Source organism: Bacillus methanolicus PB1, from assembly GCF_000262755.1.
Lineage (GTDB): Bacteria > Bacillota > Bacilli > Bacillales > Cytobacillaceae > Bacillus_Z > Bacillus_Z methanolicus.
On the sequence record NZ_AFEU01000002.1, the window covers coordinates 576,716 to 634,386 of the forward strand.

Below are 57,671 nucleotides of genomic sequence, written 5' to 3' on the forward strand. Positions count from 1 at the left end.
AAATTCAGCAATCAAAAAATCATGCCTGTCAGTGAGTTTGAAGCAAAACTGGGCGTCAAACTGGCTGACAGTAAAAATGTAGGAAAAATTATTGAAAGAACAGCCGGAAAACGGGTAGGGAAAGTAGAGATCAACGGCAAAGTGTTAACCGGAAGAGAAATCCGCGACAAACTGGACTTAAAATCCTCTGATTTTTCTTGGGTTTTAAAAGGAGACAATATTGTCATTACCACAAAGGGCTACGGCCATGGCGTTGGAATGAGCCAGTACGGAGCAAACGGAATGGCGTCTGAAGGAAAAGACTACAAAGAGATTGTAAAGCATTACTACCAGGGAGTCGAAATCTCAAAGACAGATGCATTGCTGACGAAAGTAACAGCAAAGAAATAAGGCTGTCTCAAAGCCCAAGGGTCAGACCCCATAACACAATATATAGGACATAATGTTGGATAAATGTGCATGGGGCCAGACCCTTATGAGACAGCCTCTTTTCCATGAAAAAGGGGCGGAGCCGTGTTAACAAAAAAGAAATGTCAAGATACAAGTTTAGCTTTTTAGAGCCGGGCTTCGCCCACACCGTCTTATTACGTTGGCTTTTTATTTTTAAGGTCGGGAGTTAAAACTAATGAAAAAATTTAATATTTTCTTTAACCGAGTAAACCGATTTTTAAAATACGCCTGATAAACAAAATAGTAAAAAACAGAGACCCCCGTTATATCTTTAACCCCGTCAATGATCGTCGCTGACCGGTAAGGCACAAAAGATTGGTGAATTTCATCTGTTATCCCGAATAAGCATGCAATAACCAAACAAAAGAGATTACGTTTAACCGTAAACCGCCCTGTCGTTAAAAACGCAATTACAAACAGCACATACAATATCGCAAACTCAACAAGATGGAGAGACTCTTTTATGAATCTATCTAATGAAGAAAAAGGAAGCTCAATTACGGCATCATCCGGCATGCTTGAAAGATTCCAAATAAGAACCATATAGGCGAACGGAAGAATTCGGATCAGCCAGCCCACAATTTTCATAACATCAACCCCTTTTTGAAAAATTTTTTAAAAAAATACATATAAATATCATATTTGTCGAAAAATAAGTAGAAAAATTTTTTTACATACGTATATATTTTTTTGAATCTGTTCAGAATGATTGCTGAGGTGATGAAAATGAGAGAGGAAGATAAGAAACGAACTTCTCAAGATTCAAGTTTAAAACGCTTCTTTAGACAGCGTTGGGTATTTCCGGCCATTTATATTGCAAGCGCAGCAATCATTCTAACAGGGGTCCTTTGGTATCAAAATGCAGACAACAATGCGAATTCTGACAAATTTGATTATGAATCAACAGATATCGCAGGCAAAAAGCATAATGATCAGCCAGCTGTTGAAGTAAACCGTTCATTGGAAAATTTCGTCATGCCGGTAATGGATCCGGATTCTGCCGTCATTCAAAAACAATTCTATGATTTTGACGGCAAAAAAGAAGAGCAAGAAGCCGCTCTTGTATTCTACGATAATGAGTATCATCCAAACACAGGTATTGACATTACAATGAAAAACGGTGAAACATTTGATGTTGTCGCATCATTAAGCGGAACCGTGACGAAAGTTGAAGAAGATCAGTTATTGGGAAATGTCATTGAAATTGAGCATGACAAAGGAATTGTAACACAATATCAATCCGTTAAGGACATTAATGTTGAGGTTGGCGATAAAGTAGAACAAGGACAAGCTCTTGCAAAGGCTGGACAAAGCTTGTTTAACCAAGAAGCGGGAGTGCATGTGCACTTTGAAATTCGTAAAGATAATGTAGCTGTGAATCCAATGGACTATTTTAACAAACCGTTAAGTGCATTACAGGAAGAAAAAGCTTCTGAAAGCAGTGAAGTTACAGAAGAAAATCCTGCTGATGAACAAGGTGCTGTAGAAGAAGAGAAATCTTCTGATGAACAAGGCGCTACTGAGGGGAGTGGAGCCGAAGAAGACGGCGATGCTTCTAATAGTAACGGTACTGAGTCTGAAAAAGACAATTCCGGACAAAAGGAAGATAGCAGCACCGGAAATGAAACTGGTGATGAGCATTCAAGTGACCATAATCAAGGAGATGACCAATCACCTGAGTCTGATTCAGGCTCATCCGATGCCTCTCTAAATAGTGTAAACTCATAATCATATTCCCCGGAACCTTGAAAACCCGCCCAGGCGGGTTTTTTGTATGGACATAGATTACGAGTGAAAAAACACTTCAAACAAACGTTAACTTGAAACGACAAATTCTTGTTGGGGCCTGGCCCTCACCACAGTAAAGCTTTAACGTGTTAATAGAGTGAGGGACAGCGCCCTTGGGGGCATGCGCTTCGCAACAGCATAGCAGGGGGCCTCCCAGTATCAAGGGATCGCTTCGCTTCTTCATTCCACTCCGTTACGCTGGCCAGCTCTTTGCAACTCATAACCACCCCTTTATAAAAAAATTTGCTTCATTCCTTGTCCCGATTGAGTTTTTCGTGCATATTCCCGTATCCAAGCTAATAAACTGTTACAAACCTTACAAAGAGAGTGTTTGAGGTGAGGAGTCGTTTGGAAACAACAGGAAAATAGTTGGGGACATGTTTAATCACTGTAAGATCAGAAAGTACATACTTTCTGCCGCACTATGGAGCCTGAAAGGATCTGTTCGTACGTGCGGAACAGCTGTAGTTCAACTTAGCGAAGCGAGTCTCATTTCACACTTCTCACATCCAATTTAGGGAGGGCGAGTGGTGTGCACGATTACATCAAAGAGAGAACTATCAAGATTGGGAAGTATATCGTGGAGACGAGAAAAACAGTTCGCGTTATCGCGAAGGAGTTTGGCGTATCCAAAAGTACAGTCCATAAGGATTTAACTGAGAGACTTCCAGAAATCAATCCGGAACTTGCAAATGAAGTAAAAGAAATATTAGATTACCATAAATCAATCCGCCATTTACGGGGCGGAGAAGCAACGAAACTGAAGTATAAAAAGGAAGAAAAGGAAGAAGAACCAGTTTAATAAAGCGAAAAACTCATAAACGAAAATCCGGAACATGAGACGTGCCCCCCGAAGAAAGCATATTGCCTTCGGTATGGCACGTTTTTTTCATTTTAGTAAATGGCTTATAAAATCCTCAAAGAGGGCTAGTAAACGGCAAATTTATCTAATAAAATAGTAAAAGCGGCTCTTAAAAAGTGGCTTATAAAACGATAAGAGCGGCTTATAAATCTTAAAAATGACTCTTAAAATGGTAAAAGCGGTTCATAAATCTTGAAAAGTGGCTTATAAAACTGTAAAAACGGCTCATAAATCTTAGAAAGCGGCTCATAAAATGGTAAAAGCAGCTCATAAATTTTAAAAAGCAGCTCAAAAAATGGCAAAAGCCGCTCATAAATGCTCAAAATTGGCGCATAAAACAGTCTAAATATTCTCCCGCAACTCTATTTTAGGAAAATTTACATTGTTTTTCTGACAATAAGTTACTCTTTTTTTCCTTATTGTGATAAAATAAACTATTAGGAAAGAACCTGGTTCGTTTTACAAAAGTTGGTCGGCGATTAAGAAGCGGTACATAATCATCAGTTCTTGCAGGGGGATTGATTTCGTGGGAGAGCTATGGACGTGTTCTTGAGAGCCGCAGCTGGCGAAATAAGCATACACTTTACGCTGCGTCTTAAGGAGGAAAGGAAAAGGAATGTTTGCAAGGGATATAGGAATCGACTTAGGAACGGCCAACGTGCTGATCCACGTAAAAGGCCGTGGAATTGTACTAAATGAGCCATCCGTTGTGGCGATTGATAAAAATACAAATAAAGTTCTTGCGGTAGGAGAAGAAGCGCGCAGAATGGTCGGACGTACACCTGGAAACATCACCGCGATCCGGCCGTTAAAAGATGGCGTAATTGCTGATTTTGATGTAACAGAAGCGATGCTGAAACATTTTATTAATAAGCTCAACGTAAAAGGGTTTTTATCAAAACCGCGCATTCTGATTTGCTGTCCGACAAACATTACAAGCGTTGAGCAAAAAGCGATTCGAGAAGCAGCTGAAAAAAGCGGCGGCAAAAAAGTTTACTTGGAAGAAGAGCCGAAAGTAGCTGCAATCGGCGCTGGCATGGACATTTTTCAGCCAAGCGGAAACATGGTCGTCGATATCGGAGGCGGGACAACCGATATTGCCGTTTTATCAATGGGAGATATTGTAACTTCCTCCTCCATTAAAATGGCAGGGGACAAGTTTGACATAGAAATATTAAATTATATTAAGAAAGAATATAAACTTCTAATTGGAGAACGTACTTCAGAAGATATTAAAGTGAAGATTGGAACTGTTTTTCCTGGTTCACGCAACGAGGAAATAGATATCCGCGGCCGCGATATGGTAACAGGATTGCCTAGGACTATTACAGTCCGTTCAGATGAAATTGAACAGGCACTGCGTGAATCTGTTTCCGTTATAGTTCAGACAGCCAAAAGTGTCCTTGAACGTACACCGCCGGAACTTTCTGCCGACATTATCGACCGCGGCGTTATTTTAACCGGGGGAGGCGCACTTCTGCACGGAATTGATATGCTTCTGGCAGAAGAATTAAAAGTACCGGTATTGATTGCGGAAAATCCAATGGATTGTGTAGCAGTCGGTACAGGAATCATGCTTGATAACATAGACCGTATTCCAAAAAGAAGATTCGGTTAATAGAATTAGTCTGTCGTTTGAGAAGAACAAACTTCAAAAAGCGGCAGTTTTTTTTTCTATATTAAAACCGCCCCCATTTTTTCAATATTTGACTTTTTTTTGCAAAAAAATATGTTCCTTCGCCAAAAATTTTTTATAATAAAAAGTAAGTACAAAAGTGCGGTTTTGAAAATGAGGTGGAACAATGTTTAAAGGGTTTTACACGGTTGCGTCCGGAATGATTTCACAGCAGCGAAAAACGGAAATGCTGGCAAATAACATGGCCAATGCCAATACACCGGGTTTCAAGGCGGACCAATCATCAATGAGGGCGTTTCCGGAAATGTTGCTGCAGCGGTTCGATCAGCGAAAAATTCCGACAGAGAATGGCTTAAAACTTCCATTTAATACACCGGTCGGACCAATTAATACCGGTGTTTACATGCAAGAAGCAATTCCTAAGTTTATTCAAGGCGATCTTCGCGAAACGGAATTACATACAGATGTTGCCCTTATTGACATCAATATTCCGGCAAATGAGGAAAACGGCTTAAAGGGCACGGTTCTATTCACGGTGCAGCATCCGAACGGGGATGTCCGCTATACACGGAATGGAAATTTTACAGTGGATGGAGAGGGCTTTTTAACAACAGCTGGCGGCTTGTATGTTTTAAACGAGCGGGGAGGCCGCATTCAGCTTTCCGGCGATAAGTTTACAATTAATAGCAGAGGTGTATTAACAGGAGAAAATGGCGAAACGGCAAGGCTGGGGATCGGGTTTGCGGAAAATCCCCAACGGTTGATAAAAGAAGGCGACGGTCTTTTCCGGACAGAAGACGGAAATGAGCTTCCCAATGCTTATAACGCAGATGGAGTGCAGTTTACTGTTCAGCAAGGGTTTCTGGAGCGCTCAAATGTTGATGCGGCAAAAACGATGACAGATATGCTGACTGCATACCGCGCGTTTGAAGCCAACCAGAAAGTCCTTCAAGCTTACGACCGCAGCATGGAAAAAGCAGCAAATGACATTGGCCGCATAGGCTAAACCCATTGAAATATTTCTTTTGAGGATAGAATCTGAAGAGGAAAAAGGTGAAACCCGTAAAGAATTTTTTGCATTTTTTACACATGCGGGGAATCAAAAACAGGTTTTACACGTAAAGAGAATGTTTGCATTATCGACATAGGTTATGGATCAAAAACAGTCGGTACCCATAAAAGGAATTTTTGCACTGTGACTCAGACTGGGAAATAAAAGACAGGTGGTACCGGTAAAAAAATTTTTGCATTTTCGACACAGTCTGGGAACCAAAAACAGGTGGTACCTGAAAAAATTTTTTTGGACCACAGGTTAGTAATCAAAAAAAGTGATACCCGTAAAGGGGGATTTTAGTATGAATAGAACAATGATCACGACGACAAACACGCTTGCACAGCTGCAAAAACAAATGGATATTATCAGCAACAACCTGGCAAACATAGATACAACCGGTTATAAAAGAAGAGAAGCAACGTTCACGGATCTGCTTTTTCAGGAGTACCGCAATCAGGCAAATGCAAACGAAGAGCAGAATCGGCTGACACCGGCCGGAATCCGGCAGGGGACGGGTGCAAGGCTTTCCCAATCACAGATCATTATGAAACAGGGAAATTTAAAAACAACTGACCGCAAGCTCGACGCTGCTTTTACAAAAGAAGGCCAATACTTCCGGGTTCTTATTCAAAATGAAGACGGCTCATCCATCCATTTAACACGCGACGGTTCTTTTCATTTAACACCTATTTCTGAAAGTGAAATGATGCTTGTGACAGGGGACGGATATTCCATCTTAGATGAAAACAATAACCCGATTTATATAACAGGAGATGCAAAAGGCTATACTATTACAGAAAATGGACAGCTCATTGTTGAAAAAACAAATGGGACAAGACAAATTGTTAATCTTGGTGTCAGCCTTGTGAAAAAACCGCAATTTTTGGAGCAAAAAGGAGCAAACCTTTTAGGGCTGCCGGAAAACTTTGCCGAGCTTGGAGTTCCGGAACAGGATATTTTTACACAATTAAACGGGCCGCTCCGGGCGCAAATTGCCATGAAGCAAGGCGTTCTGGAACAGTCAAATGTGGATTTGCCGAAAGAAATGACCGAACTGATTAATGTTCAGCGCTCTTATCAATTCCAGGCAAGATCAATTACGATAGCAGATCAAATGATGGGATTAGTGAACGGAATTCGTTAAAAGGGGTATACAGCAATGTCTATAAACAACAATAACCAAGCAGAAGTCCGAACTCGAGAACAAATAAAGACAGCGAAAAATGAGCAGCAAGAACAAACAAAGGAAAAAAGAGAGCGGATCCGTGTCCGGCTAATTCCGATTTGGCTGCGGGTTATCATTGTTGCTTTATTAATCGTAGTAAGCGCTGTTGCCGGGGCAATATTCGGATACGCGGTACTTGGGAACGGCAAGGCCACAGAAGTTTTTCAAAAATCAACGTGGACTCATATATACGATCTCATTTATAAAGAAAAATGAAAAAAGTAAAGGAAGGGCAAATAATCTGGACTCATTGTTGCACGTGCTGAGTCATAAGGGTCTGACTCCCTCCAACATTGACATATATAGAATGGTTTGTTTGTCTATATGTTGTATTGGAGGGGTCGGACCCTTTGTTTTTTTACTCAGCCTCCTGAAACGTTCGGACTGTAAAAACCCTTCCTTTTTGTTTGCGGTTTTGTATAAAATAATATTATACCTAATATTAAGAGGAGGTACTAAAATGCTCGATATTACAGAAATTAAAGAAATCATTCCACACCGATATCCATTTTTGCTTGTTGATAAAATTCTTGAAATCGAAGAAGGGAAAAAAGCGGTTGGCATAAAAAATGTTACGGCTAACGAGGAATTTTTTAACGGTCATTTTCCTGATTATCCTGTTATGCCGGGAGTGCTGATCGTTGAAGCGCTTGCACAGGTAGGAGCAGTTGCCATGCTCAAAAAAGAAGAAAACCGGGGACGGCTTGCTTTTTTCACTGGAATCGATAACTGCCGTTTTAGAAGGCAAGTAAAGCCTGGTGACCAGCTACGCTTAGAAGTGGAAATGGTCCGCGTGCGCGGTGCAATCGGCAAAGGCAAAGGCGTTGCAACCGTTGAAGGCGAAATTGTATGTGAAACAGAAATTAGCTTTGCGCTCGGGGAGAAAAAAGAGTAAGGCGCTTCACCCGGGGCCAGACCCCTACTTTAGTAGGGGCCAGACCCCAAAAAGACCACAAAAAAATTTCCTTTCCTATGCAAGGTTTTCTGGATTTTGGGCAAGATAAATCTAGACCCGATACATAAGGTCAAAAGAAACTAACATTGGAAAGGAGCTTTTATTTATGAAGAGAAAGCTTTTACTGTTAATCGGAGGATCTATCCTTTCTGCCATTCTATTCGCAGGATGCAACGTCAATGATGATCAGAACCCGCCTCCGGAGGATGACGTGGATGTAGAAAATCCGGCTGATAACAACAATAATGGCAATATTGGCGATGACGACAATGGCATTATTGATGACAACGACAACGGTGGAATGAATGGAAATGGGGACAACAACGATAACGGCGGTGTGGACCCGGCGGAGGATGATAACACTCCAGGTGAAGAGCCTCTAGTCGAAGATCCAAAAGATTTAAATGATGAAGATAACAAAGACGAATAAGGTGAAAAAGGATAGGAGACCATCCAAGTCAAGTATACAATGATAAAAAAAGGATACTAATTTGCGGCCTTTTCTCGGTGTTTAATCGGGGAAAGGCCATTGCTTATAATACATCAAGGTGTCTTTTAATTTTCGTAATTTCCCTTTCATTTCTGACCGCCTTTTCCCAAATATGATCTTGATCAGCTAACAGCGAATCAATCTTTTCATCGATTTTATTAAAGCGAATCTCATTTTCCTTGCGAATTTCTGCTTGCTCGGCAATTATGCCCTGCATTGTGTTTTCCATAGTTTGCATTCTGTCTTCTAGGCCCTGCATCCTGTCTTCCAGGCCCTGCATCCTGTTTTCCAGACCCTGCATCCTGTCTTCCAGACCTTGCATTCTGTTTTCCAGGCCCTGCATTCTGTTTTCCAGACCTTGAATCCTGTCTTCCAAGCCCTGAAACCTGTTTTCGAGACCTTGCAATCGGTTTTCCATACTTTGCTGTATACTATTCGTTTTACCAACCATAGCAATAATACTTGTCAGCATTTCTTCAATTCTATCTAATCGGTCTTCTTTCATGTCATTTCACCTCCTTCTACAATATCTTACATTCTTTAAATAAAAAATTCTATATTAGAATGCAAAAAATGAGGCTGTCTCATAAGGGTCTGACCCCATGCGCATTTATCAATATATAGCACATTTATCCAACATAATGTCCTATATATTGTGTTATGGGGACTGACCCTTGGGCTTTTGAGACAGCCTCGTTATCAACTCATCAAACCTTATTTATAACTGCTAGTCTTGGTCTGCTTTTCATTTTCTCTTTAAATTCGATTAACAGGTTTTCTCCGGTCATCCCTTTTTTTAGGAGGTCACCGAGCACCAATTCGGCGTATTCATTTCTTGTTCTTTTCAGCGTGCCTTCAAGCAAAACGCTGATATTGTTTTCGAACTCTTTTACAGAATGCACTTTTGTGAGAAACGACGCAGGATCATTTTCCTTTTTTGAAATCACTACTTGGACAATCATTTCGTTGCCGGCTTTGAAACAATCAAGATAAGATTTTTTTGTATAAGCTTCAATCAGCCACGTATTAAGGTCATCTTCTTTATTTATAATCAGCCCGTCTTGCAATTCAATATCCTTCAAATCCGTGCCTTCGACAATTTGCAGCGAGATCAGCTTGAACGTTTTCATCTTTATCCTCCCGATTCCCATTTCACTGGAAAGTAGTTCGCAAACACTTTTTACACAATCTCTAGTATGACAAATTATAACACAGCTGAAAATGAAAACGAATTCTAACCGTGTCGAAAAATATTTGTCGAAAGTAGTAAAAACATAGTTTAAGACGTTTCCTGTTTTGAAAATCAGATTTTCGCCAGGTGAAAACCCGAATTTTTGAGCCAATTTTCTTTCTATAAATTCATTATTTCAATTTTACGATAGGGCAAGTCAAGGACTATCATAAAAACATCAAAAGGAAAGGAGAAGAAACTTTGATAAACCAAGTTACACTTGTCGGGAGGCTGACTAGAGACCCTGAATTAAGGGTTACCCCTGAAGGTACATACGTAACCAATATCATTTTAGCGGTCAACCGCAACTATCGTAACCAGCATGGGGAAATTGACACTGATTTTGTCCAATGCACTCTTTGGAAAAAACTAGCCGAAAACACGGCCCAGTATTGCAGGAAAGGTTCAGTGCTCGGAATCACAGGAAGAATTCAGACGAGAAATTACGAAAATCAAGAAGGCAAAAAAGTTTTTGTAACAGAGGTGGTTGCCGAAGGAGTCAGGTTCCTGAGCCCAAAACCTTCAGCTGAACGATCCAAACAGCAAGAAAAGGAGGCATTTGCAGTTGAATAATCACGACGATTGGGGAGCCAGACTGGAAATGCTTTTAGAAAGCTTAATAAAAATGCTCGGAAAAACGAACGAAAAAGTCGATGACTTAAACAAAAGGGTTCATCAGCTCGAATGGTGCATGAAAAACATATCATTGCGAGATAAAGACACAGCCATTTTTACACTCGTAAAAGACGCTCCGAATAACAAGCATGAAAAAACTGAAAAATCCATGAAAAAACATTACTCCATCACGATGTAAGACTTCCCATAACTTTCTCCCATTTTCCTTCCAATATTTTTCCTTCCATATAAAGAATCAATGACTGCCTCCAAATCCTCGCATTGCCCGGCTTTAATGCCGGGTTTTTTGTGTTTTTCATCAATATGAAAACAGTTTAAAAAGTATGATATAGATGAAAACTAGGAAGGTCGACATTTAAAATGACATTACAACAATAACCTGTCAGGGGGAAAAACAGTGGAGTTTTTAGGATTGGAATTGGCAACACTCTTACAAGTTATTGGTGTTGATCTCATACTTAGCGGAGATAATGCAATCGTAATTGCATTAGCCGCCAGAAATGTGCCTGCAGAACAACGAAAAAAAGCGATTTTTTGGGGAACATTCGGTGCGATTGTTTTAAGATTGATTATTGCGGCCATTATTGTATGGTTGCTGAAAATCCCATTAATTTCATCCATTGGAGGAATTTTGCTTATTCGAATTGCTTATAATTTACTTGCCGGAAAAGATAAAGAACACAAAGACGGAGGCAACACAGCGGCATCAGCAGTTAGAACAATTATTATCGCAGATGCTGTCATGTCACTGGATAACGTTTTAGCATTAGCGGGTGTTGCACATGATTTTGTACCAATTCTGATTGGAATCTTAATTTCTATTCCAATTATTATTTGGGGAAGTCAAATCATATTAAGTGCTATGGAAAAGTTTCCTATTATTATTTATGCGGGTGCTGGTCTTTTAGCCTATACCGCAGGTGAAATGATTGTTAGAGATCGAAAAATAGATATTTTTCTGCATTCTTTAGCTCCAAACCTGGCACAAACGATCCATGTTGGCCTTCCAATTGCACTAGTTATCGCAGTAGTGGGAATCGGGTACTATAAAAGAAAAAATAAATAAAAAAGGATTCCATAAAGGGAATCCTCATAAATTATTTCTTCTATTCTTTGTTATGAGCCAATACATCTGCAAAAGCTTTTACATACTCGGGCAAATCCGGGGGACGGCGGCTTGAAACAAGATGTCCGTCTACCACCACCGGTTCATCAAGCCATAGCGCTCCTGCATTCTCCATATCATCGCGGATGCCCGGTGTGCTAGTTACCTTTTTTCCTTGCAAAATTTTTGCAGAAATCAGAACCCAACCGGCATGACAAATTTGGCCAATCGGCTTTTTATTTTCTTCCATATGCTGCACTAACGAAATAACTTCCGGAAAACGGCGCAGCTTATCCGGCGCCCAGCCGCCTGGGACTAAAAGCGCATCATATTCTTCAGGATTGATCTCGCCAAATGCAAAATCAGCTACAGCCGGAACCCCATATTTCCCTATGTATGTTTCTTTTGCCTTTTCCCCTGCAAGACGGACAACCGCACCTTCTTCCTGCAGACGAAGAATTGGATACCAAAGCTCCAAATCCTCAAACTCATGATGCACAAGGCTGACAACTTTTTTATCTTTTAATCGCACTAACAGAGCACCTCCTAAGTTTATATAAAGACTCTTTTCGCAGATATTATTAATTTTGCATATACAGGAACATTTGTTCTTTAGGATTTTCGTATTGCGGTGATTGCACGCTGCGCCTGATGGGAACAGACATAAAAGCAGCAATCTTTTAGAAAAGAGCGTATATAAAATAATTTTAAGCTTTTATCATACATTTGCAAGCGAAAAGTTCAGATAATTGAAAAATTTTCCGGCTGAAAATTTTCTCTTTTGGAATGTGGAAAGAGAGATTCCTTATATGACATAAAAAAAATTTTCCAATTAATAGCCGGTAATATTCCATTTATTAGAATTTTATAGAAGAATCGGCTGTCGCTGCCTTTGTGCTGTATTTTTTTAAAAAAAAGTCTTGTGTTGGAATCGCTTACTGCTTTAGAGTTCTAATTAACATAATTTAAATAATATTTAGAAAGTTGGGATTGTTTCATGCAGGTATTGGAAAAAGATCATAAGTTTTTATTAAATGGAAAATGGTGTTATAGTTCTTCCAATGAATTTATCAATATTTATTCTCCATCTACAGGTGAAATCGTGGGACGGGTTCCAGCTATGACAAAAGATGAAATAGATAAAGCGGTAGCCGGAGCTTGTCAAGCACAGAAAAATTGGGAAAAGCTGGCCGTAAGTGACCGTGCCAAAATATTGCATGCTTGGGCAGATGAATTAGTAAAAATGATTGATGTAATTGCTCCGATGATTATGAATGAAGTAGGGAAAAACATCTCAACAGCAAAAAGGGAAGTGATTCGAACCGCAGATATCATTCGCTACACGGCAGAAGAAGGGGTTCGCATTCACGGAGAATTCATTAATGGCGGTTCGTTGGATGCCGACAGCTCCAAAAAAACAGCCATCGTCGAAAAAAAACCGCTTGGCGTCATTTTAGCCATTTCACCATTTAACTATCCAATTAACCTTGCTGCTACAAAAATTGCCCCCGCTTTAATTGCAGGAAATGCAGTTGTTTTCAAACCTGCGACACAGGGAGCCATTAGTGGCTTATTGATGATTCAAGCATTAGAAAATGCCGGATTGCCTGAAGGTTTAGTCAATACAGTTACAGGTAAGGGTTCAGAAATTGGTGATTATATCATTACCCACCCATTTATTGATATGATTTCATTTACAGGAGGAACAGGAACAGGACAAAATATTGCAAGAAAAGCTTCAATGATTCCTCTCGTACTGGAGCTTGGAGGAAAGGACCCGGCTATTGTATTAGAAGATGCAGATCTTGAACTTGCGGCAGCGGAAATCGTCAGCGGTGCTTTTTCTTATAGCGGACAACGCTGTACAGCCATTAAAAGAGTTATCGTTCTTAAAGATGCAGCAGCCCCGCTAATTGAAAAAATTAAAGAAAAAGTCGAAAAACTGACGGTTGGCAAACCGGAAGACGATGCGGATATTACTCCTTTAATCGATGAAAGTTCAGCGGACTTTGTACAAGGTTTAATTGATGATGCTCTGGCTAAAGGGGCAACTCTCATCACCGGCAACAAACGCGAGAAAAACTTGATTTATCCAACTGTCTTAAGTAATGTTACAAAAGATATGAAAGTTGCGTGGGAAGAACCTTTCGGACCTGTCTTGCCTTGTATAATTGTCGACAGCGCAGAGGAAGCAATCGAAATTGCAAATGAGTCTGAATTTGGACTGCAGGCAAGTGTATTTACAACAAATATCGAAAAAGCATTTTCCATTGCTTCATCACTAGACGTTGGTTCTGTCCAAATTAATGGAAGAACTGAGCGCGGTCCCGATCATTTTCCATTTTCAGCTGTAAAAAATTCCGGTCTTGGCTCTCAAGGTATTCGCCAAAGCATCATATCCATGATGCGAGACAAAGTAACAGTTATCAATTTAAAAAGATAAAACAACCTTTTATATCTTTTGATTTGTCCCCCAAGCATGTGTGCAGTCTATTGGGAAAGCCCCCGAACAGCGAAGGCTGAAGAAACAGTCTGCTTGACATTGAAACTACTCTTATTTCCTGCTTTACACACGTACCACTTTCATCCTGCGGAGGGGGTTTGACTCATAATGGTCAGATTCCCTCCGATAATATCTATATGCTGCATAGAAGGGGTCTGCCCCTATGCTAATGGAACCTTATAAAGTTTGAACCACCGAGCGAATAAAATGAAAAAATAGCACATTATTTCCATGCCGGATTTGATATCCGGCGCTTGAAATAATGTGCTAATTTACTATTTTCTGAGCCTTCCTCAGAGGAGATGAGCCTTAAATTTTGGTTTATGAGCCGTAATTCTGGTTTATGCGCTGTTATTTTAATTTATAAGCCGTTATTTTGACTTATGAGTCTTTATTCTGATTTTTGAGCCTTTATTTTGACTTATGAGTCTTTATTCTGATTTATGAGCCTTTATTTAAATTTATGAGCCGTCATTCTGATTTATAAGCTGTTAATCTGGTTTATGAGCCTTAATTTTGACTTATGAGCTGTCATTCTGATTATGGGCTTTTACCGCATTTTATGAGCCGAACTCGCAATCTCATTTTTAAAATCTAACTGCGGTCTATAATAGATTCGCCCTTTTTTTTCTCCTGAAAAGGGCAAGTTCATAGATGAGAGCATTTTTGAAGCCGCATGCCGTGATGGAAGATGAAGAAAGTCGCGAAATTCCTTATTTGTAATCGTGGGGTTAATAAGCAAAAAATAATCCTGAATGGCCTGTACATGCGCATCTTTTGATTGATGAGTGCAATGAGGACAATGCCAGTTTCTTTTATAACGTTCCATAGAAAATAAAGAGCAATTTGGACATTGGACACCGGTTATCAACTCTTTTTTTGGGATTTTAAAAGGCTGCGGCTCGGAAGGAGTATGACTTTTTAATAAAAGTCGATTCAGTTTACGCAATTCTTTCGGGCTTAATTTTTCATTTGAATACATTTTTTCAAAGTCATTTATTTTTTCTAAAATGTTAGGAGAATGAAGAATTCTTCGAGAAATGTCAGACTTTCCATTGGGCGGTTTAATAATCGTTGAAGGATTGCTTATTACAACTAAGTATTCAATGGGGATATGATGAAGGTTATTATCATTCATCCAATGCATCAGTTGTGTTCTTTGCCGTCTAACCTGGGCCAGAGGATTTGGAAATCCTTCCTCCTTATCGTTGGCAGTCCTGATAAACTGGTTAAAGGTTGGTTCAAAATTGATTGTTCCGAAAAAATTTTTGACCTCTAAAATTAACGCATAATTGGCAGAAAGAATAAACGTATCCATCTGGAAATGCAAAGGGCCATTCGCCAAATGAAGATCATGGTAAATGAAGTAACGATCCTCTGGAAGGAAGTTTAAATAGTAGTCGAGAGATAGTTCTCCCCGATATCCGGCCCACCTTTTTGTAAGCTCTTCTTCAAATTCCGGCAATCTTGGATGATCTTTGGGAAGCCGTCTCAATAAAGCCTCAAGCATCAAAATTTTTATCGGAATTTTCCGCTCCTTGGCGATCAAAGTCATCACTCCTTTTAATTTTTTGGCATTTTTCTACATAAACAGGAAAAATTCCTTCATTTTTAGAAAAAAATTTACTAGAAATAAAGATTTATGAGCTCTTATCGGGGGATATGAGCTTTTAAAAATTTTTATGAGCCTTTAATCAAATATATGAGCCTTTAAAAATTTTTATGAGCCTTCATCCAAATATATGAGCTTTGATTTCAGTTTATGAGCCTTTATCCGGAAATATGAGCCGTCATTTCAATTTATGAGCCTTCGTCCGGAAATATGAGCCGTCATTCCATTTCATGAGCCTTCAGTCAAAAATATGTGCCGTCAATTAAAAATATGAGCCTTCAGTCAAAAATATGAGCCGTCAATTCAATTTATGAGTCTTCATCAAAAATATAAGCTGTCATTTCAATTTATCAGCTTTCATCCAGAATTATGAGCCGTCATTCCATTTAATGTAATGAGCCTTCATCCATATATAAGCCTCTACCTCTTATAATGCCTGATCTCCTTCATAAAAGCTCTTACAGTATTAATGACCAAGGTTCTTTTTTTATCATCATAGTTGTACCACTCTAAAAGAATGTCTTTGATTTTTGGTTCTTTTTCTAACAGCTCTAAAATAAGCTCCAATTCCCGGTCGTTTGAGTTTTCCTTTAGCAGTAAAGCCGGCTTATCCTTTTCTTCTGCTTGTGGATCAAGCTCCGCCACTAAATACTCTTTTTCGACTTTAAAGATTTCGGCAAATTGCAAGATCGTTTGGTAATCAGGCAGACTGCGGCCCGTTTCATAGCGGCTGATTGTTGAACGGTCCACTTTCATCATGTCAGCAACAAAATCTTGCGTCCAGCCTTTTTTTATTCTAAGCTCCCTTAGCTTTTTGGAAAGCGACATCTTTTCTCACCCACATCAAGTTCATATAAGATTAACTTAACGGGAAAAGAGTAGTATCGGGGTTTGTGTGCAACATGAAAACGCACAATAACGTGCGCATATTGCACGACTGATAGGAAAATAGGACTTTAGAAGGATTTACAAGAAATTTGGAGAATTATGTAAGGTATTATAAGAAAGGAGAATTGCTAATGAAATGAAGAACTATACGATCCATTCAGGTGAAAAAGAGGAAAGCTGTCAACTTATTTTTATTGGAGAGAAGGATCCGGAATATAATGCAAAAATTGCTCATCCACCTGGATTTTTCGATGCCCTGCAATTAAGCCGCAACTCTTTTCGTACTTCGTATTGTATTTTGCCTCTCTGCACTCATACAAGCGTCACGGTTAACTTCGTCGAAAATCAACAGGTTAAAGCCGTCCAATTTACTTTTAATTTTCATAAACAGAAAATCCTCATCAAAGAAAAAGCAGGTAAAATAAGCAGAGCGACAGCCTATAAGCTTCTTTCTTGCTTCTTGATCAAAAACGGCAATAAACTGTTGTATTTAACATTCCCTCCCGGTGACCGTGAAAATTTCAGCAAAGAACCAAATCCCACTTTTTTAACCTAATCTCGAAAGAAGTCTCCCTCTTTAATCATGCGTAGGGCGAAGCCCAATGATAAGGGGGAGATGAATTTCGGTTGGCGATAGCCAAAGCTTATGAGATAATCAGTAAAAGGATTGATATATCAGTGAAATTAGATAGTAATAATTATTCAGTGTTCCTGTTATCATCTTGTACTTGTTGTGAAATATCGCAGGGAAGTGTTTGATAACGAAATATCCGATTTTGCAAAAGAAATGTTTATTGAAATCGGAAATAAATACAATATTTTATTAGTCGAATGGAATCACGACAAGGATCATATCCATATCTTATTCAAAGCACATCCTAATTCCGAACTATCAAAATTTATCAACGCCTATAAAAGTGCTAGTTCACGATTGATTAAAAAGAACTTTCCATATGTAAGAAAAAACTTTGGAAAGAAATGTTTTGGTCAAGGAGTTTTTGCCTGCTAACGACAGGCGGCGCGCCAATTAGTGTCATAAGATCGAAAATCAAGGTCCAAAGTGAGGTGAATTGATATGACCAAGCAGAATAAAGCTTTCAAGTTCCGTTTGTTACCTAATAAAAATCAAGAGGTGTTACTTGCCAAAACATTTGGCTGTGTCCGTTTTATCTACAATAAAATGCTGGAAGAACGCAAGGAAACTTATGAAAAGTTCAAAGATAACAAAGAAATTCTTATAAAACAAAAGTTTCCGACTCCTGCTAAATATAAAGAAGAATTTTCCTTCTTAAAAGAAGTGGATTCATTGGCTTTAGCAAACGCACAAATCAACCTGCAAAATGCTTATAAAAACTTCTTTGAAGGTCGTGCAGAATTTCCAAAATTCAAAAGCCGAAAAGCAAAGCAATCTTACACAACGAATATGGTAAACGGAAATATCGAATTGAAAGATGGTCATATCAAATTACCTAAACTGAAATTTGTGAAAATCAAACAACATCGGGAAATCCCTGCTGTTTACAAGATAAAGTCCTGTACCATTTCCAAAACGAAGTCAGGGAAATACTATATTTCTATTTTGACTGAATACGAGAAAGAGATTCCTTTATCGACTATTCAGCATGTAGTTGGACTGGATTTTGCTATGGATGGTCTGTATGTCGAAAGCGAACAGGGTGAGAAAGCCAATTACCCATATTTCTATCGACAATCATTAGATAAACTAGCAAAAGAACAACGAATTCTTTCTCGAAGGAAAAAAGGTTCTATCCGTTGGGAAAAACAACGTTTGAAAGTGGCTAAACTTCAAGAAAAGACTGCTAACCAACGCAAGAACTTTCTTCATCATAAATCGAAAGAATTAGCAATAAACTATGATGCTGTTATTATTGAAGATCTGGACATGAAAGGGATGTCACAAGCTCTTCATTTTGGCAAGAGTGTTCACGATAATGGTTGGAACATATTCACAACATTTCTCAAATACAAACTTGAAGAACAAGGAAAGAGACTGATTAAGATTGACAAATGGTTTCCTTCTACCAAAAGATGTTCTTGCTTTGGCGCAGAAAAAGAAATGCCATTATCAGAACGTGTATATCAATGTTCCTGTGGCTTTGTACTAGATCGTGACCATAATTCAGCTATCAATATCAAAAATGAAGGATTACGACTATTAGCGTTAGCATAATAATAAAAACTCTTGGAACAAGAGGGTTAGCTCGGTCAATTTAGTCAGCTAGTAAAAGTGGCTATTACCCGAGAAGCCCCCACTTCAATTTGACCGCAATGTTAAATAAGTGGTGGGTAGTTCACTTACCTGCGTGTAACGTTTGCCCGTTGAGGGTAAATTTTTTTCCTTTTGAATAGCCAATTTCACGACTTTCACCGACAGATTCAATAACACCCCGATTTGGCACACTACAATAAAAAATCAGCCTCCGTCTCAGAAGGCTGATCTAATCGCAACGAGCGACTACCCCAAATATATCAGTTCCCGCAATTCATTTGTCGAAAGCTCGGTAATCCAGTTTTCGCTTTGAATGATTTGGTCATTTAATGATTGCTTTTTTTCAATCATCGCATCAATTTTTTCCTCTAATGTGCCGGTGCTGATCAGTTTGTGAACGTGCACAAACCGCTTTTGGCCGATCCGGTACGCCCTGTCGGTAGCCTGGTTTTCAACCGCCGGATTCCACCAGCGGTCATAATGGATGACATGGTTGGCAGCCGTTAAGTTCAAGCCGGTGCCGCCCGCCTTTAATGAAAGCAAAAACACAGGGAATTTGCCGCTTTGGAAACGTTCAATCATTTCATCGCGCTGTTTTTTCGGCACGCTTCCGTTTAAAAACGGCGCATCGATTCCATGTATGTTTCTCAATACAGTGCGGATCATTTCGCCCATTTCAAGATATTGGGTAAAAATTAAACAGCTTTCGCCCTGGCCAAGAACCGCTTCAACTAGTTCATTTAATTTTTCCAGCTTGGAAGAACGTTCAAGCAAGTCTTCCGGCTTTTCTTCTTTCAAGTAAAGAGCAGGGTGGTTGCAAAGCTGCTTCAACTTGCTGAGCATTTGCAAGACAAGACCTTTTCGCTCAAACCCGGTGAGCTTTTCAATTTCTGCAAACGTGTCGCGGACAAGCTGTTCATATAGCGATGCCTGTTCAGCTGTTAATGGGCAGTACTCCTTTTGCTCAAGCTTATCAGGCAGGTTCAGCGCCACTTCTTCATCTTTTTTCGTCCGGCGCAGGAGGAACGGGCGAATCAGCGCCTGCAGCTCTTTAATTTTATCCTTCCGGTCGTCTTTTTCGATCGGAATAACAAACCGTTTCTGAAACTGGCCGGCGCTGCCAAGGTAGCCGTGGTTGGTAAAATCAAAAATCGACCAAAGTTCGGTTAACCGGTTTTCCATCGGCGTTCCGGTCAGGGCAATATGATGGCGTCCTTTCAAACGCCTTACAGCCCGCGATTGTTTCGTTTGTGCATTTTTTATATTTTGCGCTTCATCGATGGCGATCGTGCTCCATGTCAGCGATTCGAATTCCTCAAAATCGAGATGGGTCAGGCCGTATGACGTTAAGACGACATCTGCATCAGAAGAAGCCTTTTTAAAAGCTTCTCCTTTAAGCCGCGCCTGGCCGTAATGCAGATATACGTTCAGCCCCGGAGCAAACCGTTCGAGTTCTTTTTGCCAGTTCCCAAGAACCGATGTGGGGCACACAATCAAGGCGGGTCCGGCATCTTCGTTTTCTTTTACCGACAGCAAATAGGAAATGAGCTGAACGGTTTTTCCGAGTCCCATATCATCTGCAAGGACGGCGCCAAAACCGAAGCGGCGCAAAAACAAGAGCCAGCTCATGCCTCGCCGCTGGTATGGCCTAAGTTCGCCGTGTAAACCGGCAGGGACCGGCATTTCCGGAATTTCACTGATTTCGGAAAGCTGACGGACCATTTGCTTCCATTGTTTGTTCAGCTCGATTTGAATTCGGGCAAATGCTTTCGGGTTGTCGAGCTCATCCGCCGCATCTTCTTCTGGAGCTATCAGCTCCTGTTCAAGCAGGTCGCGAACGTGCAGACCTTCTTTTTCCGCTTTTTTCATTAAATCTTGAATTTGGCGGATAAAGTTCGGATCAAGTTTGATCCAGCGGCCGCGAATATACACAAGCCGCCGTTTGTCATCGACAAGCTTGCGGAACTCTTCTTCTGAGAGATCAACGCCGTTCATGGAAAAGCGCCAATCAAAATCGAGCATGGCTTGAAGCCCGACAAAAGATGGACGGTGGCTTGACGTTCCTTTTACGCGGGCTTTTATTTTCAAATTGGCATTTTTCATTGCCTGCCACCAGGAAGGAAGCAGGATCTCGACACCTAGTGCAAGCAGCACTTCACTTGCTTCGGTTAAAAATGTCCAAGCCTGATCTTCTGTTAAACGGCGCAGAAGGCCGTTCCCATCTTGCAGCCACGGAAACAGCCGGCCCAAGCGGTTTTCCTCGGAAGCAACTTTTTCTAAATGCGGTTTCCAGCCGCGCGGAAACGATGAAACATGATGCGGATCAACGATGATGTCAGGCTTCTTTTTATCCCGCAAAAAGAGATCCAGGCTCCATTCGCCATCTTCATCAGCCGGCTCTTCAAGCCGCAGTCCGATCGTGAATGGAGCAGGGTCATCCTTGATGCCCATCCATTCCAGCCACTTTTCCTCATCAAAAAAAGCAGACAAATTTGCTGCAGGCAAGTCTTTATTTTTCAACAATGCCAGCTTTTCATCGAAAAATGATCTCTGCTCAGAGTTTCTCGCAAAGTATGCTTCAAGGGAATGGTGGAACCAGTCCCGGATAAAATCATGAACGGATATGGCATTTTCAAGCGGCTGTTCCCAAAAAGACTGGTCAAATTCTTTGACGATCCGTTCAGGGAGCGCCCAACGAAACTCGTCTTCATCGAGCAGCGAAAAATCAGGGCGCCATTCTTTTTCAATAATCGCATCATAAATAGCCGGTGCCGCAGCAAGGCATATTTGGGCCGTTTCATCCCAGTCCCACTCCAAAAGGCGGTTGAATTGTTCTTTCGCGAGCAGCGTCACAAGCTGCCAGCCATTCACAAAAACACCTTCAACTCCATCCAACGTTTCAAGATCAAGGAGGGTCCCATAAAAACTTTCTTCATGGCGATGAAAAAGCAGGTGTTTCCAATGGGAAGCCTCTATAAAGCTTTCGGTTTCTGCGGTGATAAAAAATCGTTCACCAATTGGCATAATTGCTATCTGTAAAGATCTTGTCTCATACATCGATCAGTTTACCTCTTTTGCATTCTTCTTGAAAGGCGCGAAGCCGTTTTGTTTTTTTCATCAGTTCGGCCATAAACGTTTCAAAATCTTCCGGACGTTTCATTTTCTTATAAATTGTACGCAGCTTCTTTAAGTGCCGGACCGCTTCCCGGTAATTTGCCCGGTTTTTCAGTTCAATATTTCGGACAACCGATTGATGGTAGAGGGGAAGAAGGATCTCAGGCTTTTCCTTCTGAACAGTTTTTATTCGGTCTGCCGGCAAATCGCTCACATCAAAACCAATATAAGATTGCAATTCTCCCCATTTTTCAAGTCGGCCTTGCCGGAATAACAACTCTTCATACTCTCCATAACTGTAGGGAAGGGTTTGAAGAAGAGCGCGTTCATATAAATCATAGCGGCCGCTTTCCACACAAAACGGAGTCAGGACAGCAAGCGCCAAGTTAGTAAAATCACGTCGTTTATGGTATCCGATCAGCGTTTTCGTGTACCGGTTCAGCTGCAGAATAAAAAACTCGACATATGGTGTCATTCTTGTCCATGCTTTCTGCTCCGTAAGCAATTCCAGCCAGTAGATCATGTATGGGGCAGCATCCTTGCCTATCCGCTGCAATTCAAAAATTGCCTCTTCATCTTTGCGGGACAATATGTTCAGATGGGCCAGGGCAATCGCAGGCGGAAGGGAGCCGTTTCTTTTCACAAGCTCGGTCAAACTGGAGCGTTCATCTTCACGCCACTTGCTTTGCTTAAAAAGATTCGTCCATAAAACTCTGTATAATTGAACTCCTTCGTATTCGATGAACTCAGGCACAAATAGAAGGTCCTCGGTTATGTCCTTTAGATTTTCAATGAATTCATCAAAAGCAAACGGCATAGAATGAACAGACAAACGATAAATTGCCGCTTCTGCACCCTCGATCAAAGAATGGAATACATGCCGGTAATAACGGTCATCAGTATGCCCATACTTTTCGCTGACTTCCGTGAGTTTTAAAAAAGAGAAAACTGAAGAGATCAGTTCGTAAAGAGTTTTCCATTCTTGCTCAACCGGGGTACTTGCTTTTACGCGCTTCATATAGATTTGGAAAAGTTCCAGGACGACATACGGCCGAGGCTCTCCCTTTCCGTTCATAATCGAATCGAAGCTCTCTTCAAAGGCACGTATCCAGTTTTCATAGGACGCCTCTAATTTTGTATTTCTTTTTAACAGGTCCTTCGCTCTTTCGAGGCCCCATGTCGAAGCAAAAGATTTTTCCTTTATTGGCCGGCGCCACTCTTCAATCCAGTCAGCAACACTGCCAATATTTGAATAGGCCTGAAAAAATGCTGCAAGCTGATGCCGGCAAAATCCTGCCGCCGGACAGGAGCAGCCGCTCGCTTCAAGAAAATTCAAATCAAGCCGGACATCAACGGGCGCCGCATCCTGAACGGAGGCAAAGACGGCTTCGTCTTCCAGCTTCATTTTATAAACCATCCCTTGGCGATAAAGAATCATGCCTTTTTGTACAATATTTGCATCCTCAGCCGCCTCTGCCCGCAGCATCTTTTGAAAATCCCGGGCCGCAAACTCCAACATTTCTCTATAATGATCAGGAATCGGTGCCATCTGTCAACCTCCCGTAACTAAAGAACCACATTCTTTTATTATACCCGAAAAAACCAGGAAGGAGGAGGGGGTAAGAAGGGGAAAAAAAATCGCCTGGGAAAAGGGAAGATTCTTCGGAAAAAGAAAGGCAACAAAATCGACGGCTCAAAACAAATAGCACATAAGGGAGGCATGGCTCATAAATCCAACGCAACGGAGTCTGGCCTTTAACAAATTAACGTATTAACGCAGTGCGGGCCTGGCCCTCAGTAGTTTAACGCGTTAAAGCGAAAACTGCACAAAACTTTTAATCTCCTACATTAGAAGCAAAAAAATAACCTCCTAACGATTAGGAGGTTACATCCGCTTTGATCCGTGATAGACTCTGCTCCAATATGGATTAGACATGGAGTCTATTTTTACACCTTTTGAAGTTGAATGAACAAATTTGTTGGAACCAATGTATATCCCTACGTGGGAAGCACCTTTTTTATTAGTGTTGAAAAATACGAGATCGCCATTTCTCAAATTCTTTTTGGAAACGGCCGTTCCTTTGCTGTACATTTCACCGGCTGTTCTGGGAAGAGTTTTTCCTGCTTGCCTAAATGAAAAATAAACTAAACCTGAACAATCAAATCCGGATGGTGAAATTCCGCCCCATTTATAAGGAACTCCAACATATTTTTGAGCAATAGCGGCAGCTTTCATACTGTAGCTTGTTGCTGCATATGTATGATTTGTTCCAAGAAATCCACTAAGAAACACAGTCAAAGAAACTAATACCGATAGTATACACTTTTTCATAATGCACCCCGATAAATCCTACTAATCTCTTTTCTCTATCAATCAACGACAGTATTATCTCATAAAAGCAACCACTTTCAATTTACAGATTTATAAAAAAGATTACAGTTTTATTTCAAATTTCGACCTTATTTGATCATTTATGATAATTTTTGCGGGGAACCATTAAGAAAATTCGAGCAAGAAATTTAATAAAAAAAAGGCTGACTCATAAAGGATGTCAATATTTGTATGGGAGGGATCTGACCTTTGCTTATGAGTGAGCCTCTTATTTTCTATAGTATAGTTGGAATATAAAGAAAACTATGCTTCAATTGGACGCTGCGTGCTTGGATATGTATTTTGAACTAATAAAGTATTTAGAATCTTTGAGTTTTCCGCATTGTTCTAATAATAATAGAATGGTAGATTAATACAGAGGAGGGGAGAAATATGCGGAAATCCATATATTTACTATTAGCGGCATTCATAGTTACTGTGCTGGCAAGCTGCAATAAAGAGCCAAAGCCAGAAGACCGTTTTGACGAGTATATAAAGCTATGGAACGCACAAAAATTTGATAAAATGTATGAATTTTTATCAGACAAAGTAAAAGAAAAGGTGACAAAGGAAGAATTCACGAGCAGATACGAAAAAGTTTATAGAGACCTGGAAATCACCGATTTAAAAGTCAAATTTGACAAACCGGAGGAAGGGAGCAAACCGAAAGAAGATAAGATCGAATTTCCTTTTTCGGTGAAGATGAACAGCATAGCCGGTCCTATCAAATTTAATCATTCTGCGAAGCTTATAAAAGAAAAACGGGAAGATGAAAAAAATTGGTATGTTGACTGGGATACAACGTATATCTTTCCTGAACTAAAAAAAGGAGACAAGATTCAAGTATCGACGATTCCGGCGAAGCGCGGCGAAATCCTTGATAGAAATGGAAACGGGTTGGCGGTTAACGGAACAGCCTATGAAATCGGGATTGTTCCGGAAAAAATGGGAGAACATCGAGAAGAAATTATTAACCAAGTGGCTGCTCTTCTTGAAATGGAGCCGGAGAAAATTGGTAAATTGTTAAATGCAGGCTGGGTACAGCCAAATTATTTTGTGCCGATAAAGAAAATTTCCAAGGAAGATCGCGAGCTGTTTGAAAAACTGGTTTCAATCCCGTCCGTATTAAAAAAGGATGTTGAGGCAAGGGTGTATCCATATAAAGAGTCAGCCGCACATTTAATTGGTTATGTAGGTCCAATTACAGCCGATGAACTTAAAGAACTAGAAGGCAAAGGTTATTCAAGCAATGACATGATAGGAAAAAGAGGGCTTGAACAAGTTCTTGAAGAACGGCTAAAAGGAGAAAACGGCGCAAAAATCACGATAAAGAAAGCGGATGGAATAGAGGTCCTCCTTAAAGAAAAAGAGGTAAAGAATGGTGAAAACATTACATTAACAATTGATGCTGAGTTGCAGGCTAAAGTATTTAAGGAAATGAACGGTGAACCAGGTACTGCCTCCGCCATTAATCCAAAAACGGGCGAAACACTGGCTCTCGTCAGCAGTCCGAGCTTTGATCCAAACAAAGCAGCTTTGGGAATGTCATCCAGCCAGTGGAAAGAACTCCAAGATAACAAAAATCAGCCTCTGTTAACGCGGTTCAAGGCGACATATGCCCCCGGTTCGGTCATTAAGCCGCTTGTTGCTGCAATTGGTTTAAAAGAAGGAGCGATTACGCCTGAAAAAACTATAAATGTTAAGGGGAAACAGTGGCAGAAAGATAACTCGTGGGGAAATTACAAAGTGACAAGGGTAAAAGATCCGAAAGGTCCGGTTAACCTTGAAAAAGCACTCGTTTACTCTGATAACATTTATTTTGCCCAAACGGCACTTGAGCTTGGCAAAGAAAGGTTTGCGACAGGATTAAAAATGTTCGGATTTGAAGAAGAAATCCCTTATCCTTTCCCAATCGAAAGTTCCAAGCTTGGCGAAATGGATACGGAAATTAAGCTTGCAGACTCCGGATATGGCCAGGGACAAGTGGAAATGAGCATTGTTCACCTTGCTGCTTCTTATACTCCGTTTATCAATAAAGGAAACATGATCAAGCCGGTATTGTTTAAAGAGGAAGCCAAAGGCGAAGTCTGGCACGAAAGTATTATAAGCGAAGCCGAGGCAAATCTTATTAACAGTGATTTACTAAAAGTAGTTGAAGATCCTCAGGGGACCGCCCATACCGCCAAAATAGATGGTTATCCGATTGCAGGTAAAACCGGAACTGCAGAATTTAAAAAGCATCAGGGAGAAAAAGGAACCGAAAACGGCAGTTTTGTCGCATACAATGCAAACCAACCGGAAATATTGATTGCAATGATGCTCGAGAACGTTCAAGATAAAGGCGGATCCAAGACGGCGGTTTCAAAAGTGAAGAAGATATTGTCAAAATAATATTGAAGGCAGCAAAAGCTGTCTTCTTTTTTAAGTGAAAGTCGCGATACTGGATTATTTTAAATACGATTTTATCGGTAAAATTTTGCGGGGAAGTATTTTAAGATAATGAGATTTTTTTTGAAAATACAGGGTTTTACTCCCTCCAACAATGTTAATATATAGAATGATTTTATTAATGTTTATCTATTGTTTTGGAAAGGTCTGACCCTTTGGTTTTTATATGGTGTCTTATATGGAAATAAAATTTCTTCTCCTCTACGGGCCGTCACAAATGATGGCCCTTTCTCGATTTTCTCAAAATTGCTTCTTTTAAATTTCTATCATTCTATTTACAATGTATATAAATCTATTTTTTTACTATAATGTCATTTTCTTAAAAGGCGGAGGATCGCGGCAATGCAGCATTTAAAAAAGTATCTCAGTGTATTACTTGTCTTTCTGTTTGTTACGCAGACAACAACTTTGGCATCAGCAGCCGAACCGATTGATGAAGCCAGGGATATTATTCGCAAATATTATGTAGAAGATGTTCCCGATTCGGTGTTAAATAAACCGACGATAAAAGAGATCACAAGACACCTCGATCCATATTCTGTTTACATGACGGCAGAGGAGTTCAATGAATTTACAAATGCAATTGAAAACCAGTTTGTAGGAATTGGAGTCATGCTGGAGGAAGACCCAAAGGGAGTGAAGATTTTAGCAGTATATCCGGGAAGTCCTGCCGAGCGGGCCGGAATTCAAACCGGGGATGTTATTACGAATATAAATGGACAATCATTAGCAGGTGAATCGGTTCAAACAGCCATTTCTTACCTAAGCAGAGAAGAAAAAACTTCGGTTACTCTTACATATGAAAGACCTGTTACAGGCCAATCGTTTACTCAAACACTTGTCAGGGAAGTTATTCAATTACAGAACGTAGAATATGAGATGCTCGGCGGAAATATTGGTTATGTGCGTTTGAATAGTTTTTCCCTCGATTCAGCGAAAGATATTTCTGCGGCTATTCAAAAATTGAAAGGGGCAAAAGGCTGGATCTTTGATCTCCGCGATAATGGCGGAGGATATGTTTCGGCGGCACAGGAAGTTGCAGGGTTTTTCCCGAACGTCACAAAGGCTTTTCAGTTAAGGGATAAAACAAATAAGCCTCATGTATTTAATGTGATTCCGCAGTCTGTAAAATTTACGGCACCGGTCCATATTCTCGTAAACGCTTATAGTGCCAGTGCTTCGGAAATGGTATCTGCTTCTGTAAAAGAACAAAAAGGTGCAGTTTTATATGGACAAAACTCATTCGGCAAAGGCTCGATGCAATCGTTTTTTCCGTTAAGTGATGAGAGCGTGTTAAAACTAACGACTGCCAAGTTTTTCTCCCCAAAAGGGGTGCCGGTTCATGAGGTAGGAGTCGCGCCAAATGTTAAAACAGCTGAAGGTGAGGAACTACTTGTATCCCATCGTGACCAGCTCGTTGCAACAATTAGAGGATACAAAAAGCTGCCTGCCCTTCAAAACGTACCTGTCACGAAAACATTTACCATTAAAATGAACATGAAAATGAACTGGACAGGAATAACGGCAAGCGATGTACAATTGATCCAGCTCGGAGGAAAAGAAGTTCCGGTGGACGTAAAGGCGATCGATGAGAAAACAATCAAAGTCACACCAAAACAGAACCTTCAATCCAAAGGAAAGTACTTGCTCATCGTCCATCCGAAATGGAAAGCAGAAAATTCCCGGCAAATGAAGCAAGGAATCTATGTAGATGTTACAGCAATGTAAAGGGCCTGGCCCCTACTTTCGTAGGGGCCAGGCCCCTTTCCTAACAATTTCCTAAAAAAGGTGGAAACAACAGTGGAGAAAAAATTCAGAAAAGCAATGAAAATTGCTGCTGCAACAACCATTGCTGCAACAGCTTATGCAGCAGTAAACCCTGCACAATCAGAAGCCGCATCAACAGCAGAAAACCTTGTGTTAAAAGCGGAATCCCACAAAGTTCCGTTAATCCGTGCCATTTCTGTTGATTACAACGCCGACGCTGTTACTCAGCCAAGGTCACTTTACAACAAAGCAAAAAAAGATTACACCGCAGCAAAGGCAGCAGTAAATAAGCTCTCCGGCAAGGAAAAAGAACGTTTAAACGCACGCCTTGATACTGTAAAACTATGGATCGACCGTACGGCAACTTACATAGATGCCATCACTTCCGGGAAAAAACTGATCAAAGCTCAAAAAGAAATGGAAAACTATTTGGCAGAAGGAAAAATGGCCGAGGCAACAAAAGCTTACCATGCTCTTTCATATGAAATTAAGAAACAAGCAGCTTTCTTATACCGTGTATACGGCCAATCAACTCGCCAGGCCATTTTAGAAACATACAAGCTTCCGGCAGAAGAGGCGAAACAAGAAGCGCTTTACCCTGTAAGCATCTATATTGAAATCGGCCGACTGGAAGCTGCACTGCAAAAAGAAGACTTCGATCTAGCTGAAAAGCACACAGCAAACATTGAAGAGTGGTTCAATAATGTCGATGATGAAGATCTTCTTGATGTTCTCACAAACTACTATAGTGAAGTGATTGAAAAATATTATCCTGAAATAGAAGAGGTAGCTCTTGTGAAGAAGTTGAGTTTCCCACCGAATCAACGGAAATCAACGGATTTCAGCCCTTCGCATTTCTTGATGCAGAAGGAAACAAGTGGGATATCGATCCTTATGAATTCGGTTTTAGTGTCCGAGACGACAAAGGGTACTTTAACGAAGACGGAACGCTCAAAGACGCTTATCAACAAACAGGTTTAACAACAACCGGTACAGTAAAAATCGAACTGATCGACGATGAAACCGAAGAAGTGCTTTTATAAGCAACAGTAAACATTGTGGACGGAGATCAATATAAAAAAATTTCAAAAGGAAGGCTGACATCTGAAAGCGGGGAAAGTGCTTCCTATGCAGTCGTAGGGCAAAAATTTCAATTTGACCCGACAGAAGCTGTCACTCTGGATGGTAAAACAGTTGTCGAGGGTGTGGACAAACAAATTATTTTGGCAATTTTCCCCGGCGCGACATCTAAATCTTCTGATGAAAAAGTATTTGTTGTCAATGCCAGCGGCCAAATCACACCGGTTTCTCCCGGCAAAGCAAACTTAACGGTTACATGGAATGAAGAAGACTATGTACTTCCGATCGAAGTGAAATCTGCTTCCGCTGTTCAAAGCTTTGACCTTGCCCAAGGAAAAGACAAAGTATATTTCAACAAAAATACAAGCTTTGACGCACTTGTGGACGCAGGATACTTTACTGCGAAAGACCAATACGGAGCTGAAGCCGATCTTAAGAACTCTGATGTTCAACTTTATACAAGCAATGAGTCTGTCTTCACTGTAAGCGGTGAGAACATCACGTTAACAGGCAAAGATGGCGATACGGCATCTCTGATTGTAAAAATCAATGGAAATGTGAAACCATTCCCGGTTGTAATTGACACAACATCTCCTGTTAAAAGGAACAACTGACAAAGCGGCAACAAATCAAAATGTTACTTTGACTTCTGATTCTGCAGATATTGCTTCTGTTACTGTTAAGAAAGACAACACTCTAATCTTAAACTATCAATTTGGTACTGTTTTATCAGAACAAGGTGTTTACGAAGTGACAGCAACCGATTTTGCCGGAAACAAGCAAACAATCACATTTGAAATTGACAAAACAGCTCCTGCATTAACTATATCAGGAGATGCATCTTCACCTGTGATCACGGCATCTGAAGCTCTTTTTTACAAAAATGCAGCAGGCGAACTGGTTCCGATCCAGTCTGCGAATCTTGACCAAACGCAAGCCAATGCCTTGTTCAAATACACTGGCGCCGGAACTTTAAAATCCGTAACTTTAAATGCTGACAACCACACTTGGACATTCGCAACAGAAAACATTGCAGCGAATGATACAGTCGAGTATAAAGATGAAGTTCTTTACGACAAAGCAGGAAACCGGCTTGCTCAATCTGTAAAAGCAACATATGACGGAACAAAGTGGAACCTTGTTACTCAATAATATTTTCAAAACGCTCCTTCACGTAGGGGCGTTTTTTTTTATGCGACTGGCAGTTTTGCTATTGCAGTCTAAAAAACAAAATTGACTAATTAACGTTGGATTCCGTTATTACAGAAAAACGTACCCTATATCAGGATAGAGAAGATGTGAAAAATGAAATAATCCGTACTGTAAAACATATTTGTAGAAGTCAGTACAATAGGCAAATAGAAGGATCAGAAAAAGTAAAATTAATACAATGTATTCCATAAACGATATGTACTGCCATAGTATTCCTATATTTATAACGATTTTTGGATAAATATAGACATAAATTAAAAAGGTGGAATTTTATTAGGCATATAGAATATAATCATAAAGTGTGTGTATTAAGATAAACTTAGTAACAGAGGAAACAATTACTAATTAAAAAAGCATAAAAATAACAATAAAAACCTAGAATTTCCTCTAAATATGTATTATTATAGGAAATGTGAGAGCGGATGGTAATTAAACCAGTTACTGAGCCACTTACAATCTATTACTAAAGTTTAGCAGGAAATAGTCATACAGTTTGATATTTCCAGAGAACTTTAGTATAATTATCGTTAAGTTTGATAGGCAATGATCTGCAAAGCCTAAAGAGCTTACCAACCAAAAGCAATCATTGTACTACATTAAATATTGAAGGGAGAATACAAACCTATGAAGAAGAAAGCTATCAAATTAGCTGCTGCATCCGCGGTTGCTGCTTCTGCTTTCGTAGCTTCTGCTCCGGCTCAAACTGACGCTGCCAGCAACGTTGCTGCCGAAGTAAGTAAATCTGTAACACAAATCAAAAAAGCATACCACACTTACAGCGATGTAACAGCTAAAGGCGAATTCGCTGACATCAAAGTGGTATACAAAGAGTACAACGCTGCAAAAGCTGCGTACAACAACGCGAAAGCTTTAGTGAACAAAGCTGGTGGATCTAAGAAAGATGCCTACTTGGCACAATTAGACTCTACATACAATGAATACATTAAAAAACGCGTTGTTACTTACATCGACGCTTACAACTACGCTAAAAAGCTTGAAGAAAAGAAAATAGCATTAGAGAAAGCAATTGCAGATAAAGACCTTACTGCTGCTGAAAAATATTATCATGAAATCTCTTATGAATTAAAATCACGTACAGTTATTTTAGACCGAGTTTATGGTCAAACTACTCGTGAATTACTCCGTAAAGAATTCAAAACAGCCGCTCAAGACGTTCGTGACAGCTTAGTAAACGATATTACAGTTGTTGTGAAACTTCGTGCAGCTGACGAAGCTATCAAAAAAGGCGACCTAGCAACAGCTGACGCTGCTTTAAAAGTTGCCAATGAATATTTACCAAAAGTCACTGAAACTTTCAAAGCAAAGTTAACAGAAGAAAATACAAAAGTAAAAGCTGCATATGATGCTGCAAATACTCCGAAAGTTGAGAGTGTAAGTGCGATTAACGCTAAACAAGTTGAAGTTAAATTCAATAAAGCGTTAGATCGTAACACAGTAACAGTTGACAATTTCACTGTAACTCAAACTGGTGACGCTGCTGGTAGCGACCGTTTAACTGGCGCAGGTGCTACAAATGCTATTGGTACAACTAACACTGGTAGCGCAGTATTAAGTGCAGATGGTAAAACTGTTATTTTAACTTTAAACAATGATGCTGCTTTAACAAACCCAACAACAGTAACAGTTACTGTTTCTGCTAATGTTAAAGATACTTCTGGTAAAGCTATTGAAGCTACAACTAAGACTGTATCATTCTCTGATTCTTCTGTTCCTGTAGCAGAAAAAGTAGAAACAGTAGGTTCTAACCAATTCCGTGTAATCTTTAGCGAAACTGTAACAACAGCGGCTGACCGTGGCGCTAACGATACTGGTGCAGATGGTGACTTAAATGCTAGAGCTGCATTTGTTGTGGATAACAATGCGGTAGCTGTAACTAACGTTGTTCGTGATCCGCAAAACCCTAAAGCATTACTAGTAACAGTAAGCGGTAATCTTTCTGCAGGTAACCATACTGTACGTGTAAACCCAGCAGGTAATGCTTTAATTCAAGACTATGCAGGATATTCAGTAGTTCAAACTGACTTAACATACAATCATGTAGCGGACACAAATGCTCCTACATTCACAGCTGAAGCACGTAATGAGCGTACAGTTCGTTTAACGTTCAATAAACCAGTAAGAATTCCAACATCAAATAATATCGCAATTAGACATTCTTACGATGCTACAGGTGCAGTTTCTGTCCTTGCAAATACTTTAGGCGATGCTAATGCTGATGGCTTCGTTGACGCTGTAGCAGGTTCAAATGGAACTCAATATGACATTACATTTGCAACTCCACTTCCAGCAGGACAAGTACCTATTTATGTAAGCTATGTAAACAACACTGGTTTAACGGCTGCTAACAGTGTACGTGACTCATTCGGCAACACATTAGTAAGCGGTACTTCAGCAACTGTAACAGTAACTCGTGACACAGTAGCTCCAACTGTAACAAACGTAAATGTAGTGAATGCTACAACTATCGATGTTACTTTCAGTGAAGATGTTGCGAATGCAAATGTAGCAACTAACTATAATTTAACAAACCCACAAGGTAATCCTGTAGCGATTAACAGTGTAGTACGTCAAGGTACAACGAACACTTATCGTTTAACAGTTGGTTCCATGGCTGCAGGCGGTAACTATACTCTATCTATTAGCAACAACATTACAGATACTTCTGTATCTGCAAACCGCTTGGCTCCATACACAACAACATTAACTGTGGGTGATTTACAAGCTCCAACAGTTGGTGTGAACGGAGTAACAATCAATGGTGCACGTGACCGCATCTATATCGAGTACAGTGAGCCAATGGCAACAACTGGTGTAAACTCTGCATTAGATGTTAATAACTATAGAACTGCTGCAGGTGCAGGTGGAGCTCAATCTACTCTACCAACGGGAACAACTATAACTCAAAATGGTAATGTTGTAACAATTGCACTTCCAAGTGCATTAGCTGCAAATCAAACTCACCTTGTAATTGGTCAAGTTGCAGATGCTGCTGGAAACAAAATTGCTGCATTACAAACTGAACGTTTAATGGGTAACGCTGCAGCTGGATTCCAAACTACAATTGACCAAGTACGTGTAACTGACCGTGAAACAGTAACTTTCCGTGTAGGTCGTCATTTACGTGCAGTAAATGAAGGTTTAATTACAGCTGACTTAGGAACAGCTGACAACCCAGCAGGAGATATTCAAGCTCAATCTGCATCATTTGTAAACAATGCTGATGGTACTGCTACTGTAACAGTTAAGTTCGGTACAGCGGGTACTCCAAATCCGTTTGCAACTGACTTATCTGGTTTTGATGGTATTGACTTAGTAGCGAGTGCTTTAACAGATATTAACAATTTAACAAGTGCGGCGTTTGCTGATGTTGCATTTGCTACAGATGGAGATCGTGTTGCTCCTGTATTAGGTGCTGTTACAACAGCGGACACTAACAATAACGGACAACTTGATACTATTACTGTTGCATTTGATGAAGATTTATATATCCCATCTGTAACAGATTCTGACTTTACAGTTGAGGGCTATACTATTACAGGAGTAAATGTTAACAATACTGTTGCTGGTTCAGTTGTAACATTAACTCTTCAAGAGAAAGCAACTCCTGATACAGGTGTTACTCCACGAGTTACTCTTGTGGGTTCTGTAACAGATAATTCACCACAAAGAAATGCATTAGGTGCTCAAGCAGCAGTGACAGCTACTGATGGTGCTGCTCCTGTGTTCTTAGGATTTACAGCTGCTGCGGGTTCTACAAACGTTACATTAACTTTCTCTGAACCAGTTACTAGTGCAGCTCTTGTAGATACTACTGATATTACGGTAACTGGTGTGACAGGTGGATCTACTATTTCAGCTGCTGCAGATGCTACTGCAGGCAACACAATTGCAGCAACTCTCGGTACCGCTCCAGCTGCTTTGGATGATTTAACTATCACATTTGTTGCGCCAGCAGGTACTGCTAAAGTCACTGACGGTACAAACACTCTAAATACAAACGTGTTAGCACGTACAGTGAACGATGTTCAATAATTTATAAATATATTATTGTTATAAAGAGAGTCTCAACTGTAATGAGACTCTCTTTAGTTTTCGTTCAAATAGTAATAAGAAAAAATCTAAATTATTATTGTTTAGGGGAAAGTTCCCATGCCTTTAATTCTTTTACGCATTCCTAAGTGGAAATATTTAACTTTATATTGATATAATAAGTGGTAGAAAAGTGCATTTTGGAGGTTCTATCAATGAATACTAAATTACTTGCAAGTGCCTTTGCTGTGTTATTGTTAGCATCGGGTTGTTCTGTAAATGAGGAAAAAGTAGATAAGTCAAAGCAAGAAACAACAGCTAAAGAAGAACAAAAAGTAAGTGAACCAGAGCAAAATAAAGAACTAACAAAGAAAGTGAAAGAAGAAGAGGGCGTACTTAATGGTCAAGTGTACAAACAAGGTGACATGGCAATAGGAACTTTAGTATTAGATAAGAAAGTTAGTGACGCAAATGCAAAAAAATTAGCTGAAAAATACGCAAAAGAGCTAAAAGAAGAATATAAGGATATGAAAGTAAACGTACAGGCTGTTCGTGGTGGAAAAAATGTTGCTAATATAACGTTAGAGTGATCTAATAATCAACGAAAGGTCTCGCGGAGAGAAATCTCTGCGTGGCTTTTCTTTTTCCTGCTTTTTTAAAGAGAAAAAAGGCAAAGCAACAATGGCTTTACCCTAAAATGGATGAAATCTAATCAGTCTGAGACTTTAACCAAAACTTCTTCTCTTTTCCGTTTTATTTCGTTTCCAAAGATACGAACCAATGAAAAGTAAGTACTTTTAGCTTGTTCATTTTTAGCCGCTCTCTCCAAGTACTGTATTATCTTTTCGCCGTTATCTTCGTTTTCTTGCGGGGATAATAGATCCATCTCCTTCTGATATCGAAGCAAGACGCGATGGATGAACTTGATCCTTTCTCCTTCTTTTTCTGCATCGATTAGTTCATGTATATCCTTTGACTCACGAATATCCGCAAGTAGTCTTTCAAATTCTTTCGATTCCTCATCGTTTATAAATGTCAACACAAATATGTACACTTTTGCTTGTTTAAGGATGTACAAAATCACTCGTTTTCTTTCGCCAAATGATCCTTTAAACGATAAGAATCTCCAATGATAGAGACAACGGTTGCGTGATGTAAAATGCGGTCTAAAATCGCATTGGCCAGCTTGGGTTCTTGAAATTCATCCCATGCCTTAAAATTCACATTCGTTGTAAGAATCGTACTACGCTTCTCATAACGCATATCGATGAGTTGGAAGAAAAGCTTTGCGTCCTCGGCATCAATCGGTAAATAACCGATCTCATCAATAATTAATAGCTTGTATTTTGTATAATGTTTTAATCTGCTCTCTAACCGATTTTCTAAACGTGCTTTCTTCAGATTTTGAATTAAATCATGGCACTTAATGAAATAAGTGCTTGTACGTTTCTTCGCTGCCTCAATCCCAATGGAAGTAGCTAAATGCGTTTTTCCTACGCCACTTGGTCCTAAAAAAACTATGTTTTCATTTTCTTCGATAAATCGAAGCGTTAAAAAATCTAAAATTTGTTTTTGATTTATTGACGGTTGAAAACTAAAATCAAAATCTTTTATTTCTTTCAAATGCGGAAAAGCCGCAACCTTCACCATCGATTGAATCATATTTTGTTCACGTACATCAATTTCGTAATTCGTCAGTTTCACTAGCGTATCTACCAGTGACAATTGATTTGTTAACGCTGAAGTCTAAGACTTCATTTAAATGCAAGGACATTTGCTTGAGCTTCAAATAATCCAAGTTTTGTATGAGTTGTTGATAGTTTGTTGTAGGATTCATTATTTATACACTTCCCTAATCGTTGCTAAATTCCGTTTTGCTAGATCATCAATATCCGGATAATTGGGCATGGAAACGCCCAAGGCTTCTTGATAATGTGCTTCCTGATAATTTAATTTCTTGTTACTTATAGGGTGTTGCGCAATCAGTTCCGTGTTATAATAAATCCATAATTGATTATCATACACTTGTAAGCCTACTTTCTTTCCTTGGTACTGTGCTGGTACCGAGTATTGGTTTGATTTGTAGGAAATCATGTTGGATGCATTGACTTTTACAAGCGTATGTTTGATCCGATAGGAATCTCTTACTTTCTCGGCTGGTAACTGGAGTAGGTGATTCCTTTCTTTTTTGAATTCTATCGCAGGAATTTTTCCAGTTCCTTGGTGGACCTCATGGTTCACCCGATGAGATAAGTCTTGCACAAATTGATGTAATTCTTCCAAGGTCAACTGACCTTGATAAGCATGAATTTCATCTAATATTTTCATTGTGGTTTCGACTTTTCCTTTTGTCCGTGGACGTCCAGCAATGCATGGCTTCACCTCAAAACCAAAATCCTTAGCGAATTGCGCAAACTTGGCATTCACTCTTCCTGGAGAATGTTCTGTTCTTGCCTCATCCATAACGGTTTTCATATTATCCGTGATTATTTCAGCCGGTACCCCTCCAAAAGCTTCGAATGTTTCTGTTAAGAAGGAAAACAGGACACTTTGTGACTTATTTCCACATTTATCGATATGTACATACTAACCACCTCATGATTAGTATGAAATCTAAAGTCAATTTTGTACATTATTATTCAAGCATTTGTGTACATATTTAAATTATCATTTCTACACACTTCTTTCAGATCACGAACGGACATTAGAAATCCCTCCCTTCTAAGGTTGGACATAGCCTTTGATCATACATGCTTAAATCAGTTTCATAGTCCAGTAATACAGAAGGGGTATGGGCTTCTGTCATTTTTTCCGGATAAGTTGCTTTCTTAGCTTCCAATAAGGAACCCAATTCGTGTGGCTCTTTTTCCATATATTGCTCTATCTCCAAGCATTTATCGATGTCCTGTAAAGTATGCACCTCCAACAATTTTTTTAAGCCTGCCACCCGTTTTTTAATCTCATCAGGTTTTATCGTAAGATAAGTTTGTACTCTTTCGGGAAGGTATTTAAAGAAACGAGAATATTTAACAGCACGAGGTTTTTTCTCCCAGTCAACCAGAATGTCGTTCCACGGTATAGGCCTTGTTGTCAACATATAGGGACGTAAGTCTTGATAAATGATTTCACCGTCATTCGTATAGCAGGTGAACTTATCCCATTCCTTTTTAATGACTAAAGTCTGTTTGATCCTCGCTTTATGGATAACGAATTTTTCTCCATCAACTAAAATCTCGCCATACTTATTTACAGTAGCTGAGTCGATTGAAAAGATCGGAAGATCACTAATTGGTAAAGCTTTTAGATGCTTCTGTTCCTCAGCCCACAATTCTTCTATCAGTACTCCTTTTTCGTAGTGTAGCCGCTCTCGATCGTTTACCATTTTCTCTTCCAACCACTGAGCCAGTTGAGAAAAATCCTCCATTATTGGAGCTGTTACAAAGAAGTTATTCCTTGTATAGCCAACCTTTTTCTCTACATTCCCTTTTTCATGTCCGCTACCGGGATTGCATGGTTGTACTTCAAATCCATAATGGGACTGAAAGCGTAAGAAAGAATCCGTATAGGTTCTTTTTTCTCCCTTGCCTACCGTTACGACAGCCGCCGACAGGTTATCAATTCGTAAATATGTCGGAACACCACCAGCCTGGTGAAATAATTGTTTCAAGCCCTCTAGAAAACACTCCGTGTTTTCTGCCGGTAAAGGATAGGAAAAAGCCGCATTACTATATGGAAAACTAAGAATAAGAGATTTGATATCTTTGTATGCGCCGTCTTTTACAACTGTCATATTTCCAAAATCCACTTGGGCTTCACCCGGAGGGTGCTCCAAGCGTTCGTATCTTCTGGTACTTTCTTCTTTAATTTGTGGTTTACGATGCTGAATATACTCACTAACGGTTCGATAAGAACCTTTAAAACCATGTTCTTCTCTAAGTTGTTCAAACATTTTTTTATTAGTTCTTCTCTCTTTTTTCTTGAGCTTCATGTCCTCCTCAAGCCAACAATCTACAATTTCTCCGTATCCTTCCTCATACATCATTCCCCTTCGACGAAAAGGGAGTGATTCTACTGGTACTTCACCGTCTGCGTATTTTTTTGCCGTTCTCCAATTTCGACCTGTTTTTTTAGCGATCTCAGAGATAGACATACCTTCGACTTCTCTTAAATGTTTGATATAATTAACTTCAGGCATTGCTAGCATCCTTTCTTGTCCTCCCTCTGTTAAGTACTGCTCAAACTCAACAGTAGGGGTTATTGGATAAGCTGGCAAGCCTTTTTTTATGCAGTATAGTTCTGCACAAATATCCTGCAAAACAATGTACTTTTATTTTGCAATAAACAATCATTTCACAGTTCAACGTTTGTAACTATACTTGTCGATATATGCTTTTGAGTCTGAAAAAAGGCATTTTTAATTAATAGATTCAAATGATTGCTTTTGCGACGAGAATATTTGTTTGTCGAAAAATCAGGGGTATCATTTTTTGAAAGAATGTATATACTATATATATACATTTTGGGTTGGGGGTGATATAATGAATTCAAAGGAACATTTAGAAAACAAAATAAACCAAAGTAAAGGGGTTGACTACATGTCTACAGTTGTTGCTCAAAAATGGGGAAACAGTTTGGGCATTCGTATCCCAAAAGATGCTGCTGATAAAATAGGTATCGAACAAGGTTCCGAAATGGAATTAAAAGTGATTGGAAATGAAGGCATCATCACATTAAAGCCAAAAAGAATACGGAAGAAATACACATTGGAAGAACTAATATCACAGATTACTCCTGAAAATCGACACAAGGAAATTAATTTCGGGATAGAAGGACGTGAATTGATTTAATGCCAGCAGACGTACCAGAGAGAGGCGATTTCATTGTTTTAAACTTCAATCCACAAGCTGGTCATGAACAGGCTGGGAGAAGGAATGCTATTGTTTTATCGCCTAAAGAATTCAATCATGCAACAGGATTTATAGCTGTTTGTCCAATTACCAATCAAAAGAAGGGTTATCCCTTTGAAGTAGATTTACCAGAAGAAGGAATATCCCTTGATAGCGATGGTTATCCAATAACAGGGGTAGTTTTAACTGATCAAATTAAATCATTGGATTGGAAAGCTCGTAATCTAAAAATTTTAAAGAAGTATGATCTAGAAGATGCTCAAATTGAAGAAATAGATAAAATAATTGATGAATGCCTAGCGAAAATAGCAACATATCTGACCTGACATAATCCTTTCTCTTTTAGAAAGGGTTATTTTTTGTACTTTAAAGTTTCTTGATAATTTTTGCGAAGCTAATTTAGTTGGGTAGGTGTCGAAAAACGAAATTAGTAAGTTGATCGTTTTTATTTTAATTACGGAAGTTGTGAGTCAAACTGGCATTTTACTTGCTTTCTTTTGTCATTAAATCCACAAGAAAAATGAGTCCAGTAAACTGTTCAACATAGCAAAAAACTAGATCTATCAAGGATTTGGTTCTAATCATAAGTATCTGGATAGAAAAAATATGGAATGTTGACGAAAAGTAAGTGCGATTAACCTTAATACAATTAAGGTAACGTTCAACAAAGAAGTTGATGAAACTTCCGCTGAAACCAAATCGAACTATGCTCTTGATGGAGCTGCTTTAGGTGGTAACGACCAAGTAATCTTACAAGATGATAAAAAATCCGTTTTAATCGTATTGGAAACTCCTAAAGGTCAATATGATAAAAACAGTTGTGACAGTGAAAGGAAGCACAATCTATACAAAAGACAAGTTAAAATCTTTTGATAAGGTAGAAAAAGAAGTTACTTTCACTGATTCAACAGTTCCAACAGTTCAATCTGTAACTGCAAAAGGTAATAAAAAACTTGTAGTGAAATTCTCTGAACCAGTAAAAGTACCAAATATCATTGCTGCAGCAGGAAGCTCATTTAAAATCAATGGGAGTGGATTACATCTTTAGGAAGCAGGAGAAAAAAATTAGACCCGTATCATAATCAGATATTAAGCTGGCTAAAGGAGCATCCAGACCTATCTTCTGCTCAAGTGGAGGACTGGTTAAAAGAACGATATCCAACATTGGACGTTGGTGGAAATACCGTTCGCTCTTATGTAAGTGAAATGAGAGATATCTATCATATCCCTAAAGTAATTCGTGTTCGAACGCATGAAGCTGTGGAAGAATTACCAATGGGGCAACAAGTTCAAGTAGATTGGGGGGGGAAATCACCATAAAGAATTCTGAAAATAAAGATGTGAAACTTTACTTTATTACTTTTGTTCTCTCCCACTCTCGCTATAAATATGTAGAATGGCTTGATCGACCTTTTACAACGAGAGATACGATCAGATGTCATGAAAAAGCATTCCAGTTTTTGGGGGAATACCAGAGGAAATCGTATATGATCAAGATCATCTTATAACTGTAAGTGAAAATGCGGGTGATATCATCCTAACTAGTGAATTTCAGGCTTACAAGCAAGAACGCGGATTTCGAATCTACCTATGCAGAAAAGCAGATCCGCAGAGTAAAGGGAAAGTTGAAAATGTTGTCAAATTTGTAAAGAAGAACTTTGCGAAAAATAGAGTATATGCCAATCTAGAGGCTTGGAATGAAAAGTGTCTAGCATGGCTAGAAAGAACAGGAAATTTCAATGTACATCATACAACGAAAAAAAGACCGGTAGAAGTGCACGCCCTCGAAAAGCAACACTTAAAACCAGTCTCTTCCCTGCTCTCTTTTGAGAACACTATTGTAACAAGTATAACAAGAACAGTTCATAAGGACAACGTTATAAAATATAAATCCAATCGTTATTCTCTTCCATTAGGGACTTATCGCCCAAGGGGAGACAATACGGTGTATGTAGAAACCCAAGAGGAAGAGCTCATCATAAGAAGAGAACCACATGGAGAAGTCTTAGCCAGACACCCACTATGCCACGGAAAAGGAGAATTGATAAAGAACCGTCAACATACAAGAGATCGCTCAAAAGGAATTCATGCATACAAAGAAACCGTAATTCGGCAGTTTAAGGATCAAGAAAAAGCAGAGCAGTTTATCCATGAGGTTGGAATCCGTTATCCAAGATACATTCGGGACCAACTACAAGTCATTCAATGTGCCATCACCCAATATCGACAAGATATAGATGAGGCCCTAGCTGTTTGTATCAAAGATCAGTTATGGAGTGCCAATGATCTTCGGGATATTGCCCAACATTTTACTCGATTAAAAGAAACAAAAACTTCGAAACCAAATTCAATTCAAGAACCTAAAAATATCAACCCGGCAATAAAAGCCACAGCAGCAACTAGGGAAATGGATGATTATATCAAGATATTAGGGGGTGCTTCATCATGACGAAAACAGTACAGATCCTTCAAGAGTATTTCCGCCATCTTCGGATGTCGGAAACGGCTAATGAACTGCCCCCGTTACTTCGGAATGCAGAAAAAATGTCTTGGACTTATCAAGAGTTTCTACAGAAGCTGGAAAAAAATCTTGCAAAACGCTGGATTTTTAAATTGCAAAACACACGGTTATAACACTTGGTTATCCACATGTAGTGGGATGGTGTCAAACTTGAGTGACAAGAAAGTGACCATAACTTTATTTGAATATAATTATTTAGAGGTGCTTATTTGGATTTTTATTCGGTATTCGGACCATAATCTTCAATTACTTTAAATATTGAAGTAAATTTAGCGCATAGTGTCTAATCCCTTTTTATAATCATTCTTAAATCTTGAAAATTAGGACCGATAAAAAAGAGTAGTGAATGAAAAAGATAGGGATGGTGCTAAATGCAACTTGAAGAATTGATCAACAAAATAAATAAGAGTTTAGATGAACTTGATTTAGTAACAGCAAGAAAATATATAGAGGAGAATATCGAATTATTAAACAAAAATAAAGCGCTTCTTAATAGTAATGCAAGGGCCTTACTCGAATTTTTAACAGATAATCAAAAATCCGATGTTAAACCTCTTACTAGGCAAGAAATGTCAACTATTAACTCTATTAACATTTACGCCCTAAGGTTTGATATAAGGGGATTAAAACTGTTAATCAAGGATAAAGCTAACTTGTTATCAAGAAAAGATGTAGTTCAGTATTTAAATTCTGACGCTAAGACAATTTTATCGGGAATGGGTGTTATAGAAAAAAAGGACCAACAGTAATGTTGGTTTTTTTGTTGTTTTCAGTAGGAAGATGATGTGAATTAATTATTATGAATATTTTTTTATCAACAAATTATTTGTATTGTGAAAGTAATCATCTTGATTGCTTTTTTTACATACAATAAGCTAAATCTTCAAAAAGTAGGTCGAATATTTAAAAATTTATTACTAAACAGGTGCATTAGCTAGCAGCAAATAATCGAATAATATATGCAATTTATATATTTGAATTAACTCTCTTAAAATTGGAAATTACTAAGTTAGTAATGAATTTTTAAGGGTGTGTTTTTTTGCGAAAATGAAAGATATTACTGGAATAAAATTTGGATTACTTACTGCTATAAAGGTTATTGTGTAACCGTCAAGTAGTTTTGAACACTTTTTGCTAACTAATTTTGAACACTATCTTTTCCGAAAATGGTAGTTCGATGCTTAATCCTGTAGCTGTCATTATCATTTAGTTGGATAACTTCTACTCTATGAAGCAATCGATCTAGAATAGCTGTAGTAATTCCTTGATCCCCCATCAATTCTCCCCACTGTTCAAGCCCTTTATTAGAAGTCAGGATGATTGAACTTCTTTCGTATAAATGGTTGATCAGGTGAAATAATACATTAGCTTCCCGTTGATCCATTGCCATGTACATTAAATCATCAATAATGACCAAATCTGATCCTTTTATTCTTTTAAGCTGCATTTGTATTTTTGGCAAGTAAAAAATGTATCAAATGGCAATTAAAAATGTACCACTTGCCACTCCCATTTTATTTACTCTGTAATATTGAATCTCTTAATCGACGGCTATTACCGTTAAAGAACAATAAATGTGAATGGTGGATTAACCGATCAATAACAACTTCTGTCAAGATTTGATCGCCAAACACGTGATTCCACTGCCCGAACTTTAGGTTGGTCGCCATAATTAAACTTCTGGTTTCATAACACATAGAAATGATCCGAAACAACAATTCTGCATCTTACTTTTGCAGAGGAATATATGTTTTCTTTCACTTCTACCTTCTCAACAACAAAGCCAGTTACATCAGAGATTTCGAAAACCTTATACTTTATCTTTTACGTTTCCATATACATCCTTCCACAATAATGTTATATGACTTTCCTGCTTCAAGTTTAGCTTTATTTCTAGCAATCAAATCAGCTTTAGCGATTGTCGCAATAGATTTTCCACCATCAACAGAGTAAGATACTCCGCCAGCACTGATTGCTTCTGCAACTGGGTATTGTGCCTGATAATGAGATTAATGCGTTACTTGCCGAACTTGAGGAAAGGTGTCTGTCACTCCACGAAAAATCTTGTTTCACAGGAATGTTTCACGAGGGATTTGGTATAGTTTTTAAAAAGATTAAGGAAGCCATCTGCAGAGCTTTTTGTATTTGTGAAAAAAAAGAGCAAGTTGAAGTTTTTTCACATCCTTTAGCTTTACTTATTAATACTGGACATTAATCCACTTATATATTCACTTTCCCTAAATATATAAATATAGTAAAATATTACTAGTATTAAATAGACAAATATTTTCTAGAAAGGAAGAAAGATTTTGAACAAACATAGAATAGCATTTTTGTTTCTATTATTTCTTTTTATGATTGTTCCATTCCATGTAAGTGCTGCAGAGGCAATTCAACCATTGCCCACACCAAAAAAAGAGGAAATCAAACAGAAATGGATTGAGCTAGATCAAAACAGATTTAGTTTGGAAAATCCGTTTCTCGAGCAGCCATCCGTTCAACTACCATATAGAGCGGGGGTTTTACATAAAGAGTATATTAAGCAGGGAGTAAATACGGCCAATTTTTATCGGTACATGTCCGGCCTTCCTATGAATCTGATCGATACAGATGAATTAAATGCTATTTCCCAATATGGAGCCGTGGTAACAGCGAAAAATGGGTTCTTATCACATTATCCTCAACGTCCTGCGGATATGCCTGAAGATTTTTATGAGAAAGGGTATGAATCTGCAAGTACTAGTAATCTTGCACAAATGTTGCAGGGAAGTGAAACAAGAAATTTTCTTTCTTATTCTGTAGATATGTATATGGATGATTCTGATCCCTCCAATATCAGCAGAGTCGGTCATCGGATGTGGGTGTTGTCACCAAATATCTCAGAAATCGGATTTGGATTGGCTCCGGGAGGGAAATATTGGTTTTCACCGCTAAATGTCATAAGTAGCTTTGATTGGGAACCAAAGTTTTCTTACAACTATTTTGCTTATCCGAGTACAGGCTCTTATCCGAAAGAATATTTCGAAGTGGATGCCGCTTGGTCTATCAGCCTGAATCCTGACTTGTTCAATGTGAACGAAGCAAACGATTTAACTGTAAAATTAGTCCGTGAATCAGATGGGAAAACATGGGATTTTACATATGGGCAGGACACGAATGAAGGGGGAGAAAAATATTTTAATTATTCAACAGGCTACGGTGGAGTTAATTCCATTATATTTCGACCAGATAATTTAGATTATATTCAGAATGGTGAAAAATTCACGATTACAGTAAAAGGATTGGTTGATGAATATGGAAACGAGCTTCCAATCCATTATACGACAGATTTTTTTGACTTAATACCTGACAGGGCTTACGGAAAAATTATTGATGCCGATACGAGCAAGCCGATTTCGAATGCTAAAGTTCATTTTTATAAAGTTTCATCTAAGGGAAAGTCCTTCTATAAAACTTTGATTTCTGATACTAATGGGGAATATGATTACAGTGGATTTCCTTTAGGAAAATATGTGCTGAAAGTAGAACATCCGGATTACAATTTCTTATGGAATACGGAATTGGTTCTAGAGAACAATCGTGACCGTTACGATGCTTACAATGGTGAAATTTTTGTTTATTCTAAACCAGTAATTACACCTAATGTTAACAAAGTAACAGATCAATCTGTCGCTATTTCTGGAAAAGCAGAGGCAAATAGACAGATTGTCATTCGAATAGGGAAAAATACTTGGACAACTCGTACGAATAGCAAAGGAATTTTTTCGGTATCTATTCCAAAGCAAAAAGCCGGTACTATTATAAAAATTTTTGCTGCGTCTGAAAACGGAAAAGTAAGCGAAGATGTTATAGTTCGTGTTGTCGACGTTACGCCGCCAGCTCCACCAAAAGCTGCTACTATTACTACCAAGTCAAAAATTATTACAGGTACTGCTGAACCAAATGCTTCTATTAAGATCTATCTTTCAAATAAATATATAGCAAAGGTGAAAGCTTCTAAAGATGGAAAGTTTTCGTACCAAATCAAACCGCAGAAAGCAAATACCATAGTAAAGCTAATAGCATATGATGCTGCCGGCAATCATAGTAAACCGATTGTTACAAGAGTGAAAAAATAGATCAGAATGGTGCCTGTTAGAATGAGTGCCTGTCACCATCCGAATTATTTACACTTTTACTATCCTAAAATGTGAGGAACTGCTGATGATTTGGATTCATTATCGTTATTAGTATTGAATTTATTTTATATTGGACATCTTTAGGTCTTTAAGGTTTTATCTTAGGGTTAGTTTTGTTTATTCGTAAGTGTCAAATAATCCCCACCTACAAGAGATGGGGATTTAGTTATGATTTAAGTATTCTTTTTAAACACACGACAAATTAATGGGATCGTTGATGACCAAGGCATTAATTGATCCAAGGCATCTTTATCTTGGGTTTCCATGTTTGGTAGTTTCTCAAAAAGATAGGTGAGATAGGCAAATGGATTTAAGTTATTCTCTTTAGCTGTCTCAATAATACTGTAAATTGTTGCACTTGCTTGAGCCCCCGTGTGGTGTTGGCAAACAACCAATTTTTGCGGCCAATGACAAATGGCTTGATCGAACGTTCGCTACGGTTATTATCGATTTCTAACCGACCATCTTTTAAAAAGCCCACTAATTTATCCCATTGGTTTAGGCAATATTGGATTGCCTGGCCAAGGGCGCTTTTTGGAAGGACTTTTGACCTTTGAATTTTAAGCCCTGCTGAAAAAGCCTCCAGTACTGGCTGGCTGCGTTCCAAACGACTATGATAGCGTTCTCCAGGAGTTGAATCCTTTAAGTCACGCTCTATCGCAAAAAGTTGATTACAGAAATTGAGTCCTTCCTTGGCAGCTACCGGAGCCGACTGCTTTGAAGCCGGAAGAGCCTTTAAGTCTTCATCAAACTTACGCCTTGCATGTGCTCAACAACCTACCAGGGTTACATGAGGCAGCCCTTGAAACCATTCAGAAACTTACGAGGATGTTCCTTTCCCCGTGTCTGTTGGTATTCATAAAGAGCAATCGGCGGACCTTCTCTTCCTGTACGATAAAGCCACATATAAGAAGTGGATGTTGGCTTTCGACCCGGTTCATGAAGTACCTGTAAAGTGGTTTCATCCGCATGGAGAATCTCCTGTTTGAGTAAATGATCCTTCATCCGATCATAAATCAAACGTAACCACTGATCTGCGCCATAGATCATCCAGGGTATGAAAAAGAAAACGAAAACATCCACCCAACCAACTAAAGTAAATGTATTGGAACTAAAATGTGTAGATATCATCTTTCATAACTGGTTCTGCGGTTATTACCCAAACCGGGGAGCCAAATGAGTTCTACAAATTATCATGTTGAATATCGAAAAGTTTACAACTACATATACGATTTTGACATTAAAAGGCTTCTTTGATAATCCGGAAACCGCCTTTCGGAGTGATCGAAAAGCCCTTCGCTTCATTGATCCGAATTATGTTATTCAATGCTTTTCTGCATTGTAAGACTAGGAAAGTCTATAAATCGGGTTCGGGTTGTATCAGTTTCATGGGCCAAAAATACGGAGTCAGGTTGTAGTTTATCGGTTGTAAAGTGGACGTTGTATACGATTATGCGGATCTAAAGGAACTCACTATTGAGTATGAGGAGCATACTTCCTTCAAAGCACGCAAACTAGTGATTGGTGAAAGGGTGGGCAAGTGGCCACTCCTGCCTCCCAATCTTCTGGCACAAGCAGCTGATGGGTCCTAGATGTACAATTGGACAAAGAGGATGGTGGTTTTCACATTATTGTTGGAAAGAGAGGTGCATGCTAAGCAGCTAGTAAAGTCGTCAAAATTTTTCTTAAATTAGAAGAATATGGTTGACAATGCAATTCATCAGATGATATCATTACATCACATAAAGTGATATCACCTGTTGAAGGGGTTGTAAAACTTTGTATAAAAAATTTGTATTAAGATTGAGTGAAGAGAAGTATCAAATGTTAGTAAGTATGTCAGGTGAAAAGAGCCTCAATCAATACATCAATGAGGTTCTCGATTCACACATTCTAAAAATAAAGGGGAGAAATACTCAGATGGAAAAAGTAGTAATTGGTGAAATGAAGCATAGCGATTTGCGTGAGGCAGTGGTAGTAACTCAACAACCATGGTTTATGGAAATTCTTGATAAATATAATATTTATTTCTTCTCACCCCAAAAAATTGTCAAACCAATGATGTCATTGCTGTTCTACGGAGATTCTGATTGTGAACCTGCTAAAAGCATAAGTCGATTCGGCAAAGTCTCTCATATTTATCGATATGTCACAAGAGAAGATCTCGATTCTATTCCAGAAGTGCAAGGTATTCTTAATGATCCTCAATTTGCAGATGAAATATTAAGTTGGGGTAAATATCAAATTGTTGTACTTTCAGAAGTTACGCTACTTGAGAATCCCCTTCCTTTGACTAAAGACTATATAAATCATCCAAGAATAATAGTTAATAGAGAGACGACCTTTGCCAAATTTTTAGGTGCAAAAAAAATTGACGATTTGTTTAAATAGAAAAGATCAAATCAAAACAATTGGTACCGTAGAAGTGTTAACAGTACAGGATACAACACTCAGTATAAAAATATAGGAGTATTGTAAAGTATGAAGACGAGAGTTTGGAAAAATGGACACTGGAAGAATTAGATTTTGATACGCCTAATCAAATACTGGATTAACATGATTTGTGAATGTGCCTGTCACTCCTAGATTAATGTCGAAGAGTAATAGGTTAGAAGGAAGGCTCTGTGGAGAAAAATTTCCGCAGGGCTTTTCTTTTGTCTTCCATTTTTATAAAAAAATCCGAGCAAAGCAAGTGGAAAAAAGTGAGATAGTTGTAAAGAAAAAAGATAAGTGATTGCAACAGCATAAAAAAGAACACCTGACATCGGTGTTCATTACAACAAGTTGAGTAACGCTTTTTATTTTGCTGTTTTTACTTTTTCTTTTAGTTTCTGAATTTCAGAATAACTTTTTGACATAAATAATTCCCCGCCCAAAAGCTAAGTGTCAAACCCCACAACCACCATAAATACAACATTACGTTAATGAGGACAATATATGGTGGATTAAATGTGAGGTCAGACACATGCAGGTCAGCCCTTTAACATCCATAAATTTCCTTTTACTTTGTAGTATATGTTGCCAAAATTGTCCTGTGCGATATCCTCTGCACCATTCAGTAAAAATTCTAATCGGTTTGTTTTTGGATTGACACGAAACAGCTTTTGTTCTGCTACGCCGTAAATCCAACCGTCTTTTCCTGTTAAGAGAACACCATTGCGAATGTGACCGCTTGTTTTTGGCACTACTTTAATAACAGCGGTTGTTTTTTTCTTCGGGTCGTAGGAAAATAAATTGCCATCAGCCAGTCCCCATACTCTACCGTCAGGACCTGTTGTAAGGGCATGAATCAGGCGCGGATGTGTTAATGGCAGCTTAATTTTTTCAATTGAACCTGTTGGCTTTTTAGCTGACAAACGGAAGAAAACTGCATCTGCTTTTCCTTCTAAATTTTTGCCGCTAAAAATCGAAGTTCCTCCGTATACATACCCGTTATTGTAAGTTAATGCCGTGATGCTCTGTTCAGGGATGAGGTTGCGGCGTGTGATTTTTTGTTTTGTTTGGACATTGTACACGGTAAGAGCTCCGCCGATTTCTCCATTTTTTGGGTGCGAACCGATAAATAGCGTATGATTAACGGCGGTCATTGCCAGCGGCCGGTCTTGACCGTAGCCGATAGAGAACAGCTGTACAGCCTGTGTCCGCTTGTTAGGGTCCCATTCATAAATCTTCGCACCCGGGTAAGCGCCGAGATACAGCTTCCCATTTAGTGAAAACATGCTTTCCGCTTGGCCGACATTTTTGACGACCATGGTTTGTCTAGAAACGGGGTTAAAGATGCCAAGTTGACCGGAGACGAAGCCGCTGCTGTATATCCATCCATTAGGACTGGATTCGATGTTGTAAATCGTAACTGCTTGCGGAGGCAGGGGAAGCTTGTCAATTTTTTTCTCGCCTGATTTCGGATTATAGAAAAGATATGTCCCTGAGTTGCCTAGAAGGCCGGCTAAAGCATAACTGCCATCACGGAGCTTAACAAAATCAAGGGAAACCGCTTCCGTTCCTTTCAGTGTTCCCGGTATAGTTGCGCTTTTTTTTGTTTCTAAATCAAAACGATACAATTGATATCGGTGCGTGTAGTACACCGCGTTTTCACCAGGTGATTTTAGCGATACGCCGCGAGAACTTGCCGGCAATTCTCCTAAAAATCTATATGTTTTTGCGTCAAAAAATAAGATTTTTTTGCTTGGTTCTAGTTTCGCAAACAGTAAATTGTTTGCTGCATCTAAATCGTATACGGAAGTTTCCCCTTTATATTTTTTTGGCAGAATGGGAAGTTTTTTATTTGTTTTTAAATTCCAAGCTGCAAGCTCTGCTTTGGCACCTAATCCAATAAATAATGTTTGAGAAGCCGAAGAATAGGCGAGGCTTCGCGCTAATTTTTTGCCGGGAATTATTTGTCCGTAATTAGTAAACCCTTTTCCTTTTGTATATTTAAAAACATTTCCACCTGACGAACTGCTTCCGTATATGTTATTGCCGACGAACTCCAGATCTTGAATCGATGTTGAGGTCGAATTGCTTGCTTTTCCGAGATCTGTTAATTTTTTTGTATCCGGATTATAGCTGTATAAATGCTCTGTTGGCGTTCCGCCAATCCATACGATTCCGTCTTTGCCGACAGTAATGGCCCAAGCGCTTGTGGATGAGCCGAGCGGCTTTTCTTCGACAATTTTTTTCGCTTCAAGGTCTACAACAACAAGCTTTGCCGGCTCTCCTTGCATCGTAATATACATCTGCGCTTTTCCGCTGCTTGTTGTTCCGGCAGCTGCATTCACTGCGATAACGTTTTGGATTTGCGGTCCTATTTTGATAGACGAGTAGCGCGAATTGCCAACCGCTAATTGAACTTTTTCATTGCCCGTGTATGAAGCGTAATTCCCCGGCTCTGCTGCCTTGGAAAATGAAAACGGTGCAGTAAAACTGCTAATGATCACTAGCACGAAGATAAGTAATGTCCGAATGGCCATCATTACTCTGATTCCCTCCTTGTAAGTTTATTAGTTTTATCATAATAGAAAATAGACTATCGATAAAAAAGAAAAATAATTTTGTTTTAAATTTGTTAGTTTTGCCCCTGAAATATTCAGACAATAAATAATAAACAAAAAATTAACAATTTATTTACAGCCTATATCTTTCATCAATATACAAAATACGGTAATTTGGTTTATGGGATTAATTTACTGTAATTATCTTGGTAATAAAAATTTTTAGAATAGGAGAATAAAGAATGAGAAGGAGAAAAACTAAAAAGTTAGTAATATCTATTGCTACTGTGGCTGCTGTTGCCACTAATGCAGTTGTCGTTTCCAATCCTGCTCAAGCCGCCGCGACGAGTAACGCGGAGAAACTCGTTGTAAAAGCCGAGAAACTCGCAAAATCGTTAAAATCGCAAATTTCTTATGAATATCGAAAAAAAACTTATCCCAAAAATGCCTTAGATTATCCAAATATGGGACTGTTTAATGAAACAAAAGCAGCATTGGAAGCTGCTCTTGAAGAAGTAAAAAAACTAAAAGGTAAAGAAAAAGAAACTTTTGAGGCTCGTCTCTCGCAAAATGTTCAACTATACGTCGATCGTGCTACCTCCTATATAGACGCTGTAACAGCCGGCAAAAAAATCGAAGCGAAAGCAAATAAATTAGAACAATTAATTTCATCAAACATAATAGATGACTCAACTGAAACGGCTTATCATGACTTAACAAAAGAAATTACCAGATATTCTCCTGTTTTCAATAAAGTATATGATGCTTCTACTCGCAGCGCGTTTGTTGATACATATGTCAAACCTGCACAACTAGCAAGAGATGCGGCGTTATACCCAATTTCTATTAAAATAGAGACAGACCGTTTGAACAATGCACTCAATGAAAATAAGCTTGACCAAGTTATTTATCATAAAAACCGTATTGATAAATTATTGAGCGATGGTGTAAAGCATGGAAAATTGAAAGAATATAGTAATCTATTAAAAAGCGTATTAGATTACGTAAAGCGAATTTTAGGTAAGCTACTGGACACTACTGCACCGAAGGTTTCTTTAGTTTCTGATAGCCAAGTGACAATTGGAAAAGATATTGTAGTAAGAGCTAATGAATTAGGAACAGTCTATTTAGTTCCAAGTAATGAAACTCCTTCAAGCAAGAGTGCTCTTGAAACTTTAGTTACAAATGGAATTGCTAGGAAGGCAACCGTGTCTTCTATTAATAGAGAAATTAAAATTAGTACAACTGGACTAACATCAGGTACATATAAAGTATATGCTGTAGATCTTCTAGGAAATGTTTCGAATCCCACAGAAATAGTAACTCTAACCCCTTTTAAACTAACAGTCATGCACACAAACGATACCCATGCACATTTAGACAATATTGCCAGACGCATCACTGCAATTAAGCAGGTAAGACAAGCAAACCCTAACTCGCTGTTATTAGATGCAGGAGACGTGTTCTCAGGAACATTGTATTTTAGCGAATTTAATGGACTGGCAGATTTAGAGTTTATGAATCTTGCAGGCTATGATGCCATGACATTTGGAAATCATGAGTTTGACAAAGGAACTGCAACTTTGGCTAACTTTGTCAAGGATGCTAAATTCCCATTTGTCAGCGCAAATGTCGACTTCTCTAAAGATGATAACCTAAAAGTACGTTTCAATAATAGATTATCTTCAAATCCGGAAAATGGACAAATTTATAATGGAATCATAAAAAAAGTAAATGGAGAAAAGATCGGTATCTTTGGCCTGACAACAGCTGAAACGAAATACATTTCAAGTCCCGGTAAAGATGTAGTCTTTGAAGATTACATTGAAGAGGCGGAAAAAGCAGTTGAAGCGTTCGAATCTCAAGGGGTTAATAAAATTATCGCTTTAACCCATATAGGGTATAACGACGGCGGCGGAGATAACGACCTTACGTTAGCAAAGGAAGTTGAAGGAATAGACGTTATCGTTGGCGGACATTCTCACGATAAGCTTGCTGCACCGGTTGTTGATCAAACAGGTGAAGAGCCGACCATTATTGTTCAAGCGAATGAATACAGCAAGTTCCTTGGTACGCTGGATGTTGAATTCGATAAGAACGGAAAAGTGATCGGCCACGCAGGAAAGTTAATCGAAATTGATAAAAAAGTAAATAACGCTTATGAGTTGCAAGATGATTCTGAAGCAGCTCAAATTTTGGCTGCAAAATACAAACCTACAGTTGTAGAAAAGCAAAATACTGTTGTTGGACAAGCAGCTGTAGATTTAATTGGTGGAAATCCGCCTGCACGTGTTGGTGAAACAAACTTAGGAAATTTGATTACTGACGGCATGCTGGCAAAGGCGAAAACCATTAATCCGGATACAGTCATTGCTCTCCAAAACGGGGGCGGAATTCGTGTTTCTGTCCCAGCCGGAAACATTACATTAGCAAAAATATTGGAAGTATTGCCTTTTGGAAACTCGTTGGGATTAATGAGACTAACAGGTGCTGAAATCAAAGAGGCGCTTGAATTCAGTGTAAAAGACGTTCCAAAACCTTTTGGCGGGTTCTTGCAAGTTTCCGGTATGAAATTCATATATGACAGCAGAAAACCGGCAGGCGAAAGAGTGTTGACAGTGGAAGTGAACGAAGGAGGCAACTATGTTCCGCTGGATCCTGCTAAAACATACGTGGTTGCTACAAATATCTTTACCGCAAAAGGCGGAGATGGCTACACCATGTTCGCTAAAGCTTACGCAGAAGGACGCGTTAGCGAACCGGGATTTGTTGATTGGGAAATGTTCAGAGACTATATTTCAGCTCAACCGAATCAAACGGTAAATCCATCAGTGGAAGGACGAATCATTGATGCAGCGGCTGCAATAACACCTGTAAACGCATCTGATTTCAGTGGAACGGTACAATCTCCTAAAGTTCACAATGGAAACATCTCTGTAGATGTAACGGGAGTTGACAAATTAGAATATGCAACTGTAAAAGGCGACTTATATTTAAAAGGAAACAGTGAGATTGTTTTAGACCATGTTACGGTAGAAGGTGAAACTTATTTCCTTGACTAAATAAAACAGGATGCTGTCTCAGAAGCTTAAGGGTCAGACCCCATTAATGTTGGATAATGTGCTATATATTGATAAATGCTCATGAGGGCAGACCTAGACCTTTATGAGACAGCCCTCAATGTATGGAAGAAAATATGAACATGGAGAGGATATAATGAAGAAAAGGCGTCAAAGGAAGCATTTCAACATTGCAATCATTTTTGCAGTGGTCTTGAGTCTCTTTGCCCCGGTTAATGTATCAAAAGCAGCCGAAGCAATGACAGTTGCTCAAGCAATTGCCAATAATTCTGGAAACGCAACAGTCGAGGGTTATATCGTTGGAGTTGTAAAATCAGGGAGCGGCTCAAGTATTACGTACGCACATACAGGGCCATTTACTGTCGATACGAACCTTGCACTCGCAGACAACCCTAATGAAACAGACAAATCAAAAATAATCCCTGTACAGCTGCCAAGTGGCTCTATTCGAACAGCCCTTAACTTAAAAGATAATCCCGCTAACCTGGGGAAAAAGATTCAAATTACCGCAAGCTTGGAAGCTTATTTTAGTGTACCTGGCCTTAAGTCACCAACAACTTATACATTTGTTGAGGACACAAACCCAACAAAAGTCCAACCAGTCACTGCTTCCCCTGCAGCCGGAGCAGTAGCAGCTGGAACAACAGTAACACTATCCACAGCAACAGCAGGTGCAAAAATTTATTATACAACTGACGGAAGTGAGCCAACAGAAACAAGTACGGAATATACCGGGCCAATTACCATTGACAAAGATGTAACGATTAAAGCAATGGCCACAGCAAACGAGCTTGAAAATAGCGATGTTCAGACTTTTACTTATACAATTCTGCAAGAACAATCAATTGCTGATGTTAGAAAGCAAGCAATCGGCGCACAGGTGAGCACAACAGGAATCGTGACGGCAGTATTAAAAAATACCGTCTATATCCAAGATGAAACGGCCGGAATCGTCCTATACGGTTCAGGATTAAATGTTAAACGCGGCGATAAAGTACGTGTAAAAGGAGCTTTAGCTGATTTTAATACGTTATTGGAAATTAATGTTCAAGCAAGTGATGTACAAGTAATCGGATCAGAAACCGTTCCGCAGCCGCAAGTGTTAACAGCAGACCAGCTCCAGGAAGACAAAGAAGGGATGCTTGTATCTGTTAACAATGTAACCGTTGAATCTTTTTCCAACGGCAATTATACTGCCAAGGATGGCAACGGAAATACATTTGTCATTCGTCCGGAGGATACGAGCCTGCTTTCCGTTAATAAAACTTACACATCAATTACCGGCGTTTTAGGCGCGTATAAAAATACTTATCAGTTAATTCCGCGTGATGCAGCTGATATAATTTCCGATTCAAATAAAGTACAGGCTATTGCCGCAACGCCAGGTTCAGGACTCGTAAAGAAGGGAGAAACGGTAACATTATCAACAGCAACAGAAGGCGCAACAATCTATTACACAACAGACAACAGCGAACCTACGACAAACAGTCTCGTTTATAATGGACCTATTCCCATTACTGAAAACACAACGCTAAAAGCGGTTGCGGTGAAGGATGGATTTAAAAATAGTGATATAGCCACTTTCCAATACATCATTCAAGACGGAGAGATTCGCATTCATGATATTCAAGGCATAGGTCATACTTCACCACTTGATGGAAAAAACGTATCAGATATAGAAGGCATTGTAACTTTTGTAGTAGACTCTGATAACTTATATATGCAAGATTTGCAGCCGGATCATGATGATAAGACATCAGAAGGAATATTAGTTTATAAAAAATCTCATGGCGTAAATGTCGGTGACGTTGTAAAGGTATCCGGACAAGTGAAAGAATATGTATTAGAGGGATATGCTGAAAAATTACAGACCGATTTGCCGGTCACCGAAATAAATGCGTCATCAGGATCCATTACAAAGGTTTCAAGCGGACAACCGCTTCCTGCACCGATTGTGATTGGAAAAGACCGCACCCTTCCGACTGAAATTATTGATAATGACAGTTTCACTAAATTTGATCCGGAAGAAGACGGAATCGACTTCTTTGAAAGCTTAGAAGGAATGCTTGTGCAGGTAGATCATCCAAAGGTCGTTGCACCGCAAAAATATGGTGAGGTCATCGTTGTTCCTGAAGCAATACCGACGAATACAATAGCCGGTGGATTAAAAATTTCAGAAACAGATTACAACCCTGAAAGAATTATGATTGATATTAATGATGAAAACTTCGTGGCAAAAACGGGGGATCATTTTAATGGCTCCATCAAGGGGGTTGTTAGTTATAGTTTCAGCAACTATAAAGTATTAAGCAAAAAGGCTGATTTGCCGCCGCTTATTGAAGGAGCAACCGCTCGTGAAACGACAACGATTACACGGGACCCGGAGAAACTGACAATTGCTTCTTATAATGTAGAAAATTTTTCAGCAGAAACCGATGACGCAAAAGCAACAAAGTTGGCACAAGCAATCGTTGAAAATCTGAAGCAGCCGGATATTATCGGTTTGTCAGAAATGCAGGATAATGACGGGGAAACAGACAGCGGAAATACCAATGCAGATCAAAGTTTTGCAAAATTAATCAACAAAATTAAAGAGCTTGGCGGACCGGAATACGCTTATACCGATATCGCTCCTGAAAATAATAAGGATGGCGGTGCTCCCGGCGGAAATATTCGCGTCGGCTTCCTTTATAAAAAAGAACAAGTATCTCTCATGGAAGCGCCAAAAGGCACTGCCACACAAGCAGTTGGTTTTGAAAATGGAAAGCTGACATTAAATCCGGGCCGCATTGACCCGACAAACCCTGCATTCGATTCTAGCCGTAAGCCGCTGGCAGCCCAGTTTGAATTTAACGGAAAAAGTGTGATCGTCGTAGCCAACCATTTCAACTCAAAAGGCGGGGACCTTCCTTTATTCGGAAAGGTACAGCCTCCGGTATTAACAAGTGAGGCAAAACGCCTTGAAATTGCAAGAATCGTCAACAATTTTGTAAAAGATATTAAATCGAAAGATCCGAATGCAAATATTGTGGTATTAGGAGACTTTAATGACTTCGAATTCTCAAATCCTTTAAAAACACTAAAAGGAAACGAGTTAACGAATATGATCGAGAAAGTTCCTGCAGAAGAGCGCTATTCGTACACATATCAAGGGAACTCCCAAGTGCTTGATCACATTTTAGTATCGAATAACTTGGCACAATCAACCATCGTCGATATTGTCCATATCAACTCATCCTTTATGGAGGAGCACGGACGTGCAAGCGACCATGATCCGGTGATCATTC

Annotated in this window: 44 protein-coding genes and 7 pseudogenes (2 of these 51 running past the window's edge); 34 read left to right on the forward strand and 17 right to left on the reverse strand. The window is 39.1% G+C overall.

The window, feature by feature from the left end:
* Nucleotides 1-390: the end of a stage II sporulation protein D gene (spoIID, locus tag PB1_RS07950; RefSeq protein WP_003351779.1), read on the forward strand. 636 nt of this gene lie to the left of the window's left edge; the window shows 390 of its 1,026 coding nt (coding positions 637-1,026); the start codon falls outside the window, past its left edge; its stop codon occupies nt 388-390.
* Between the two features lie 213 nt (nt 391-603).
* Here spoIID and PB1_RS07955 read toward each other — a convergent pair whose 3' ends face one another.
* On the reverse strand, nt 604-1,038 hold the full coding sequence (locus tag PB1_RS07955) for a VanZ family protein (RefSeq protein WP_003351780.1): 435 nt from the start codon (nt 1,036-1,038) through the stop codon (nt 604-606).
* Nucleotides 1,039-1,176: 138 nt separating this feature from the next.
* Here PB1_RS07955 and PB1_RS07960 point away from each other — a divergent pair, with 138 nt between their 5' ends.
* The 8 genes from PB1_RS07960 (at nt 1,177) to PB1_RS07995 (ending at nt 8,400) form a co-directional block, all read left to right on the forward strand.
* The gene (locus PB1_RS07960) at nt 1,177-2,178 is read left to right on the forward strand and encodes a stage II sporulation protein SpoIIQ (protein WP_003351782.1); all 1,002 of its coding nucleotides are present in this window, start codon (nt 1,177-1,179) and stop codon (nt 2,176-2,178) included.
* Nucleotides 2,179-2,770: 592 nt separating this feature from the next.
* Complete coding sequence (gene spoIIID, locus PB1_RS07965; protein ID WP_003351783.1) at nt 2,771-3,040, forward strand: sporulation transcriptional regulator SpoIIID; 270 nt, start codon at nt 2,771-2,773, stop codon at nt 3,038-3,040.
* 676 nt (nt 3,041-3,716) lie between these two features.
* Complete coding sequence (gene mreB / locus PB1_RS07970) at nt 3,717-4,718, forward strand: rod shape-determining protein (RefSeq protein WP_003351785.1); 1,002 nt, start codon at nt 3,717-3,719, stop codon at nt 4,716-4,718.
* Nucleotides 4,719-4,902: 184 nt separating this feature from the next.
* Nucleotides 4,903-5,742, forward strand: coding sequence for a flagellar hook-basal body protein (locus tag PB1_RS07975; RefSeq protein WP_003351786.1), 840 nt, complete (start codon nt 4,903-4,905; stop codon nt 5,740-5,742).
* A gap of 349 nt (nt 5,743-6,091) precedes the next feature.
* A complete protein-coding gene (locus PB1_RS07980; protein WP_003351787.1) occupies nt 6,092-6,934 on the forward strand; it encodes a flagellar hook-basal body protein in 843 nt (280 codons plus the stop codon).
* Nucleotides 6,935-6,949: 15 nt separating this feature from the next.
* Nucleotides 6,950-7,231, forward strand: a complete 282-nt coding sequence (locus tag PB1_RS07985) for a DNA-directed RNA polymerase subunit beta (RefSeq protein ID WP_003351788.1) — start codon at nt 6,950-6,952, stop codon at nt 7,229-7,231.
* A 244-nt stretch (nt 7,232-7,475) separates the two neighbouring features.
* Complete coding sequence (fabZ, locus tag PB1_RS07990) at nt 7,476-7,910, forward strand: 3-hydroxyacyl-ACP dehydratase FabZ (protein ID WP_003351789.1); 435 nt, start codon at nt 7,476-7,478, stop codon at nt 7,908-7,910.
* Nucleotides 7,911-8,076: 166 nt separating this feature from the next.
* Nucleotides 8,077-8,400: a hypothetical protein gene (locus PB1_RS07995; protein ID WP_003351790.1), complete on the forward strand. Its 324-nt coding sequence runs from the start codon at nt 8,077-8,079 to the stop codon at nt 8,398-8,400.
* Nucleotides 8,401-8,503: 103 nt separating this feature from the next.
* Here the strand turns inward: PB1_RS07995 and PB1_RS17705 are convergent, their stop codons facing one another.
* Together PB1_RS17705 and PB1_RS08005 are read right to left on the reverse strand one after the other, a co-directional pair.
* Nucleotides 8,504-8,965, reverse strand: a complete 462-nt coding sequence (locus PB1_RS17705) for a hypothetical protein (protein ID WP_003351791.1) — start codon at nt 8,963-8,965, stop codon at nt 8,504-8,506.
* 202 nt (nt 8,966-9,167) lie between these two features.
* Nucleotides 9,168-9,590 (reverse strand): YwpF-like family protein, encoded by a 423-nt coding sequence (locus PB1_RS08005; RefSeq protein ID WP_003351792.1) that lies wholly within the window; start codon nt 9,588-9,590, stop codon nt 9,168-9,170.
* Nucleotides 9,591-9,892: 302 nt separating this feature from the next.
* Between PB1_RS08005 and PB1_RS08010 the strand changes: the two genes are divergently transcribed.
* The 3 genes from PB1_RS08010 to PB1_RS08020 all read left to right on the forward strand — a co-directional run bounded on the left by PB1_RS08010 (nt 9,893) and on the right by PB1_RS08020 (nt 11,393).
* A complete protein-coding gene (locus PB1_RS08010) occupies nt 9,893-10,264 on the forward strand; it encodes a single-stranded DNA-binding protein (protein WP_003351793.1) in 372 nt (123 codons plus the stop codon).
* Nucleotides 10,257-10,505 (forward strand): hypothetical protein, encoded by a 249-nt coding sequence (locus PB1_RS08015; RefSeq protein WP_003351794.1) that lies wholly within the window; start codon nt 10,257-10,259, stop codon nt 10,503-10,505. Before PB1_RS08010 ends, PB1_RS08015 begins: the two co-directional genes overlap by 8 nt.
* Before the next feature lie 219 nt (nt 10,506-10,724).
* Nucleotides 10,725-11,393, forward strand: coding sequence for a TerC family protein (locus PB1_RS08020; RefSeq protein WP_003351795.1), 669 nt, complete (start codon nt 10,725-10,727; stop codon nt 11,391-11,393).
* Between the two features lie 40 nt (nt 11,394-11,433).
* Here the strand turns inward: PB1_RS08020 and PB1_RS08025 are convergent, their stop codons facing one another.
* A complete protein-coding gene (locus PB1_RS08025) occupies nt 11,434-11,964 on the reverse strand; it encodes a type 1 glutamine amidotransferase domain-containing protein (RefSeq protein WP_003351796.1) in 531 nt (176 codons plus the stop codon).
* Between the two features lie 465 nt (nt 11,965-12,429).
* Between PB1_RS08025 and PB1_RS08030 the strand changes: the two genes are divergently transcribed.
* Nucleotides 12,430-13,875, forward strand: a complete 1,446-nt coding sequence (locus PB1_RS08030) for an NADP-dependent glyceraldehyde-3-phosphate dehydrogenase (RefSeq protein WP_003351798.1) — start codon at nt 12,430-12,432, stop codon at nt 13,873-13,875.
* A 610-nt stretch (nt 13,876-14,485) separates the two neighbouring features.
* Here the strand turns inward: PB1_RS08030 and PB1_RS08035 are convergent.
* Together PB1_RS08035 and PB1_RS08040 are read right to left on the reverse strand one after the other, a co-directional pair.
* Complete coding sequence (locus PB1_RS08035; protein ID WP_003351799.1) at nt 14,486-15,484, reverse strand: nuclease-related domain-containing protein; 999 nt, start codon at nt 15,482-15,484, stop codon at nt 14,486-14,488.
* Between the two features lie 483 nt (nt 15,485-15,967).
* A complete protein-coding gene (locus PB1_RS08040; protein ID WP_003351800.1) occupies nt 15,968-16,375 on the reverse strand; it encodes a helix-turn-helix domain-containing protein in 408 nt (135 codons plus the stop codon).
* A gap of 196 nt (nt 16,376-16,571) precedes the next feature.
* Between PB1_RS08040 and PB1_RS08045 the strand changes: the two genes are divergently transcribed.
* The 3 genes and pseudogenes from PB1_RS08045 (at nt 16,572) to PB1_RS08055 (ending at nt 18,626) form a co-directional block, all read left to right on the forward strand.
* Nucleotides 16,572-16,991, forward strand: a complete 420-nt coding sequence (locus tag PB1_RS08045) for a hypothetical protein (protein WP_003351801.1) — start codon at nt 16,572-16,574, stop codon at nt 16,989-16,991.
* A gap of 122 nt (nt 16,992-17,113) precedes the next feature.
* Nucleotides 17,114-17,509: pseudogene (gene tnpA, locus PB1_RS08050) on the forward strand (IS200/IS605 family transposase).
* A 1-nt stretch (nt 17,510) separates the two neighbouring features.
* On the forward strand, nt 17,511-18,626 hold the full coding sequence (locus PB1_RS08055; protein WP_003351803.1) for an RNA-guided endonuclease InsQ/TnpB family protein: 1,116 nt from the start codon (nt 17,511-17,513) through the stop codon (nt 18,624-18,626).
* 285 nt (nt 18,627-18,911) lie between these two features.
* On the opposite strand, the gene PB1_RS08060 is transcribed toward PB1_RS08055, so the two are convergent.
* The 3 genes from PB1_RS08060 to PB1_RS08070 all read right to left on the reverse strand — a co-directional run bounded on the left by PB1_RS08060 (nt 18,912) and on the right by PB1_RS08070 (nt 24,111).
* Nucleotides 18,912-21,722, reverse strand: a complete 2,811-nt coding sequence (locus PB1_RS08060) for a DEAD/DEAH box helicase (RefSeq protein WP_003351805.1) — start codon at nt 21,720-21,722, stop codon at nt 18,912-18,914.
* Entirely contained in the window at nt 21,715-23,328 is a 1,614-nt protein-coding gene (locus tag PB1_RS08065; protein ID WP_003351807.1) for an SWIM zinc finger family protein, read from the reverse strand. Before PB1_RS08065 ends, PB1_RS08060 begins: the two co-directional genes overlap by 8 nt.
* Before the next feature lie 336 nt (nt 23,329-23,664).
* Nucleotides 23,665-24,111 carry a C40 family peptidase gene (locus tag PB1_RS08070; protein WP_003351809.1) on the reverse strand — a complete coding sequence of 149 codons (447 nt, stop codon included), beginning with the start codon at nt 24,109-24,111 and terminating at the stop codon, nt 23,665-23,667.
* Nucleotides 24,112-24,543: 432 nt separating this feature from the next.
* Here PB1_RS08070 and PB1_RS08075 point away from each other — a divergent pair, with 432 nt between their 5' ends.
* The 7 genes from PB1_RS08075 to PB1_RS08105 all read left to right on the forward strand — a co-directional run bounded on the left by PB1_RS08075 (nt 24,544) and on the right by PB1_RS08105 (nt 35,297).
* Entirely contained in the window at nt 24,544-26,541 is a 1,998-nt protein-coding gene (locus PB1_RS08075; RefSeq protein WP_003351810.1) for a penicillin-binding transpeptidase domain-containing protein, read from the forward strand.
* Nucleotides 26,542-26,940: 399 nt separating this feature from the next.
* Entirely contained in the window at nt 26,941-28,326 is a 1,386-nt protein-coding gene (locus PB1_RS08080; protein WP_003351811.1) for a S41 family peptidase, read from the forward strand.
* 72 nt (nt 28,327-28,398) lie between these two features.
* Complete coding sequence (locus PB1_RS18055) at nt 28,399-29,346, forward strand: hypothetical protein (protein ID WP_003351812.1); 948 nt, start codon at nt 28,399-28,401, stop codon at nt 29,344-29,346.
* Between the two features lie 77 nt (nt 29,347-29,423).
* Complete coding sequence (locus PB1_RS18060) at nt 29,424-30,059, forward strand: hypothetical protein (protein ID WP_003351813.1); 636 nt, start codon at nt 29,424-29,426, stop codon at nt 30,057-30,059.
* The gene (locus tag PB1_RS18065; RefSeq protein WP_003351814.1) at nt 30,025-30,597 is read left to right on the forward strand and encodes a hypothetical protein; all 573 of its coding nucleotides are present in this window, start codon (nt 30,025-30,027) and stop codon (nt 30,595-30,597) included. The genes PB1_RS18060 and PB1_RS18065 overlap by 35 nt, the downstream gene beginning before the upstream one ends.
* Nucleotides 30,598-31,281: 684 nt before the next feature.
* Nucleotides 31,282-34,710: an Ig-like domain-containing protein gene (locus PB1_RS16560; protein ID WP_003351815.1), complete on the forward strand. Its 3,429-nt coding sequence runs from the start codon at nt 31,282-31,284 to the stop codon at nt 34,708-34,710.
* A 212-nt stretch (nt 34,711-34,922) separates the two neighbouring features.
* Nucleotides 34,923-35,297 (forward strand): hypothetical protein, encoded by a 375-nt coding sequence (locus PB1_RS08105; protein WP_003351816.1) that lies wholly within the window; start codon nt 34,923-34,925, stop codon nt 35,295-35,297.
* A 122-nt stretch (nt 35,298-35,419) separates the two neighbouring features.
* Here PB1_RS08105 and PB1_RS08110 read toward each other — a convergent pair whose 3' ends face one another.
* The 4 genes and pseudogenes from PB1_RS08110 to istA all read right to left on the reverse strand — a co-directional run bounded on the left by PB1_RS08110 (nt 35,420) and on the right by istA (nt 38,911).
* Entirely contained in the window at nt 35,420-35,791 is a 372-nt protein-coding gene (locus PB1_RS08110) for a hypothetical protein (RefSeq protein ID WP_003351817.1), read from the reverse strand.
* A pseudogene (gene istB, locus PB1_RS08115) lies at nt 35,788-36,544 on the reverse strand (IS21-like element helper ATPase IstB). Before istB ends, PB1_RS08110 begins: the two are co-directional and overlap by 4 nt.
* A pseudogene (locus PB1_RS08120) lies at nt 36,544-37,269 on the reverse strand (Mu transposase domain-containing protein); the annotation flags it as partial. The pseudogenes istB and PB1_RS08120, both read right to left, overlap by 1 nt.
* Nucleotides 37,270-37,411: 142 nt before the next feature.
* A complete protein-coding gene (istA, locus tag PB1_RS08125) occupies nt 37,412-38,911 on the reverse strand; it encodes an IS21 family transposase (RefSeq protein WP_003350881.1) in 1,500 nt (499 codons plus the stop codon).
* A gap of 334 nt (nt 38,912-39,245) precedes the next feature.
* Between istA and PB1_RS08130 the strand changes: the two genes are divergently transcribed.
* The 6 genes from PB1_RS08130 (at nt 39,246) to PB1_RS08155 (ending at nt 42,884) form a co-directional block, all read left to right on the forward strand.
* Entirely contained in the window at nt 39,246-39,554 is a 309-nt protein-coding gene (locus PB1_RS08130) for an AbrB/MazE/SpoVT family DNA-binding domain-containing protein (RefSeq protein WP_003351821.1), read from the forward strand.
* A complete protein-coding gene (locus PB1_RS08135) occupies nt 39,554-39,940 on the forward strand; it encodes a type II toxin-antitoxin system PemK/MazF family toxin (protein WP_003351822.1) in 387 nt (128 codons plus the stop codon). Before PB1_RS08130 ends, PB1_RS08135 begins: the two co-directional genes overlap by 1 nt.
* 479 nt (nt 39,941-40,419) lie before the next feature.
* Nucleotides 40,420-40,662: a hypothetical protein gene (locus tag PB1_RS08140; protein ID WP_003351823.1), complete on the forward strand. Its 243-nt coding sequence runs from the start codon at nt 40,420-40,422 to the stop codon at nt 40,660-40,662.
* 726 nt (nt 40,663-41,388) lie between these two features.
* Nucleotides 41,389-42,063 carry a Mu transposase domain-containing protein gene (locus tag PB1_RS18070; protein WP_420796292.1) on the forward strand — a complete coding sequence of 225 codons (675 nt, stop codon included), beginning with the start codon at nt 41,389-41,391 and terminating at the stop codon, nt 42,061-42,063.
* Nucleotides 42,060-42,248: a hypothetical protein gene (locus PB1_RS08150; RefSeq protein WP_003351826.1), complete on the forward strand. Its 189-nt coding sequence runs from the start codon at nt 42,060-42,062 to the stop codon at nt 42,246-42,248. Before PB1_RS18070 ends, PB1_RS08150 begins: the two co-directional genes overlap by 4 nt.
* A 258-nt stretch (nt 42,249-42,506) precedes the next feature.
* Entirely contained in the window at nt 42,507-42,884 is a 378-nt protein-coding gene (locus tag PB1_RS08155; protein ID WP_003351827.1) for a hypothetical protein, read from the forward strand.
* A gap of 389 nt (nt 42,885-43,273) precedes the next feature.
* Here the strand turns inward: PB1_RS08155 and PB1_RS08160 are convergent.
* Both PB1_RS08160 and PB1_RS16950 read right to left on the reverse strand, forming a co-directional pair.
* A pseudogene (locus PB1_RS08160) lies at nt 43,274-43,591 on the reverse strand (ATP-binding protein); the annotation flags it as partial.
* A gap of 58 nt (nt 43,592-43,649) precedes the next feature.
* Nucleotides 43,650-43,883: pseudogene (locus PB1_RS16950) on the reverse strand (ATP-binding protein); the annotation flags it as partial.
* A gap of 561 nt (nt 43,884-44,444) precedes the next feature.
* Here PB1_RS16950 and PB1_RS08165 point away from each other — a divergent pair.
* Nucleotides 44,445-46,253 (forward strand): Ig-like domain-containing protein, encoded by a 1,809-nt coding sequence (locus PB1_RS08165; protein ID WP_003351830.1) that lies wholly within the window; start codon nt 44,445-44,447, stop codon nt 46,251-46,253.
* Between the two features lie 233 nt (nt 46,254-46,486).
* On the opposite strand, the pseudogene tnpC reads toward PB1_RS08165, so the two are convergent.
* Nucleotides 46,487-47,366, reverse strand: a pseudogene (gene tnpC / locus PB1_RS08170) (IS66 family transposase); the annotation flags it as partial.
* Nucleotides 47,367-47,571: 205 nt separating this feature from the next.
* On the opposite strand from tnpC, the pseudogene PB1_RS18560 reads away from it, so the two are divergent.
* Together PB1_RS18560 and PB1_RS08175 are read left to right on the forward strand one after the other, a co-directional pair.
* Nucleotides 47,572-47,902: pseudogene (locus tag PB1_RS18560) on the forward strand (transposase); the annotation flags it as partial.
* A gap of 331 nt (nt 47,903-48,233) precedes the next feature.
* Complete coding sequence (locus tag PB1_RS08175; protein ID WP_238533104.1) at nt 48,234-48,704, forward strand: hypothetical protein; 471 nt, start codon at nt 48,234-48,236, stop codon at nt 48,702-48,704.
* A 581-nt stretch (nt 48,705-49,285) separates the two neighbouring features.
* Here the strand turns inward: PB1_RS08175 and PB1_RS08180 are convergent.
* On the reverse strand, nt 49,286-51,286 hold the full coding sequence (locus tag PB1_RS08180; RefSeq protein WP_003351835.1) for an NHL repeat-containing protein: 2,001 nt from the start codon (nt 51,284-51,286) through the stop codon (nt 49,286-49,288).
* A gap of 260 nt (nt 51,287-51,546) precedes the next feature.
* On the opposite strand from PB1_RS08180, the gene PB1_RS08185 reads away from it, so the two are divergent.
* Both PB1_RS08185 and PB1_RS08190 read left to right on the forward strand, forming a co-directional pair.
* Nucleotides 51,547-54,366: a 5'-nucleotidase C-terminal domain-containing protein gene (locus PB1_RS08185; RefSeq protein ID WP_003351836.1), complete on the forward strand. Its 2,820-nt coding sequence runs from the start codon at nt 51,547-51,549 to the stop codon at nt 54,364-54,366.
* 154 nt (nt 54,367-54,520) lie between these two features.
* On the forward strand, nt 54,521-57,671 hold the 5' portion of the coding sequence (locus tag PB1_RS08190; RefSeq protein ID WP_155816398.1) for a chitobiase/beta-hexosaminidase C-terminal domain-containing protein. It continues 419 nt past the right edge of the window; 3,151 of the gene's 3,570 nt are visible here — the first part of the coding sequence; its start codon is at nt 54,521-54,523; the stop codon falls past the right edge of the window.

Bases quoted from the DNA above. Each gene is read 5' to 3' on its own strand.
- PB1_RS08065 (WP_003351807.1), bottom strand. From the start codon at position 23,328: ATGGCACCGATTCCTGATCATTATAGAGAAATGTTGGAGTTTGCGGCC.
- PB1_RS08140 (WP_003351823.1), top strand. From the start codon at position 40,420: ATGATAAAAACAGTTGTGACAGTGAAAGGAAGCACAATCTATACAAAA.
- PB1_RS08060 (WP_003351805.1), bottom strand. From the start codon at position 21,722: ATGTATGAGACAAGATCTTTACAGATAGCAATTATGCCAATTGGTGAA.
- PB1_RS08150 (WP_003351826.1), top strand. From the start codon at position 42,060: ATGACGAAAACAGTACAGATCCTTCAAGAGTATTTCCGCCATCTTCGG.
- PB1_RS08040 (WP_003351800.1), bottom strand. From the start codon at position 16,375: ATGTCGCTTTCCAAAAAGCTAAGGGAGCTTAGAATAAAAAAAGGCTGG.
- PB1_RS08005 (WP_003351792.1), bottom strand. From the start codon at position 9,590: ATGAAAACGTTCAAGCTGATCTCGCTGCAAATTGTCGAAGGCACGGAT.
- PB1_RS08105 (WP_003351816.1), top strand. From the start codon at position 34,923: ATGAATACTAAATTACTTGCAAGTGCCTTTGCTGTGTTATTGTTAGCA.
- mreB (WP_003351785.1), top strand. From the start codon at position 3,717: ATGTTTGCAAGGGATATAGGAATCGACTTAGGAACGGCCAACGTGCTG.
- PB1_RS08070 (WP_003351809.1), bottom strand. From the start codon at position 24,111: ATGAAAAAGTGTATACTATCGGTATTAGTTTCTTTGACTGTGTTTCTT.
- PB1_RS07975 (WP_003351786.1), top strand. From the start codon at position 4,903: ATGTTTAAAGGGTTTTACACGGTTGCGTCCGGAATGATTTCACAGCAG.
- PB1_RS08185 (WP_003351836.1), top strand. From the start codon at position 51,547: ATGAGAAGGAGAAAAACTAAAAAGTTAGTAATATCTATTGCTACTGTG.
- fabZ (WP_003351789.1), top strand. From the start codon at position 7,476: ATGCTCGATATTACAGAAATTAAAGAAATCATTCCACACCGATATCCA.
- PB1_RS07960 (WP_003351782.1), top strand. From the start codon at position 1,177: ATGAGAGAGGAAGATAAGAAACGAACTTCTCAAGATTCAAGTTTAAAA.
- PB1_RS08155 (WP_003351827.1), top strand. From the start codon at position 42,507: ATGCAACTTGAAGAATTGATCAACAAAATAAATAAGAGTTTAGATGAA.
- PB1_RS08080 (WP_003351811.1), top strand. From the start codon at position 26,941: ATGCAGCATTTAAAAAAGTATCTCAGTGTATTACTTGTCTTTCTGTTT.
- PB1_RS08130 (WP_003351821.1), top strand. From the start codon at position 39,246: ATGAATTCAAAGGAACATTTAGAAAACAAAATAAACCAAAGTAAAGGG.
- PB1_RS08045 (WP_003351801.1), top strand. From the start codon at position 16,572: ATGAAGAACTATACGATCCATTCAGGTGAAAAAGAGGAAAGCTGTCAA.
- PB1_RS07980 (WP_003351787.1), top strand. From the start codon at position 6,092: ATGAATAGAACAATGATCACGACGACAAACACGCTTGCACAGCTGCAA.
- PB1_RS08055 (WP_003351803.1), top strand. From the start codon at position 17,511: ATGACCAAGCAGAATAAAGCTTTCAAGTTCCGTTTGTTACCTAATAAA.
- PB1_RS08175 (WP_238533104.1), top strand. From the start codon at position 48,234: ATGGAAAAAGTAGTAATTGGTGAAATGAAGCATAGCGATTTGCGTGAG.
- PB1_RS07955 (WP_003351780.1), bottom strand. From the start codon at position 1,038: ATGAAAATTGTGGGCTGGCTGATCCGAATTCTTCCGTTCGCCTATATG.
- PB1_RS17705 (WP_003351791.1), bottom strand. From the start codon at position 8,965: ATGAAAGAAGACCGATTAGATAGAATTGAAGAAATGCTGACAAGTATT.
- PB1_RS07995 (WP_003351790.1), top strand. From the start codon at position 8,077: ATGAAGAGAAAGCTTTTACTGTTAATCGGAGGATCTATCCTTTCTGCC.
- PB1_RS07985 (WP_003351788.1), top strand. From the start codon at position 6,950: ATGTCTATAAACAACAATAACCAAGCAGAAGTCCGAACTCGAGAACAA.
- PB1_RS08075 (WP_003351810.1), top strand. From the start codon at position 24,544: ATGCGGAAATCCATATATTTACTATTAGCGGCATTCATAGTTACTGTG.
- PB1_RS08135 (WP_003351822.1), top strand. From the start codon at position 39,554: ATGCCAGCAGACGTACCAGAGAGAGGCGATTTCATTGTTTTAAACTTC.
- PB1_RS08180 (WP_003351835.1), bottom strand. From the start codon at position 51,286: ATGATGGCCATTCGGACATTACTTATCTTCGTGCTAGTGATCATTAGC.
- PB1_RS08030 (WP_003351798.1), top strand. From the start codon at position 12,430: ATGCAGGTATTGGAAAAAGATCATAAGTTTTTATTAAATGGAAAATGG.
- istA (WP_003350881.1), bottom strand. From the start codon at position 38,911: ATGCTAGCAATGCCTGAAGTTAATTATATCAAACATTTAAGAGAAGTC.
- PB1_RS16560 (WP_003351815.1), top strand. From the start codon at position 31,282: ATGAAGAAGAAAGCTATCAAATTAGCTGCTGCATCCGCGGTTGCTGCT.